Raw genomic sequence first — 57,671 nt, 5'->3', positions numbered from 1 at the left:
AGGCATCTAGCCCTTGCAAATACTCCTTACAGGCACGGCCAGGCAGGTTTATCGCTTGACGGGCATAAAGCTGGCTCCAAATCTCATGTTCTTCTTGCGGGTAGTTGATAAACCCTGTGTCATCAGCTCTGTGAGCGATGTACTCTGTTCCTTTCGTCATAATCTTCACTTAATGGCTAGCGCTCATGGAACCATAGTGATCTAAGCCTTTAAATTTGTTAACTCCCTCACACTTTATTCTTGCACCACTACTGTGACGTAAACGTAAAGCAAATATTACAAGGGTATTAAAAACGCCATGCAAGTGCACATCACCCATGCTGGATTAGATGCACTGTGCTACCTTTGCTAAAACTTACGTCGACTTCACTGTAAAAATACTTAAATATCCTAAGTTTTCAGCGTTTCTAAATAGCTTTTCTGTGCAGGTCATTTACAATATTGGCCATTAACCGCATCTCCTTGACCTAAAAGGTTCGCAATGAAACAACATCAAATTCGTAAAGCCGTTATTCCTGTCGCAGGCCTAGGCACTCGTATGCTTCCAGCGACCAAAGCAATTCCAAAGGAAATGTTACCAGTTGTTGATAAGCCATTGATTCAATATGTAGTCAGTGAAGCTATCGCAGCTGGGATCAAAGAAATTGTACTCGTGACCCACGCCAGTAAAAACTCTATCGAAAACCATTTCGATACCAGTTTCGAATTAGAAGCCCAATTAGAACGCCGCGTTAAACGTCAGTTACTTGAAGCCGTACAATCTATTTGTCCTAAAGATGTAACAGTGATCAGCGTGCGCCAATCTCAAGCTAAAGGCTTAGGTCATGCGATTTTGTGTGCTAAATCTGTCGTCGGCGATGCACCATTTGCCGTATTGCTACCGGATGTGATCATAGATGAAGCCAGCTGTGACCTTCGTACCGATAACTTAGCCGCTATGGTTGCCCTGTTTGATGAAACTCAAGTCGGTCAAATCATGGTGGAAGGCGTGCCACATAACGTCGTCAACCAATACGGTATTGCCGATGTGAATGGTCATGATTTACAACCGGGTGAATCTGAGCCATTAGTCGAACTAGTTGAAAAACCCTCTGTAGATGAAGCTCCTTCTAATTTAGCCGTTGTAGGCCGTTATGTGTTACCTGCCAGCATTTGGCCACTACTGGCTAAAACTCCTGCGGGCGCGGGCGATGAAATTCAATTAACGGATGCGATTGCGATGTTAATGAAGCAAGAAACCGTAAATGCTTACTACATGGAAGGTAAGAGCCACGACTGTGGTAACAAACAAGGTTATATGCGTGCTAACGTTGAATATGCCCTGCGCCACAGCGAAATCGGTGAAGATTTTGCGCACTATTTAAAAACCGTTGTAAAAGGAATTAAGTAATGACGATTTTAGTGACCGGTGGTGCTGGCTATATTGGCACCCACACAGTAGTAGAACTGCTCAATGCTGGTAATGATGTGATTGTATTGGACAACTTGTCTAATTCAAGCATAGAAGCCTTAAACCGAGTCGAGCGGATCACTGGTAAATCGGTTACTTTCTATCAAGGCGATATTCTCAATAAAGCGTTATTGCAGAAAGTGTTTAACGATCATGCTATTGATTCAGTTATCCACTTTGCAGGATTAAAAGCGGTGGGAGAATCCGTCGCAAAACCCCTGAAGTATTATGAGAATAACGTTACGGGTACGCTTATCCTTTGCCAAGTCATGGCAGAATTTAAGGTAAAAAATCTCGTATTCAGCTCATCGGCAACTGTGTATGGCGATCCCGCAAGTTTACCGATCACCGAAAACTTTCCCACAGGGGCAACAAACCCTTATGGTCAGTCTAAGTTGATGGTCGAACATATATTGGCAGATGTACACAATGCCGATCCGAGCTGGAATATCGCCCGTCTGCGCTATTTTAATCCGGTTGGTGCCCATGCCAGTGGCCTAATCGGCGAAGATCCTAACGATATCCCTAACAACTTGATGCCCTTTATTGCGCAGGTTGCCGTGGGTAAACGCACCGCCTTAAGCGTGTTTGGTAATGATTATCCGACGCACGACGGTACCGGCGTGCGTGACTATATCCATGTCGTGGATTTAGCCAATGGCCATTTAAAAGCGCTTGCAAAATTGGCCACTAAACCTGGTCTAGTGACCTATAACTTAGGCACAGGCCAAGGATATAGTGTATTAGACATGGTTAAGGCCTTTGAAAAAGCCTGTGGTAACACCATTGCCTACCAAATTGCGCCACGTCGCCCAGGGGATATTGCCGCCTGCTACGCCGATCCAACCCACGCAAGGGAAGATCTTGGCTGGCAAGCGACTCATACCCTAGAAGATATGGCCAACAGTAGCTGGCATTGGCAATCAACCAATCCCAATGGTTATAACGGCTAATAACTTGAATGGCTTGTGGAAATCTCCCAAGCCATTTTTCTTTATCCCTCTAAATACCGTCGCTTTACATCATTAACCACCCGAGGAGCAACATGACTCAAAGTATTAATCACAGCCGTCGCAGCCTCTTTCGCCGGCGTAAAGATAATGCGATAAGGCCGCCTTGGGTACGTGATGATATCGAGTTCACCGATGTGTGTACCCGTTGTTCCGCCTGTCTTGAGGTTTGTGAAACTCACATTATCATCAAAGGTGATGGCGGATTTCCTGAAGTCTCCTTTAAGGACAATGAGTGCACATTTTGTACCCTGTGTGCTAAGGCTTGCCCTGAAAATATTTTCGATTTGACTCAAGCACCTTGGCAATACCAAGCCTATGTTCAAGAAAGCTGCTTAACCTTTCAAGGGATCTGGTGCCAAAGTTGTAAGGATGCCTGCGAACCAAGAGCCATCAGCTTTGTGCTCAGTATTGGTCAGGCTCCGAGCCCCAAAATAGACCTTGATCTTTGTACTGGATGCGGTGCCTGCGTAGCTCCTTGCCCTAGCAAAGCCATTGAGATAAAACGACCAACTTGATAGAAACACTGTAATTGCATTAACACATGCCGAGCTGTGCTTCTCCTGGATTTTAAGCTAGTATCGCGCCTCTGTTGAACTCAGTTAATCCCTTCTCGAATTAAGTTAATTTATGATGATGTTTGTAAAAAAACTGTTTTTCCCGCCTAAAAAAAGTGCCTCTTTTAGCTTTATTGCTCGAGGCACTAAACTCACGGGAAATATCGAATTAACAGGCGACGTGCTTGTTGGCGGTGATATCCAAGGTCAGCTGCTTTCTGAGGCCAATATCACCATAGAACAAGGCGGTATAATTCAAGGTGAAGTAAAGTGCCATGAATTTATCGTCGATGGGCACTTCAAAGGCAGACTCATTTGTGAGCGTTTAGTGATCCAACGTAATGGTGTTGTCGACGGCGAAGTGGCAAGTACCTCAATGCAAATCCTTGAGGGTGGCCAATTTATCGGGATGCGGATTAAAGAAGATGCACCAACCATTTATTCCCATACAATAGGCCATACACCAACAGCAGATCCACTCAACTTACCGTCCGTGCAAAACGACGTCATAGAATCTCGCTAATCCTAAATGCATCACTATCGTTTGCTCGCCGCCTTAGGTGAGCAGACTTTGACTCACTCTTTTAGCTCAATCATTCCTTTCCGCCTGATGTTAAACATAGCGCCTACTCATCTAACTCTCCCCAACTCTCCCCTTTACAATGGTTAAATAATTGTTATTTTGCCGAGAGGGATCACAGTTAATCCGCATGCTGAATGTTAATCTTGGCAGTTAGTATCCATGATATTTGATCGCGGTGGTTCGGGTAATCGCAAGGACACAGAACTCCCCTAATAGCGCCGCAAAAACATTTAAGACTCATACAGGGCAAAATACAAAATGAGCAACTTATTACTAAAACAGATCTGTGAACTCGATGTTTTTACCTTGCTTGTATTTAAAAGTATTTTCGACACTGGACACGCAAATAGCGCGGCCAAAGCGCTAGATGTTTCTGCCCCCAAAATAAGCCGCTGCCTCAATGCATTACGCCTAACCTTTAATGATGAACTATTTTATCGTCGTCAACAGGGGCTTAAACCGACGCCTTTAGCAGAAAGTCTCTATGTTGCTATTTGCCAGTTTACTGAATCGGTTTATCACCTCGAACAATCTGCAATCCAGATACAAAATGCGGCCATCAATACCGACTTACCGCTACATATCGCTGCTTGTAATGGCCTACTAAGCTTTTTAGCGCCTCAGTTAAGCACTCCTGAACTTGCCCAAAAGCTAGGACAAATACGCTTACATAAATGGCAGGAAAATAGCGCTGAGTTGATCCACGCAGGTGCGCTTGATTTTGGGATTACGTTCGAAAGTGCTGAAAATAAAGAATTAAGTTACACCAAACTTGGCTCAATCAATGGCATTTATATCGTTGCAGCCAAGCAACACCCACTTTGGGACGTTGAGACAAATATTACCTTAGAGCAAATTTGTCGCCATCCGTTTCTATTTCAAGAACTCAAGGGCTTTAACAGTAAAATCGATCCCTTAGAATTATTTTGCCAGCGCCAAGGTATCTTACTGCCTACCGTAGAGAAAGTGATAGACAGGGAGGAATGGTATGCCCATCTATTAACCATGAAGAGTGTGGCTTTTTGTTCTAGCATTGATATGCATACAGTTAAACATATGCCCGGATTACATCTCGAGCGCCTTAGCGACACAGAGCTTAATAGACTCCACGAAACTATGATGGCGCCACATTATTATCTGATTGAGAAACCTGCAGTTCATCGGCGTTACAGCCAAAGCCAGTGTGATCTCGTCGTGCGCTCCTTACTTGCCGCACTCGAACCAGCACACTAATACAAAAATAGATTACACACTAAGTTCGTCAACCTAGCTTACGTCATGGATGTTAAGTGGGTTAAGTGGGTTTACTGGGCTATACTTCTATTTATCCAAGGCACAATTCAATCACTTGAAAATGCCATATCGTCCCCCTATCCTCGCTCTCTTATCCCATTGCTTTTGTGCTCAAAACCTTAAGATAACGACTTAAGATTCAGGCTCTCTTAACATCGTTCATTTTGCTTAACCGAAAATGAATTCATCATTTCGGCCTAAGTTTAAAGATTGAAATTGTGATGCACATCATAGGTTAGCAGCTTAATTTCACTATTTAAAATATCAAAATGCAAAGTTTAGAATTACCATTCACAGGTGTTAAATCATCGTTCACATATCAGATACAAATTTGCAAATACCACTTTATAAGTAGATGAATCCTCCTATATTAGAGGCACTGCACACGCAGTCTTATAGATAGAAAAAGGGACGCGATGATGAAAAACTACAATAAATCTCTACTGGCACTGGCTCTCGTCAGTACCTTAAGTCTTACCGCCTGCGGGGACGGAAGCGATGGTCAAGATGGGGCACCTGGCACACCAGGTACACCCGGAACACCAGGTACTCCCGGAACACCAGGTACACCCGGAGCCCCTGCGGGTTCCTTCGCAACGACAGCTCAATCCATTACAGATCTGGCATTCACGTTAAGTCCTGCTGACATTAAAGTAACCAGCAGTGAAGGCTTCAGTGTTAAATTTACTGTTACGGGTAAAAATGCAGGCAAAGTAGTCCCTTTCAAAGGACTGGATAAAATTGCAATTTATTCTTTAACAGCAAATGAAAACACCTCAGGTACTGGCGCACCGATTGAGTGGCAAAATAATGCCACGGCAAATGCCGCTGGCACTTCGTTAACTTGTACTCTAAACGGCCTGAACGGAACTAAAAACGCTTGTACTTTAACCGAAGATACAGCGACGCCAGGCACTTACACAGCAACTTGGACTTATGGTGGCGCAGCGCCAATCATTAATCCAAATGATAATCCAAACGCAGTACACAGAGTCTTTTTACGTGCTTACAACATCGCCGATAGTACAGGTGTCGTCCTATCTGACAAGATTTTGTCTGTACCCGTTGATTTTATCCCTGCAACAGATGAATTAGGTGTATCGGGTAAAGACACAGTATCTAGTGCGGCATGTAAAAACTGTCACGGTGAAGTAGACGGCCATATCGCGAAGATTGAAGCCCACCATAACTACCAAGATGTTAAAAACTGCGTAACTTGTCATAACCCTGATCTCGTTCCAAGTGACGCACAACTGGCCGAAGGTTGGGTATTTGATTTTGCTCCCATGATCCATAGGATCCACGCAGGTCATCACATCAGTGACAGCTTAAGTGGCGAAGCAAAAGAATATTTCGGTGAAGTTGGTTTCCCATCTGATTTGAAAGAATGTAAATCTTGTCATGATGGTGCACCAAGTTATAACACCAATATTTATGCACAAGCTTGTGTGGGTTGTCATATCAATGTGAACTTCACCACTGGCGAAAACCATTCAGAATTTGGTTTAGCCCAAGCTGATGATACTCAATGTAAATCTTGCCATGGCAGCGGTAGCTTAACACCTGAAGCTGTACACAGTGTCGGTAAACGCGCTGAGTATGCAAGCCTATTCAAAGTTGACTTTACCAGTGCTGCAGTAGTGACTTCAGCAGCACCTGGAATGAAAACATTGACATTAAAAGCCAATGTGACCATGAATGGCGCTGCAATTCCTAACGGAACCGATTTAAAAGTGTATAACGCGACAACTAACCCTACTGGTATGTTTGTGGCTAACGGCTTATTACTGGGTAACGTAACCACTGATGGTACTGTTTATGCTTGGAGAGATGTCAAACCAACAGCAATCGCTCTTAAGCTTGAAAATGGTACGCTGGTCGATGGTGTATTAACCTTCGTAAAAGATATTCCCGATGCCCAAGCTGTAGGTACTATCTACGTCAGTTCAGAAGCCAACGTCTGTATCAAAGCAGGTAAAGTGAGTAGCTGTAATGCCACAGGACTTGAATTTGGCCCAACAAATCCAATTGGTAACACTGCTCCTGTTAAATTCTATAGCTTAGATACTTCTGCAGTAGTTAAAGCTCGAATGACAGATCCTGCTCGAATTACCGTAGAAGAAGCAAAATGTAACGCCTGTCACGGCACCTTAGATTATATCAAGGGCACCAGACACGGAACTTACACTTTTGATCAATGTATGAACTGTCACAACGATACAACAGGTGCATCAGGCCATAAAACAGTGGTTTCTAAAGGTGAAGACGGTAGCAAAGTCATTAATCCAGAAGTCACTTTCAATAACAAAGACCTATTCACCGTCGCCCACCGCTTCCACAGTGGTAACTTTGATGTTATCGCAGGGATCTTCCGCGATGCCAATGGTGAATTAGTCGGTTATCCATCACCAGAAACTGCATGTTCTGCATGTCACAAAGATGATGCAAAACTGTTTGCGACTGACGGTGGTTTAGCCTCTGAGAAACGTTCAATCAAAGTGGGTAGCAACTACATTAGCCCAGTAGCTGAATCATGCCGTAGCTGTCACGCTCACTCTGATGCAGCGGCTGTCGCTCACTTTAGAAGCAACGGTGCTGTGGTTGAAGCTGACGCAATGACAGATCCTAACTTACCAGTAGAATCTTGCGCAACTTGTCATGCTGAAGGTAAAACCTACGGTGTAGATAAGGTACACGCAGAGGTAGCACACTAGTACCTTTGGGTTGCCCCTGCACAACCCAAACTTTATCTCTGCAACTCATTGGGGACCTAGGGTCCCCTTTTTTATTGCTGATGATCTTCAATTGAGATTGTAGATTTAATCAGCTGAGCGGCTACATTGTGCAATACGTTGTCTAAGTAACTTAATAAAGTCCTTAGGTTCCCTATCTAAACTGTCATGGGGAATATACAAGTGATACCCTAAACGCGTATCTAACATCACGCAGCGATGCCCAAACATAGCCAATACGCCACGATAACGATCCCCTTCTATCACTAAAGGGCCAAACTCAGCGCCGAGATAAGTTTCTAAAGTCGCTAAGTCTGCATCTTGAGAGGCAGCCGTCACCAGCAAAGGTCGCTGTTCAGTTAATAATCCTGTTGCTAGACGCAGGGAAATATTATCGAGAATGGGATTTAAATGTTTCAGTTTAATGCCTAAATAAGATAACTCTATAGTATCTAAACCATTAGTCACCCGCGGAATATCGACCCGCTGAATATTATCCCAATCGATAGCCACTTTGCCGCGGCGATGAAAATAGGTCAGCCCCTTGTCATCTAATGCTAGAGTCGTTTCCGGCTCATACACCTTGGCTAAACCGAGAATGAGTGAAATCGCGCCCAAACTAAAAAACATCAAACCAACAGCAAACAAGGCCGGCCACGTCAGAAACAGTCCCAAACCCAGCACCAGACTTAAGCCCCCCAGCCAAGTTAAGGTTAACCCATTTCGTTTCGATAAAGGACGCACTGATACTATTTCTGACTCAATTGTCATTGTTCATCTTCCTGTTAAAACTCACGATCTTTAGACTGAACTTGGCAAACCACACCCTTAACTTGCCATCTTTAACTTACAGCCTTTATCCATAACCACAAACGGCCAATGTATTCGTGAATCGCCCGTTGAGAAGCCACTAAATTATCGGCGGTTAACCGCCACCCAAAATCATCTCGGCCAATAAAATCCGTTGGGGCTGCATCTGGGTGTAAGCCTTTAGCGGCGAAAATAGCCATCGCCCTTGGCATATGAGTGGCCGATGTGACTAAGCGAAAGGGCTCCTCCCCTAACTCCCACTTTAAGTATTGCGCTTCTTCTATCGTATCGCGCGCCAGTGGAAATTGAATAATTCGGCTTTTATCAACACCTAGCTCTACCGCGGCTTTAGCCATCATTTCAGCATGGGAAAATTGAGTGAGTTCACCGCCCCAGCCGCTGACGATCAACATACACTCTTGACCCAACTTAAGTTGCCGAATTCCTTCAGTTAACCTTGTAAGGGCGACGTCCGATAAGGATTGCACCGCCGTCGCTCCCGCTATATCAGCATGCCCTGAACCTAATACCATCACAAAACAAGCGCCTGCGATGGGCGTGGAATTAATCGGGTAAGCTGATTCTAACGGCCGCACTAAGGTATTCACACTCAGTTGACTGCTTAAAAACAGTAAGAGAAAAAAAGCGCAGGATACTAAGTATTTCGCCATACTGCGACGGCGCCATACTAGAAAAGAAATCAGTAATAACAATAGGATAAAGGGAATCGGCATCATCCCCTGTGAAACAACTTTCTTAACCCAAAACATGATGTCCATGCCAAGCAATCCAAAGGAGCGCAATCATAGCATCAAAATACGGGGGGAATACAACGCACATAAAGCTAGCCCAGCGTTTTACTGGGCTATTGTTTACAAGACTCTGATATCACTAGACGTTGATTTCATAGCGTAATGAGTTCACTGGTGGAGTTTATATCCTCAATAATGGATCACTTTTCCCACAACCAAGCGGCACCGCGCACTCCCGATGAACAACCGTATAGATTCTGCACCACAGGCGTATGACACTCACGTCCCACCACATAATGGGCCAGCAATGCCGGTAATCTTGGGTAAATCGCCGCGACATTCGACATTCCGCCGCCCAACACTATGGCATCGGGATCGAGCATATTTATCACATGGGCGAGTGAACGAGCGAGTCTATCCATATAACGATCAAATGCAGCAACCGCAATGGCGTCACCTTCATCGACTAATAACATAATATCGGCACCTGATTTGGCAGCAGCGCGCACGGTACCCGCTGCAGTCAAAGCCGCATTATAATCACGCACAAAGCCAGTACCTGAAATAAAGGTCTCGATACAATCGGGATTACCACAGAAGCAACGGGTGGTATTGAACTCTTCCTTAGTCATCCAAGGCAGAGGATTATGACCCCATTCACCGCCGATACCATTACCACCACCGTGAACTTTGCCGTTAATTGCCACACCCGCGCCGCAGCCAGTACCAATAATCACGCCAAACACCACAGAAGCGCCAGCGGCTGCCCCATCGACCGCCTCTGATACCGCAAAACAGTTTGCATCATTGGCAACCCGCACTTCACGCTGCAACAATTCCCCTAAATGTACATCGAGGGGCTGACCATTGATCCACGTCGAGTTAGCATTTTTGACTAAACCTGAATAGGGCGATACCACACCTGGAATACCCACGCCGACAGTGCCTTTCTCGCCAAGAGTCGCTTCCGCTTCCTTAACTAAATCAACCACCGCAGCAAGCGTGCCCTGATAGTCACGTGGCGTCGTCACACGCTTGCGAAATAGCTCATTGCCCTCATCACTCAGTGCGACTAATTCTATTTTTGTTCCGCCTAAATCGACGCCCATGCGCATCATGAATTACTACTCCAGTGTTTAGCTTGCCCTTTCATCAAGTGAGATTGATTCTAGGCAATCGTTATTTTACCCAGCCAGGAGCTGTGGCAATAAAGTAAGGGTTTAAAATGTCAGGTTTTTGATTATAAGTTAATGGTTCACCTGAGTCATAACAGACAACTGTGCCACCTGCACTTTCGAGCACAGCTTGCGCCGCTGCGGTATCCCACTCACTGGTAGGACCCAGTCTGGGGTACAGATCGGCACTGCCTTCTGCCAACATACAAAACTTAAGCGAGCTACCCACGCTTAAGATGTCATGCTCACCAAACTGTTGTAAATATTGCGCTAAGCCAGGGCTCAAGTGCGAGCGACTGCCGACAATCATCGGCATTTCGCGTGGCGTGTTGGCGCCCAATAAGGGGCTCTCTTGACCCGCTTGTTGGCGCCATGCACCTAAATGTTTAGCGCCGTAATAATAGGTATCGAGCACTGGCGCATATACTACACCTGCGATAGCAACCCCTTGATGGATAAGCGCAATGTTGACGGTAAACTCGCCATTGCGCTTAATAAATTCCTTAGTGCCATCTAAAGGATCAATCAACCAATAGGTTTGCCATTGACGACGCACGTCCCACGCGATATCCGCCGCTTCCTCAGACATAATAGGAATACCGACAAACTGCTTTGCCAATGCCGCCACTATCACGTGGTGCGCGGCTAAATCGGCGGCCGTCACAGGGCTATCGTCCCCCTTATGGCTCACCGAAAAGTCATCTTGACCATAAACCGTCATAATGGCATCGCCTGCGGCTTTGGCAATCACGACCACTTGCTGTAGATCTTGTTTGGTCAATGTCTGCGCTATTGTCGTCTTGTCTGTCACTGAAACTTCCTTAATGCGTTAAATATCTTGGCATTATGCCATTGTCATCCAAGGGGAATTTAGAACAAATTCATCATACATCAAGCAAAATAGACTAAGACTCGCGGCTTAAACCGCGGCGCGCAAAACCACAGATACACAAAGTGATTATGATACTAAGGCAAGCCATTAGCGCTGAGAAGAGGCTTAAGTCCAGCTGCATTCGTATTCACAGCCTATGTTTTCATATTGATAGTCTAAAGCCGTCGCTTAAATCTGATTATTGGCGGGCTTATTGTTTTCGACAGCGTTAATCACTCAGACGACGTAAACACTTAACGCCTGATTAAAGCAGCCTAAAGCAAAATGTGAGTCACGCTCATTATCGTCAAGATAACCACCGCAACATGCAATTCAGTTGCTGACGCCAATCTTGCCACTCGATCTGTTCAGGCATCGACAGTGCATTATTCGTAGCCAAAGTAGAGCGTAATTTACCACTATTCAACACGCTATAACTCGGTCTTTTTGCCAAACTCACGCCGCGATTTAATGCTTGTTTAGCATAGTGAGCGCTGGTAATCGGCTGGATAACCACAGGTTGACTTAACAGATTGAGCGCTAGGGCTTGTCGCTGGATTTCACAGGCAAATTCATACCAACTGCATTGGCCTTGAGCGCTGTAATGAAATACGCCCGAGCACTGTTGCATGACTAATTGCCAAATCACCTTAGCGAGTGCATCACTCCACGTCGGACAGCCGATTTGATCGACTATCACCTGCAATCTTGGTTGAGTGCGCATCAAGTTCAGCATGGTTTGGACAAAATTATGCCCATCTTGACCGTAGAGCCATGAGGTACGCACAATCGTTGCATCCTCGCCCAGAACAGCCAATAACTTCTGCTCGCCGAGCAACTTACTCGTACCGTAAGCAGACAACGGCTCGGGAGCATCAAGTTCAACAAATGGCCTTGGTAAATGAACTTGGTTTGGGTTTGGGTTTAAAGCTGAGTCTGGATTTTGATACTGCTCAGCGCCAGTTTCTCTAACATCACGAACAGCATGACCACCAAACACATAATCGCTCGACACATGCAGTAAGCGGGCGCCCGACAGCCAACATTGCTGCGCCAGTAACTCAGGGCCGAGTGCATTCACGCGATTCGCTTCGATTGCATCATGCTCAGCTGCGTCGACCGCATTATAGGCCGCACAATTGATCACCCAGCTTGGTCGATATTGATCAAATACGGCGGCAATATTGGCGGCATCCGTAATGTCTAACTGACTACGACTTAGCGCATAAAGCTTAAGTGGTACGACTGAGTTTGCACTTGTACTTGTGCTGGTATTTGGGGCTAGCTCACCAATATCGGCAGCGACTCTCAGCAAGGCCTGAGCGAGCTGACTCTTCGCACCAGTGATTAACACCACTTGAGGAGTGTTAGCGTCTGTGGCACTAGCCACCCCGCATTGAAATGGCGTCACTTTAGTTGCCACTATTTTCATCACTAATCAACAGCATGGCTCATCGTCACTGAATAAGGGGATCAAATCAGCAACGGTTTCATGGCCACGGGCGGCTAAAAAGGCTAAGAGTGCTGAAGGACTACGATTGAGTAATCGTGATGGCGGATAAGCCACTTCATCGATAATCGCTTGCGCCCGCGCAAAACCGCCTAAGCTAAAAGCCACATGGGAATCAGAGCCCATAACTAAAATCGTGCCAAATTCCTTGGCCGCTTTGGCAATCGCAGTGCAATTAGCTTCGCTGCCCTTACGGGACACTTCAAAGGAGGAATTGTTAATTTCGAGCGCCACACCGTATTCGGCAGCGGCGCGGGCAACAGCTTCAATATCAATTGGATAGGCTGGATTACCTGGATGAGTAATGATATCAACCTTGCCGCTCTTAATCGCATTAATCATGGCCTCTGTGTGAGTTGCTTTATCTGACGGAGGATAGACGGGCTCATGAAATCCTGCGAGCACAATATCGAGCTGCTTTAAATAATCACCAAAGAAATCAATCTCGCCGTTGATATTTTTGATATTAGCTTCGATACCCCGCAAAATCCCGACGCCATCAACCATACGTGGCAAAACTCTTAAATTCACAAAGTGCCAAAAATGCGGCGCATCGGCCATCGCAGGCCCATGATCTGTGGTGGCAAATAGGCGAATCCCCTTCTGCTTTGCCACCGCTAAGTAGTCATGAATCGTGCTATAAGCATGGCTCGAAGCCACAGTATGGGTATGAGTGTCGACTTGGTACTGCATGGTTCACCTCAGTCAAATGATTCAATCAATTTAGAAAAACTGGCCACGATTTAGCTAAAGAGCGATAACAGTTCATCGGCGCTTCCTTGCCATGTGCCCTTGCCTTTACCTTCGAGAATACTGTCCGCCAAACTTTGCTTATGCTGCTGCATTTCTTGGATTTTTTCTTCTACTGTACCTTCTGCAATCAGCTTATAGACAAAAACGGGCTTATCTTGGCCGATACGATGGGCTCTATCCGTAGCCTGTTTTTCCGCCGCAGGATTCCACCAGGGATCATAGTGGATCACAGTATCCGCCGCGGTGAGATTGAGCCCAGTGCCGCCCGCTTTTAAGCTGATTAAGAACACAGGCGTATCGCCCTCTTGGAACTTATCTATCTGCGCTTGGCGCAGGCGAGTTTGTCCTGTGAGCTTACTGTAATCGAGCCCCAAGTCCACCAGCTCAGCTTCAATCAAGCTGAGCATGCTAGTGAACTGGCTGAAGATCAATATCTTACGCCCCTCTTGCACCATTTCTGGTAAGTTCTGCTTCAGCCAGTCTAACTTAGCATTATTCTTCACTTTCTGCGCTTGCTCTAACTTCACCAAGCGCGGATCGCAGCAGGCTTGGCGCAACTTAAGTAAGGCATCGAGAAACTCGATATGACTGCTACCAACGCCTTGAGTGGCAAATAAATCCCGCAGTTTTTTCTCCATCACCAGTCGAATACTCTCGTAGAGATTTCGCTGATCTTTTTCTAACTCTAAACTCTGGTAAATTTCGGTTTTAGGGGGTAATTCACCGACCACTTCATCTTTGGTTCGACGCAACACAAAAGGCGCAATCCGCTGACTCAAGATTTGTGCTTGCTCCATATCGCCATAACGTTCGATTTTGTGCCTAAAGGATTTGTTAAAGAAGGCATTCGTGCCGAGTAGTCCGGGCAAACAAAAATCCATCAAAGACTTAAGTTCACCTAAGTGATTTTCAAGCGGCGTACCCGACAGGCACAATCTAAACGGCGCTTTAAGATCTTTAATCACTTGAGTCACTTTCGCCTGCGCATTTTTTATCTGCTGCGCTTCATCCAGCACGATATGTTCAAACATCTGCCGTTGATAATAGTCACTGTCGCGCACGATCAGCGGATAGGTCGTCACCACAATATCAAACTCATTTAAGCGTTCGAGTAAAGGCTTGCGTAAAGCACCATGAATAACGACTAGCTTTAACGAAGGCGCAAATTTCGCGGCTTCTTTCGCCCAATTACCCACCAAGCTCGTTGGGCAAATAATTAAACTCGGTGAACAACTTGCCACTGTGGATTTTAGTTCTTGCTGCTTAAGTAAAAAAGCCAAGGTTTGAATGGTTTTACCCAGCCCCATATCATCGGCCAAAATACCGCCAAGCTGATATTCCTTTAAGAAACAGAGCCAATTTAAGCCTTGCTGTTGATACTGGCGTAACTCAGCATTTAAGTTGTCTGGGACTGTGACCTCTAACACACCGTTAAAATTTTCGAGCTTAGTCGCTAAACTGCGCACTCGTTCACCATTAAGCAAACGAATATCACTGTCGGCAAAATCATTTAATAAGTGGGCACGGTATTTAGGCAAAGACACGCTGTTGCCTTTGTGGCTATCGAACAGTTCTAAAATAATGCTGATCAGCGGCTTAATCACGCTGGCTTTGACTTTTAACCAATCACCATTTGGGCTGGGTAACAGCAGCTCTGCATCATCGGCGGGCTCACCGTACTGCTTAAGCCAAGTGGCAATTAAGGGCAGCATAGGCACTATTTGACCATCGATGTCAGCATTCAGTGACAGAGAAAACCAACCCTCTTGCGTATCATCCAGCTCAATCGCCAGCGGAGTATCAATGACATTTAAGCTGAAATTGTCGGCAAAATGTACTTGGTAACCTAAAGCCTCTAGCGCCGGGATTTCCTGTTGAATAAAGTGCAACCAAGCATCAATCGTTTCAGGCAGTGAACCTAACCCCCAAATACTGACATAGCTGCCACTGTTAGGGATAAAAGAAGGCGCAAGCTCCACCAGTTCCAATGCCATCAAACGATTAATCGCATCCATTTCCGCATCGAGTTGACGCGCGACTTGATAGGTTTTGCCTTGATGAGTGACTAAGGAAAAGGGCTCGTCGGGATACTGACCGCCGAGCACCACATCTTGATAGATAAACTCCAGCAGCACTAATGGCTGCGCCATAGCAAACTCAGGTAAATCCTGCGATGTTAAGGTCAACCTAACTTGAAGCGGCACTTGCAGCTCGACAAAATCAATCAAAGCAGGTGTAGGTACCGTTTTCGCCGAAAAATGCTTAATCAATTTGTGGCTCACCAGTTCAATCTGTGAGCTAGGCACCGGCGGCATCTGGCTGAGTAATAACAGCTTTTCAACACTGATCTCGGTATCCAATGCGCCAACTTTAAAATAATCTAAATCGATATAAGTCGGTGGCTCACAGGGGATCAGCTCCCAATTGTCCTTATTGGGCAGTATTAACTGCATTTGTTTATGCTCGGCATCCTTATCTAGCCAAATGAATTCGGGCTTGCTCGCTTCACCTCGGGTGAGCGGTAAACGACTCTCTTCCCAAAAACACCGCCCAGTGACGAGCATTTTTTCCAGTGCCATGGCACCTAACTGAGCTTTAAGATACAGACGCGAGGCACCATGGCGACGGGTTGACATGATGAGATTGATGATGAGCACGTCTTCTGCGCCAATCCAAGCGGGCATGTAATATTGCACGTCGGATAAAGCGATTTTCGAGCCTTTGTTATAGCCACCATTCTTCGCCAACTTGCCTTTTCTTAGCTCAAGAAAGACACCGTTATCATCTTTAGATAACACGTACAGCACGCGATCGTCGTAGAGTAAATCAACATTTGAAACCGTGAGATCATCACTTTCGTCTAGCAGATGTAACCACTGAGCAATACGTTGATCTTCAACGGTTCTATCACTCAGTAAACTGTAAAGTACGGCAGCAATATGTTTGCAATGCCCAGTGGCGGGACATGAACAGAAGCCATTCATGATCAACTTATGGTTCATGCTGACAAGGCGAATATCCTGCCGATAGGGCTGGGATTCCGTCCCCATGACACGACCTTCAATATGACGAAAATCGGCGTTCGCTTTGGCGCTCAACACCCGTCCCTTCATCACATAATCACGGGCGCGCATTAAGGTTGGCGGCGTGAATAATGACTCAATCGTGGTTCGAGTCAATTGGATAGGATCTTGGGGGGACAAGCGATTCATGTAAAAACCTTGAAACTAAAAACATCAACGCCGAGCAATAGCAAGCCATTGCCGCGCGACATTTATCAATAAGTTGTGTGGGATTGTATTGAAAGCCTTGGCCGAAAGCCAGAATGATAGCCACGATAGACAGTACCACCATGCCCGCAGGATAAAAATAACAAACTTATCCGCAGACATGGAACTGGCCTTACTTAGATGTAAACAATTGATAAACAATGCTTTACTATTAATAGCCAAGCATTAACTGTTACCGCCAAACGCTAAATTTTCGCTTTAGCGTCAGTGGCTTTAGCCCCAGCACTTTTTTTATCAGCAATGTAGCGGTCGACCAGTGTTTCTAAGATATCCAAAGGAACTGCACCATTCTTCAGAACTACATCGTGGAAATCCCTGAGATCGAACTTATCACCTAAGGCCAACTTGGCTTTTTCGCGCAGTTCGAGAATTTTCATCATGCCGACTTTATAAGCCGTCGCTTGACCTGGCATAACGATATAACGCTCAATCTCTGCCGTGACATCACGATCGGACATGCCAGTATTTTTCTTCATATAGTCAATCGCTTGCTCGCGAGTCCAACGGCTATGATGAATACCTGTATCTACCACTAGACGCACAGCGCGGAACAACTCTGCCTGCAGACGACCAATATTATCAAAGGGATCCTTTTGAAAACCGAGCTCCCACGCCAAACGTTCGCTATATAAAGCCCAACCTTCAATGTACGCCGTAAAAGGCGCCATCTTACGAATAAGTGGCATACCTTCTAACTCCATCGCCACCGCAATTTGGAAATGATGCCCAGGGATCCCCTCGTGGTAGGCTAAAGTGCGCATACCGTATTTAGGCGTGGCCTTGATGTCATATAAATTGGCATAGAAACGCCCTGGACGACTACCGTCAATCGCGGGCTGCTGATAATAGGCACCTGGCGCTGTTTTCTCTTTAAACTCAGGAATACGCACCACTTCCATGCCCGCTTCGGGTCGAATACGAAAGGCATCACTGAGTCCCGCATTCACTTCATCAAGAATCGCTTGATAATCGACGAGGATTTGCGCCCTACCCGCATCGCTATCCTCGTAGTAAAACTTAGGATCGGCGGCTAATGCTTCAATCGCGACCGAGAAACCTTGGCCCACATCGTAACCTTCAGCGGCTAATATAGTCATGATTTCATTTTGAATGCGATCTACCTCTGCCAGCCCTTTGGCATGGATTTCATCCGCAGTGTAATTGGTGGTCGTGAAGAACTTCAGCAGTTGCTCATAAGCAAGGTTGCCATTAGGCAGCGCCCAATAACCATCATCCGTCCCAGCTTTGGCTTGTAGCTGGGTAAGGTAGTCGATAAATAATTGATACGCTGGATGCACGTAACCTTTAATGTCCGCTTCCGCCGCTGCCAATAACCGTGCTTGCTCATCGGCACTGATATCCGTGTCAGCCAATTTAGTTTTGAAGGAACTGTAGAGAATATTGTCTTGCACTGGCATCGCGACAAACTCATTCATCTCGGTCAGAACACGCTCAATCACAAACTTTGGCGGGATAATCCCCTTAGCCTCACGAATTTTTAAACCTTCGAGAGTTTGCGCAAACTTAAGTTTCACCTTTTGTAAACGCGACAGATAGTTTTCAGCATCGCCCACAGAATGCACTTGGTGCTGCGCCTGCATAAAGCTTGGATACCCGTTTTGCACGCCAAACAACTGATTCAGCGGATAGTTATGGTAACGATAGGGCTCAGAGACCAATGCGAAATCGGCAAGATATAAGGCTATATCCTTGGATATGCGTTGATTTTCATCTAAATCCGTATCGGAATAGCTCAATAAGGTTTCACGCAGATCTCGCACTTGCGCGAAAGTCTTATCCATCGCCTCTGGACTATCATCATCCAAATCGGCGTTATGGCCTGTAATCCCTACCGATTCTAAGAAACCCAATGAGGTTAAGGTCTCAGGGCTTTCGAAAGCCATCTTGACCACACTGCGGTCTAGAAATGCGCGAAAGAAAAACGGCTTTTTCGCAAACCATTCATGGGCGGCCAGCGCCACTAATAACAGCACTAAGACTAAGCTGCCGAGTCCAATCCGTTTTAGTACTGTTTTCAACGTCATTCTCCATTCTTATTATATTCAATCTAAAGTTATCGCCCTGAATCCATAGCTCAAGCACGTTTTTATTGGATGACGAGAATACCATTAACCACAAATAAGCAACAATTCAATAACGTAACGAATCATGACAGAATCCTTACCTAAGCATACAAGCCGCATTTAAGCCTAATGGAACGGATTAAAAGGTTAATCGCAAGTCAGTCGTGGCAAACATAAAAAATATTTTCACACTAGACAACAATCAAAAATACAATATAAATGATTGAATATTAATAGTTATATCTAATTTCGCACTCAATAAGTCGCAAAAAAGCAGTTTCAATATGAGAGGTATTTAAAAATAAAACTATACAAACCCCTAGAGTATGTTAATCTGCACTCCGGCCTGTGATTCAGACCTATTTATAAGCAATATTATGTATTTGAAAACCTTCGCTACGCCTGTAATATTTTTTTTGCTGTCATGAAGCTTTCCACTCATAACTTATCATCAATGTAAATAATTCTATTTCTGGCTAACATACCGCATAATTGCGAATTATTTGTTTGAAAATTTTGGAGACATTCATGTCTAAAACTACTGGTGTAGTTAAATGGTTTAACGAAGATAAAGGTTTTGGTTTTATTTCTCCTGACAATGGTGGCGCTGACGCATTCGTTCATTTCCGCGCAATCGTTTCAGAAGGCTTTAAAACTCTTGCTGAAGGTCAAAAGGTTTCTTTTGACATCGAACAAGGCCAAAAAGGTCCTCAAGCTGCGAACGTAGTTATTCTGTAATTAGACTTTGTCTAATTTAAGTTAACAAGTTCCAGACAAAAATGCCGACACTATGTCGGCATTTTTATATCTGCATTTTCATCGATCTCAAAAGAGTGACCCTCAGGCCTTTAGCCATGTAGGAGCTTAGCCTCGGCTTTCTCAAGTCTTCGTGGTTTACCTACTATCAGTAAGATATCCCCTGCACGAAAAACCCAGTCCTGCTCAGGATGTTCCACTTCGGCGCCATTGCGACGAATCGCCCTTAACTCTACTTTCAATGTTTCCCACAAGATATCGGCAACCGTTTTACCAATCGCGTCAGCCCCACGCGGTAATGCCACCGCATGCAATGACTCTAAAGTAAAATCAGTTTCTGTGCCGGAAAAGAAGCCGTGTAAAAATTGATAATGATTGCGCCGCTCAGATTCTAGCCGTTTTAGGATCCGTGCCAATGGCACACCACATTGGTGTAATACCTGCGATACTAACATCAAGCTCCCCTCTAAAGACTCAGGGATCACTTGATTAGCTCCCGCCTTTTTAAGCAAGTCTAGATCGCTGTCGTCTTTAGTTCTAACTAAAATTTTAGCCTCTGGTGCCAATAACTTACATAAAGGTAAGACTTCTTCTAAACTACGTGACTCACAAAAAGTGATAACGATCATCTTGGCCTGTTTAACGCCCATTTGTTTTAAAATTGCCCGTTTACACACATCACCGAAATAAATAGGTTCGCCAGCACGACGCGCTTCAGTGACACGCGTTGGATCGAGATCCAATACCAGATAGGGTACAGCTTCAGTTTTTAAAAAACGGGCAATGGTTTGTCCTACTCGGCCGTAACCAAAAATCATCACCAGCTCATGATCATCCATCATCAATGGCACAGCTTCATCCACATGCTTTGCTTGACGGATCCCCAGCACCCACTTAGCAATATCCACACTATGCCGAACTAACCAAGGAGCTATTGCCATGGAAAGCACGGCGACCATGACTAATATGGTACTGATCTCATTATTTAAAAGTTGATAGTTGACCGCTAAAGCCAATACCACAAAACTGAACTCCCCCACTTGAGCTAAGCTCATAGCCGTACTCATCGCAATTCGAAAAGGCTCGCCTACTAATCTTAAAATGCCATGAATGATCAGCGCCTTACCTAGCACAACAGCCACTAAGATCAGCAGTATCTGCCACCAGAAACGCATCACTAAGGTAAAGTCCAGCATCATGCCAATGGAGATGAAAAACAGTCCCATCAATAGATCGCGAAACGGTCGTATATCCGCCTCAAGTTGGCGGCGGTACTGGCTTTCTCCCAGCAGCATACCCGCCATAAATGCCCCCAGCGCCATAGATAATCCTAGCCACTGAGTAAAAGCCCCTGTGACAAGCGCAACGACTAAGGTCGATAATACAAACAGCTCATTGGAGCGAGAACGCGCAACCTCATCAAATATCCGCGGCAACGCCCACTTACCAAACGCCATTAAGAGGAAAAAGGCCAATATGCCTTTGAGCAAGGCAAAGGCGATATCCGCGACCATCAAAGGTTCGCCGCCATTGGCCAGTAATGGCAATAGGATCAACAACGGCACAACCGCTAAATCTTGGAACAAAAGCACGCTGACGGAGAGTTCGCCGTGGCGGCGCCTCAGCCATCCCTGTTCATTGAGTAATTTGAGGACAATAGCAGTAGATGACAACGCGATGGCAGCACCGATAACCAAGGCTTCAACCCAATTCAGGCCTCACAATAGGGCCACGCCCATGGTCAACAGGGTCGTGATCACCATCTGCGCACTGCCTAAGCCAAATACAGTTCGGCGCATGGCCCACAGCCGCGGCACAGAGAACTCTAAGCCTAAGGTAAACATCAGCAGCACAACGCCAAGCTCGGCGACAGATTGCATTTGATGCTGGGTAAACCAATGAAAACCACTCGGGCCACTCACAACCCCTGTGAGTAAATAAGCCAGAATTGCGGGTAGGCCCAAACGACGCAGCACAGCAATGGCCACAATGGCAATCACGAGCATAAGTAATACTTGGATTAAAAAGCTATGTTCCATTGGGGGCTATGACTCCTGTCAAAATGCTGACGTGTCAAAAAATCTAACGCTGAGTTTTAAGCTTAACTGAATGACTAACAAAGACAAATTTTATTAACAAATATTGCGGCACGGTATTTGCTTAGACTAGGTTAGAGATGTATCGCACTAACATTTGCTGGAGTGATGATTATGGACTTTGGCCTAGCGACCGAGCTGTATCCCGACGAATATCGCTATCAAACAGAACATTATAGTCCCAATGATAATCCATTGGACTTGATACAAGTGATCCAACAACTGCATGCCAGTTTAGATCCTAGGACAGTCTTTGCCTGCTATGGCAAAGTGCTGGGACAACACTTGCCGATCCAAGGCGTGCGCTTAACCTATAGCGAGCACAAATTCAGCTGGGGCAAACGTTATGGTATCAGCGTCAAACGACAGCTCATGTGTGCAGGAATGCCATTAACGATTCAGTACCAACTGGTGACGCCATTTACGCCATCACAAACCTCAAACTTACAGGATATTGAACCGCTGTTATTGCAACCTTTATTAAATGCGTTGCAATATCAAGAAATGTCGATGCAAGCTATGTTTGACTCGCTCACTGGCTTAGGCAATCGCCATTATTACAGTCAGAGTCTCAGTAATGCGACCGCCAGAGCCCATCGAAAACAAGGAGCAGTCGCTCTGATAGTGCTTGATCTTGATAACTTTAAACAACTTAATGATAAATTCGGCCATAAATGTGGTGACTATATTCTGAAGGAATTTGGTGACATCATTCGTGTAACCATACGCAATACAGATCAAGCCTTCAGGATTGGTGGTGATGAATTCGTCATTATTGTCCAAGGCAATATTCATGCGGCTGGCTTGTTATGTGAACGGATTGTCTCGGTAATCAATCAGCACAGTAGTTTCAATCAATTTGGGGTGAGCTGTAGTTTAGGGGCGGCAGAATCACACGATACCATTGAAGCCGAACAACTTTATGAACTTGCCGATAAGGCGCTTTATCAAGCCAAAGCCGCCGGACGTAACTGCTATAAACTCAGCCAAAATCAATTAGTTTAACACGCGCAGGGATGCCAAATGAAATGCGATAACTCACTCGCAGCGCGTACCCCATAAAGGTCTAAATCAAACTGACGCGCTGCGTTCCACTCTCCTCTCGCTTTCCTAGAACACACCAATATTCCAAGATGAACTCTCGACTAGAATTCCTTTACTTCCTCAACAAGCACCTGTAAACCAAGTCCATTCGACTCAACAATAAAGCCCTTTTCAACCCACAGTCCAATTGCCATCACCAGTTGCTCGCCATAAAACACAAACCCCACCTTTTCGCGTACCCAAGGAGGAATGGCAAACTCTTGCCACAGTTTCTTTAATTCTCGCCCCTTACCCCGAGAATGCGGGTGGCAGCGAAATTGTCCCGCAAGTTGATAACGCACACTAACGACTTCATTAGGCCAAGGTAAACGGACTCTGGGACCTTGTTTTGTCACTATCAACCTAATCTGCTCACCATTCGCTAAGCCCGCAGGCGACACGACTAATTCGGTACTATCTCCCTGTAATAAAGAAATAAAGTCATGCTGTGGCAACGTCCAACTCACAGGCTGAGTGTGACGTTTGTGAGTTTGATACTTGAATAAATAGACTTGATTAGCAAAGCGACGGATTTCACACTCGCCCACTCGAATATGCACTTTAGCATCGTCTTTCGCGTTAAGAAGCTGAGTGATGATTTGCTTAAGCTGCACCTTTGAGGGCAAGGCGAATCCTTGGGATTCAATAAAGCCACGTAAGAGTAACGCTTGCCAGTCGACTGACTGTTCGGCAAAACCATCGAGCTTGAATACACTTTGAGTATGGTAAGGCGCTTGGGTTAACCATAAAGGTAAACGTTCACTCACCTGTAAATCCAGCGTCGCCTGTTGTTCGGCGCACAATGCCGCACTGCGACTCGCGGTTGTCGCAATACTCGGCCAACGCGCTTTTAAGCGGGGAATGATTTCTAAGCGTAAAAAATTTCGATCGTACTTATCGTCTTGATTACTTTCATCTTCGATATGCACTAAGCCTTGCTGTTTTGCGTAGGCTTCAATTTGCTCACGGCTGATATCCAATAAAGGCCGCAGTTGTCTGCCTTGTGCTAATGCTTGAACTTGTCCCATGGCCGCCAATCCTTTTGGTCCTTGTCCACGTTTCAGCGCCAGCAGAATAGTCTCAAGCTGATCGTCTTCATGGTGAGCCGTCAGCAACACATCATTGGCACTTAAATGCCGCTCAATCGCCTGATAACGGACTTTTCGTGCTTCAGCTTCAAGGCTCAATCTTGGCCCACGATTAACCGTGACTCGCTCAACTATCACGGGCAGGTCGTAATACTGGCCCCGCTCAAGGCAATGCTGTGCCCAAGCCTCAGCGTTATCGCTTAGGCCATGGTGTACATACACTAGCTGATAATTAAACTCCGGATGTTTCCGTGCAAACTGGCTTAAACCAAAGGCCAAGACTTCGGAATCAACCCCACCACTGTAAGCCAGTACTAACTTGCTGTCAGGCGCTAAGGATTGCGCAGCCAGAAAATCACAGATATGCGCGCTGAGATCGCCAGCAGTCAATGCTTCGTCAAACTTAGCCGACATAAGTTAACTTCATCTGTTTACACCTAAGACATTCACCAACATTAGAATAAAATTCTCACCTTGTTTGGCCCGAGGAGCGATTCGAGCGAGAGCATCAAGTCATCGGTCGGATTCACTCGCCAAGCATCAGCTAACCTAAACTGACCTTTGGCTTGAGCTTGAGTGTAATTGATCACCACAGGCACAGCACCGTTACGCCACGGGCTTAGGGCTTGCTCGAAAGTGTCTAACGCCGATGGCGTTAACTCGCTGCCATCCATATCAATTTCCAGCGCCTTGGCAAAGTGGCTGCGCGCCTCACTGATATCAATGATGTTACGCGCCGTCATGCGGTTGCCGCCGGCAAAATCATCGTAACTCACCTCACCTTCACAAATGAGGATGCGGTCTTTCTCCAGCAGATGATTAAATTTTTCAAAGGCTTCGGTAAACAACATGATTTCAAGACGTGCGCTCTTATCATCGAGTGTCAACAGGCCCATTTTCGAGCCGCGCTTGGTCAGCATCACTCGCGTTGCCACCACTAACCCCGCAGCCTTAGCGGTTTTACCCCGTTCGGTGGGATGCACATCTTTCAAACGACCGGACGTGTAATGCTTAAGCTCTTTTAAATATTGATTGATCGGATGACCAGTCAAATACAAGCCTAAGGTTTCGCGCTCGCCTTCGAGCCAAATTTTATCTGGCCATGGGGTACATTCGACAAACTGCTGCTTACTGTCTTCGGGTTCACTGTTGAGCAAACCAAACATATCGTGTTGGCCAATCGCCTCGGCTTTGGCATGTTGATCGGCGGCGCGAATCGCTTCGGGCAAGGTTGCCATCATAGACGCACGATGCGGCCCAAGAGTATCGAGTGCACCCGCGCAGATCAGCTTTTCAATCACGCGCTTATTGAGCTTTTTCAAATCGATACGGGCACAGAAATCGAATAAATCCACGAAGGGGCCATCTTTACGCGCCTCTAAAATCGATTCAACTGGACCTTCACCCACGCCTTTAATGGCGCCAATGCCATAAACAATGCGCAAATCATCATCGACGGTAAATTTGAACAAGCCTTTGTTCACATCCGGAGGAATGAGCGGTAATCCCATACGCTCGCATTCATCGACCAAAGTCACAATTTTATCTGTGTTGTCCATATCGGCCGACATTACCGCCGCCATAAACTGCGAAGGATAATGGGTTTTTAGCCATAAGGTCTGATAAGACACAAGCGCATAGGCGGCTGAGTGAGATTTGTTAAAACCGTAGCCGGCGAACTTTTCCACTAAGTCGAAGATCTTCATCGACAAGTCGCCGTCGACGCCGTTATTGATTGCGCCCTCTTTAAAGATACTGCGCTGCTTGGCCATCTCTTCGGGCTTTTTCTTACCCATAGCACGGCGCAACATGTCGGCGCCGCCAAGGGTGTAACCCGATAACACCTGTGCAATCTGCATCACTTGCTCTTGATACAGAATAATACCGTAGGTCGGCGATAGCAGTTCTTTTAGTGATTCATGCTGGTACTGTGAATCGGGATAAGACACTTCTTCGCGCCCATGCTTACGCTCGATGAAGTTATCTACCATGCCCGATTGCAAAGGCCCAGGGCGGAACAATGCCACCAGTGCGATCATGTCTTCAAAACAGTCGGGCTGCAGACGTTTAATCAAATCCTTCATACCGCGGGATTCCAACTGGAATACCGCTGTGGTTTCATATTTTTGCAACAAGCGGAAAGATGCAGCATCCGTTAACGGAATCGCTTCGATACGCACAGGTGGGCGACCGTTTTTGACCTCGACCTTGTTCACCATCTCCAGTGCCCAGTCGATAATGGTCAAAGTACGTAAACCCAAAAAGTCGAATTTAACTAAACCTGCGGTTTCGACGTCGTTTTTATCGAATTGTGTTACTGGGTTTTTACCTTCAGCATCGCAATAGAGCGGCGCAAAATCGGTAATTTTTGTCGGTGCAATCACCACACCACCCGCGTGTTTACCGGCGTTACGCGTCACACCTTCGAGCTTGCGACACATGTCGATCAGATCTTTTACGTCTTCATCGGCATCATAGGATTCTTGCAGGGCTGGCTCGACCTCAAACGCTTTTGCCAGCGTCATCCCAGGTTCTGGTGGAATGAGTTTAGAAATTCGGTCAACGAAGCCATAGGGATGACCCAGCACGCGGCCAACGTCGCGAATAACCGCTTTTGCCGCCATAGTTCCGAAGGTGATGATTTGCGATACCGCTTCGCGGCCGTACAATTCGGCCACATGGTCGATCACTTCATCACGTCTATCCATGCAAAAGTCGACGTCAAAGTCGGGCATAGAAACCCGCTCAGGGTTGAGGAATCGCTCGAACAGTAAGTCAAATTCCAATGGGTCTAAGTCGGTAATCTTAAGCGCATAGGCCACGAGTGAACCCGCGCCCGAGCCCCGACCAGGCCCTACTGGAATACCGTTATCTTTACCCCATTGGATGAACTCCATTACGATCAAGAAGTAACCGGGGAACCCCATCTGGTTGATCACTTTAAGTTCAATGTCGAGGCGCTCATCGTATTCGCCGCGTTTCTCGGCGCGCACCTCAGGATCAGGGAACAAAAACTCGAGCCGCTCTTCAAGGCCTTTCTTCGAACAATCGACCAGAAAGTCTTCGATGGACATATCGCCCGTCGGGAAGTTGGGCAGGAAATATTCGTATAAACGGATCGTTACATTACAGCGTTTAGCGATTTCGACACTGTTCGCCAACGCCGCAGGAATGTCGGCGAATAGTTCACACATTTCCTCTTCGCTACGCAAATACTGCTGTTCACTGTATTTTTTAGGTCGACGAGGATCGGCAAGGGTAAAGCCATCGTGAATTGCCACCCGAATTTCGTGGGCATCAAAATCTTCGGGTTTAAGAAACACCACCTGATTAGTCGCCACCACAGGGATGCCCTTCTCCTGCGCTAAGGCCACAGCCATATGCAGATAACGCTCTTCATCGGGTCGACCTGTGCGGATAAGTTCGAGGAAATAACGGTCAGTGAAATGGGTCTGATAAAACTCACATAAAGATTCGACTTGTGTGCCATTGCCCTTGAGCAGTGCCTTACCCAGATCGCCTTCTTTGGCGCCCGATAACAGCAAAATGCCTTCGTTATAAGTGAGTAACCACTCTTGGTCTATCACTACACGGCCGGCCACTTGGCCACGCAAATAGGCTTGACTGATGATTTGAGTCAGATTCTGATAACCGACATTATTCATCGCAATAATGGTTAAGGCGCATAATTCGCCTTCAAATCCGGGCACTTGCATCCAAAAATCGGCACCAATAATCGGCTTGATCCCCGCACCATGGCAACCACTGTAAAACTTCACCAAACCACAAAAGTTATTTTGGTCAGTCAAGGCGACCGCGGCCATTCCCTGCGCTTCCACCTGCGCCAAAATAGGCTTGACCTTGGCCACGCCATCGGTCATAGAGAAGTCACTGTGGACACGAAGATGCACAAAACGAGGATCGGACATAATTAGGATTATCTTTGAATAGCAGGTTAACAATAACTAGAAAGCAGACTAACAAAGTCACGCAGCCAGAGCCAGTGACTTTGCTGGATAACGGGAACTTATACCCAAACAACCTGAAACTCGTATCTTCAGGTAGCTTGGGAGCACAGCTTACAGTCCCAGTAATGCCTTGACGGGTTTAAAACTTTTACGATATTGGTCAAACACCCCATGTTCGGCGATGGCCTCAAAATGCGCCTTAGTCGGATAGCCCTTATGCTTAGCAAAACCGTATTGCGGATAAGCAGCATCGAGCACATCCATCTCACGATCCCGCGTCACTTTGGCGATAATCGATGCGGCACTAATACTGGCAATTAAACCATCACCTTTAATGATGCTGTGACTGGTAAGCGAGGCGCCATTATGGGCAACAAATGCCGGACTGCGATTGCCATCGACTAACACCAACGCAGGCGCAATCTTAAGCCCTGCAACCGCGCGCTGCATTGCCAACATAGTGGCATGCAAGATATTAAGCGTATCGATTTCAGCAGGACTTGCGCGGCCCACGTGATAACACAGGGCTTTTTCACAAATCTCATCAAACAAAGCTTCGCGGCGCTTCTCACTGAGTTTCTTGGAATCATTCAGACCACTGATGGGCTTGTTTGGATCTAAAATCACAGCCGCAGTCACTACATCGCCGACTAAAGGCCCACGGCCGACTTCATCCACACCAGCAATTAATCCCGTCGAAAAGGCCAGCAAATCGGCGTCGGTTAAACTTTTAAAAGTTGCCACTAGTTAGCCTCCAGCGATTTAGCATGACTTGGTTTAGGCTCAACCAGTGCCATTACCGCTTCAGCGGCTTTTAAGCTCGCATCACGGCGTAACACTTGGTGCAGGGCATCAAACTCAGCTTTGAGCGGCGTAAAATCTCGATTTAACTCGACTGTGACCGCCGCAGCTATTTTCTCTGGCGTGCAATCTTCTTGAATGAGCTCAGGGACGAGATCTTTTCCAGCCAGTAGATTCGGTAAAGAAAAACGCTCGACCTGCATCATGCGCTTAGCAATCCAATAGGTCATAGGGCTAACACGATAAGCCACCACCATTGGACGCTTAACCAACATGGCTTCTAACGTCGCAGTGCCTGATGCTAATAAAATGCCATCGGCAGCCGCCATGACTTCGCGCGACTGACCTTCGACCATATGAATTTCGAGATCCGGTGCAAAATCCTTCAGCGCTTGCTCAAATTGCTCACGGCGTTTTTGATTGACCAGTGGCGTCACAAAACGTATATCAGGGAAGTTCTGTTTAATCAGTAAAGCCGCCTTCACGAAAGGCTCAGCCAGTTGCTTTAACTCGCCACCACGGGATCCCGGTAGAATCGCTAAATATTCTGCATCGGCATCGAGTTCAAGTAACTGACGCGCCGCCGCTTTATCGCTTCGCAACGGAATATCATCCGCTAAGGTATGACCCACAAAGGTGCAAGGTACTTGATGCTTGTCATAAAAAGCTTTCTCAAATGGCAATAGCGACAACACCATATGGGTCGCCTTCGCGATTTTGAATATACGTTTTGGGCGCCATGCCCACACGGATGGGCTCACATAATGGACGGTTTTAATACCGCACGCTTTAAGTTTAAGCTCGAGGCCTATATTAAAATCCGGTGCATCTATACCAATAAAACAATCGGGCTTAAGCGCGGTGATCTCTTTAATCAAGGATGACCGCACTTTTAATAAGCGAGGTAGACGGGATAACACTTCAACGATTCCCATCACTGCGAGTTCTTCCATCGCAAACAGGGATTTGAAGCCTAGGGCTTCCATGCGGGGTCCACCGATACCGACAAAACGCGCATCGGGATGGGTCTTTTGCAGCGCAGCCATTAAACCTGCACCTAAAATATCGCCTGAGAGTTCTCCGGCAACCATGGCAAACACTAATGGAGTTTTATTGCTCATAAACCAATCACGTCTCATGAATTAATGGCATTAGATGAAGAGGTAAACCGCACCTAAAATGCATCGTTCCAAGCCTACACTTATGTTAAGTTAATGATTCAATTAATGACTAAGCTCATTTATGGTCGAATGCATTGATGAATAAACGCATTTTTAACGGCTACGTCTACCACAAAAAAGGCTTAAACCAATAATACAAAAGGGCATATAAATGCCCTTTTGTTGTCATGTGGTCATCAAGTTAGCGAATAATGCCGCGACTCGATGACTTTACAAACTCAAGCAGTAATTTGACTTGCTCATCGTTCTGCGCATCTTCAGCTAATGCTTCAATCGCTTCTTCTACCGTTAAGCTGCTACGGTATAAGGTCTTATAAGCACGACGCACGGCTAACTGGCTTTCTTTAGAAAAACCGCGACGCTTCATACCTTCGCTGTTTAAGCCGCGAGGCACTGTAGGTTGACCCGCTGCCATCACAAAGGGAGGCACATCCTGCAAAACTAAAGAACAACCAGCAGTAAATGCATGGGCACCAATATGCACAAACTGATGCACACCTGTCATACCGCCTAAAATCGCCCAGTCACCGACATGCACGTGACCTGCAATAGATGCGTTATTCGCCATGATGACATTATCGCCGACCACACAGTCATGGGCGATATGCACATAGTTCATAAACAGGTTATTCGACCCAATACGGGTTTCACTGTTATCTTGAACCGTACCGCGGTGAATGGTCACGTTTTCACGGATGACGTTATTGTCGCCAATGATCAGTCGTGTCGGCTCACCAGCGTACTTTTTGTCTTGGCATTCTTCACCAACGGAGGCGAATTGAAAAATACGATTCCCTTTGCCGATAATCGTTGGACCTTTGACCACCACATGGGAACTCAACCAACAATCATCACCAATTTCGACGCCCGCACCGATATAGGTCCAAGGGCCAATAGTGACGTTATTGCCAATTTTTGCATCGGGATGCACAAACGCTAATGTATCTATCACTGACTAATCTCTCTGCGGGCACACATGATTTCAGCGGAACAAACCACTTCACCATCCACTTTGGCCTCACCGTAGAAAACGCCAATCCCGCGGCGCTCTTTAATCATTTTGACATCAAAATGAATTTGATCTCCTGGCTCAACCACACGTCTAAAACGCGCATTATCGATACCAGCAAAGTAATACAACACACCTGGTGGTGGTACGTCACTACTCATCGTTTTAAAGGCTAACAGGCCAGTTGCCTGTGCCATCGCTTCTAAAATAAGCACACCTGGCATCACAGGTTGTATCGGGAAATGTCCCTGAAAAAATGGCTCATTTATTGAAACGTTTTTGATCGCCTGCAGACTAACACCAGGAGTGTAATCAAGCACACGATCGATCAATAGGAATGGATATCTATGGGGTAGATATTTAAGTATTTCTTTAATATCCATAGTGTTCATTTGATTAGACACGAACCGAGTTCCTCAAATTGCCTTGGGGCAATTAATCTGGTGTTTTTAAATTTTTTTCCAACGTTTTAACACGCTGGAACAGTTCATCTAACTGACGGAAACGAACTGTATTTTTACGCCAAAGTTTATTGTCCATTGCCACGGTGGCAGAAGAGTATAAGCCAGGCTCACGCATATTAGTGGTGATATTGGTAGCACCAGACACATGCACACCATCGGCTATGCTCAAATGACCTGCGATGGCACAGCTACCGCCAATAATACAATATTTACCAATAGTGACACTGCCTGCGACAGTAGTACTGCCTGCAATAGCAGTATTTTCGCCGATTATATCGTTATGGGCAATTTGTACTTGGTTATCAATAATCACACCGTCGTGGATCTCTGTATGGCCTAATGCCCCACGATCTACCGTTGAATTAGCACCAATCTCAACCCGATCGCCAATACGCACGCCACCTGTCTGCGGAATTTTAATCCACTGACCACGTTCGTTAGCATAACCAAAACCATCTGAGCCTAATACGGCACCCGAATGGATAATACAATCCTGTCCTAAATGCACATCGTGATAGACGGTGACATTAGCCCACAAACGTGTTTTTGAGCCAATAACCACATCTTGTCCCAGCACAACACCGGCACCGATCTGCACATTTTCACCTAAAATGACGTTCGCACCAATCACAGCATTCGCGCCAATAGCGACACCTTCCCCTAAATGGGCTGAAGGATCAATTTGTGCCGAAGGATGGATACCCACCGCTGCTTTGGGTGTAGTGTCCAAATACTGAGCAACACGAGCAAAACCGACATATGGATCTTTTACAATTAACGCAGTACCTTGATAATCCTGCGCATCTTTAGCTGACAATAACACCGCACTCGCTTGAGTTGCCTCAAGCTGAGAGCGGTATTTACTGTTGGCTAAAAAAGAGATCTGACCCGCCTTGGCATTTTCTAAGGTCGCCACACTATTAATAATTAGCGTTTCGTCGCCTTGGATATCACCGTCTAATAACAGGCATAGCTCTTTTAAAGTCACACTATTCATCTATTACTTGCCTTTGCTTAAGGCTTCAACCACTTTGCCACTGATGTCAGCGTTAGGCTTAACATAAATGACAGCACCACGTTGTAATACCAAATCATATTGGTCTTTTTCAGCGATAGTGTTGATGGCTTTTTGCACTTTAACTAACAGTTTATTTTGCTCTTCACCTTGGCGACGACGTAGGTCTTCATCCAATGCTTTGCCTTTTAACTGATATTCAGATTTTAGCGATTCCATTTTACGAACCAGCTCAGTTTTTTGTGCATCGTTCATTAATGCACCATCACGTTGCTGCTTCTCCATCAGAGAACGCATTTCTTCTTGCATTTTTTGGACATCAGCTACGCGATCACCAAACTCTTTCTTCAGAGATTGAGAGATCTGTTCACGTTGTGGGAGCTGTTCAAACACAGCGCCCATATCCACTACGGCAATTTTCTCAGCATGTGCCACTAACGGCGCGCCTAACAAAACTAACGTCATCAGCGCGCAATTTACCATCTTGTTCAAAATAAACTCCTTGTTACCTTGTTATTGTCAGCAAAACTTGCCGAGTGTATGCCTTTTAAAAAGTTTTGCCAATATTGAAAGAGAAGATCTCCGTTTGGTCACCTTCATATTCTTTAAGCGGCCACGCCAAGCTGAACACCATAGGTCCCATAGGTGATAACCATTGCACACTCAAGCCCCAAGAGGCGCGCAGGCGAGCTGGATCACTATAGTCTTGTAACTTAGCAAACTCGTCCGCCGGAAGTGTTTGATATGACTCGTAATCAAACTCAGTATCCCAGACGTTACCCGCATCGACGAAGAAGCTAGTACGAACTGAGTTAGTGTAAGCCTCATCCAAAAATGGGGTTGGTACAATCAACTCCATACTTGCCGTTGCAAGGGCATTACCACCGATAGAGCGGCCAGAACTGACTTGGATACTATTAGGATCGCCAGGCAAGCTACAGCCATCGCCCGATGGATCCGGTGCACACGGCTCACTACCTCGATAGAGATAGAATGAACGAGGGCCTACAGAGTTAGACTTAAAGCCACGTAGCGAGCTACTACCACCTGAGTAATAGTTTTCCCAGAAAGGCAGAATTTGGTCATTATCATTAAATTGACCATAACCGTTACCATAACCTAATCGACCACGGGCCAAGAGCACAACGCTCTGACTGCGGTTAACAGGGAAATAATAGTTAGTGTCAAAGTCTGTCTTAAAATACTGTAAATCAGACCCTGGCGAAGTCATTTTGCCGTTCAGACGCTGAGAAGAGCCATCTGTTGGGAAAGTGCCACGGTTCAAGGTGCTACGATACCAGCCCAGGCTGAGTTCGAAGTTATCGAAACTTAAGTCCGCGTTTGGATCGTCATCACGATAGATGTTATAGAAACGCAGTGCCTGCTCATAAGCTGAGATCTCAGAAATCGTGTTGTGACGATAGCCAATACCACCATTGATACGGTTGTATTCGTTAATCGGGAAACCCGAGTTAAGCGCCACACCATACGAACTGTTTTTATAGCGTTCTAAGTTAGCTTCATTGGCGTCAAACTCACTCCAATAAACGCTCCCGCCTAAACTCACACCGTCTTTTGTCCAGTACGGATCGGTATAGGATAAGTTAACGTTTTTAGAGTACTTGTTGGTGCTCAAGCTGATACCCGCTTGGTTACCTGTGCCTAAGAAGTTGTTTTGTTGTACACCAAACTGCAAACTCAGACCTGATTCAGTACCATAACCGACACCCGCGTTGAATGAGCCCGACGGCTGCTCTTTCACTTTAACCGCAACATCGACTAAATCATCGGTACCTGGCACTTGAATGGTTTCAGTGTCAACGGTTTCGAAGAAACCCAAACGGTTAAGACGCGCTTTAGATTGCTCAACTTGCGCTGAGTTTAACCAAGCCCCTTCCATCTGACGCAGCTCACGGCGCATCACTTCATCTTTAGTCACTGTGTTACCAGTGAAGTTAATCGCCCGTACGTAAACACGTTTACCCGGTTTAACATTGATGTTTAAGGTGACTTCTTTAGTCTTATCATCAATTTCAGGGTAGGTTTTCACTTCAGGGTAAGCATAACCGAAGCGGCCTAAATATTTGCTGTACATTTCTTCGGTGAAAGTCACATCACCGCCGTTGTACATATCACCTGCTTTGATTGGCAGAATTGATTTCATCAACTCTTCACGGCCCATCAAATCACCCGTCAGGTTTACTTCTTTAACTTTATACTTCTCACCTTCATCTACGTTGATGGTGATATATAAACCTTTACGGTCAGGCGTCATGGCCACTTGAGTCGAGGTGACTTCGAAGCGGATATAACCTTTATTGTGATAATAGGTTTTGATGGTCTCGAGATCGGCCTGCAGTTTTTGCTTCTGATAACGACGCTCACCAAACAGATCCCACCAAGCCACATAATCTTTAAGTTCCAACATGCCGATCAGTTCAGCATCGGTGAACTCTTTGTTACCGACCACGTTAATTTGGCGGATTTCGGCCGCTAAACCTTCGGTAAACTTAAATTTCAGCTCAACCCGATTACGGGGTAAGTTAATCACTTGGGCTTCCACTTTCGCGCCGTATTTACCCACGCCGTAGTAGAAATCCTGCAGACCCTTTTCAATACCGGTCAACATAGTACGATCGAGCGACTCACCGACTTTAACGCCAGAACCGTCCAGACTTTCCTGTAACTGTTCGTCTTTAATGTCTTTGTTGCCATCGAATGTCACGGCACTGATAGTTGGACGTTCAGTGACTTTCACCACTAATACGCCGCCATCTCGGCTCACGGAGACATTTTCAAAGTTAGTCGATGCATACAAGCTTTTAATCGCTTGCTGGATTCTTAACTGGTCAACAGTGTCACCTACTTTTACTGGTAAGCTTAACAAGGCAGCACCGAGTGCAACTCGTTGCAAACCTTCAACTTGGATGTCGGTCACTTCAAACGGTTGGAAAGTATCTGCCAACACAGTCCCTGAAAACGACGCACCGACGAATAACATCGAGGCAAAAAGTTTATTCAATCTCATAGAGCACTTCTAATTATTAGTCTGTCCTTGCTCAGAGTCGGGCAAAATCATTGAAAAGCGCAACGCTCATCAACATCAGCAGTATTGCTGCCCCAAATCTGAATCCTATTTCCTGCACCTTTTCAGGTACAGGTTTACCAGTTATTACTTCAATAAAGTAATACAGCAGGTGTCCCCCATCGAGCACAGGTAAAGGCAGCAAGTTAATGATGCCTAAATTGACGCTGATGAGCGCGAGGAACCCGAGAAAATAGACCAAGCCATAGTTTGCACTACTGCCCGCACCCTGTGCGATCGAAATGGGTCCACTCAGGTTTTTCACCGACACATCGCCGGTAAATAATTTGCCAATCATCTTAAAGCTCACAGCAACAAGTTGCCATGTTTTATCCGCTGCTATACCGAAAGAATCGATTGGTCCATATTCAAGTTGTAAACGCATATTGTCTGGCCATTGTGCTTGGGTTGGGCTCACCCCGAGCATACCTATCTCTTGGCCATCGGCATTTTTACTGCTTAAGGGTGTCACTGCCACATTAAACTGTTCGCCATTGCGACGCACAGTTAAACTCACAGGCACATTGGCAGAATGTTGAATAATGTCAACAAAAGCCTGCCAATCGGTATAATTTTTACCATTTATTGCGACTAAGGTGTCACCGACTTTTAGCTCACTATTCGCAGCGGCACTGTCAGGACTAATCGCAGCAATGGTGGGGACGATTTCGGGACGATAAATCCCTAACCCTAATGCCGTAATCGGGGATTCTTTTTCAGGATCAAAACGCCAATTACGCGTATCTAAGGTGTAAGACCGCGCACTAGAATCCAAACCTTGCAAACCATTCAATGGCGTTAGTGATACACTCAGACTTTCATCACCTATGTGGCCGACTAAAGCTAAATTCACTTCTTCCCAGTTACGCACAGCCTGACCGGAAATGGCCGTTATTTGCATTGGCTCTGTGATTTGAATTTGCGCAGCAGCAGTCCCGGGGGTCGTCGAAGTGATCACAGGCTTAAGTGATGGCACACCAATCAGATACATAAAATACAGGGCAACGATGGCAAAAATAAAGTTAGCAATTGGACCTGCGGCCACAATCGCAATACGTTGCCATACGGTTTTACGATTGAACGCTTGATCTTTTAATTCATCGGGAACGTCTTCAACACGCTCATCAAGCATTTTGACATAGCCGCCAAGGGGGATCATGGCTAACACATATTCAGTGCCGTCTTTACCAACACGGCGCCAAATAGCCTTACCAAAACCAATGGAGAAACGTTCGACTTTCACGCCACAACGTCGCGCGATATAGAAATGGCCGTATTCGTGGGCAGTAATTAACAGACCCAGTGCAACGATGAAAGAACCTAAGTTCCATAAAAAATCTAACATCCCACTCCTTACGTTATAAATTTCATCACTCAGCTATAGCTAAGCGATGCTTGCTAATGTCTCACGCGCATAGACGCGGGTTTGCGCATCTAAGGCTAAAATATCTTCTATGCTGCCCATAGGACGTTTAGGCACAGTGACTAAACAAGCCTCATTCACTTTTGCAATTTGCGTAAAACCAATTTGCCCCTGCAAGAATGCTTCAACAGCGACCTCATTGGCAGCGTTTAATACGGTTGTTGCCTCTTGACCTTGGGCACACGCCTCCATAGCCAAAGCCAAACAGGGGAAACGTTCAAAATCAGGTTCATAAAAGCTTAACTGTCCGACTTTGAAAAAATCTAAAGGTTCAACGCCCGAATGAATTCTTTGCGGATAAGCCATGCAATGGGCAATCGGTGTGCGCATATCAGGGTTACCCATTTGGGCGATAACCGAACCATCACGGTACTGCACCATAGAGTGGATCACGCTTTGCGGATGAATAACCACCTTAAGTTGCTCAGCCTGAGTGTTAAACAACCACCGCGCCTCAATGAACTCTAAACCCTTATTCATCATAGTGGCGGAGTCAACAGAGATTTTAGGTCCCATGGACCAATTAGGATGTTTACAGGCTTGGGCAGGCGTCATGGCCGCAAGTGTCGCAAGATCCGACCGCAGGAAAGGTCCGCCAGAACCGGTTAACAAAATATGGGATATACCCGACGCAGCTAAATCGCAACGGCCGAGGTTAGCCTGCACTTCTAGGGGTAAACATTGAAAGATAGCATTATGCTCACTGTCCACGGGCAAAAGCACAGCACCAGAGCGCTTAGTCGCCTCAATAAACAACTCACCCGACATGACTAAAGCTTCTTTATTGGCCAGTAATACTCGCTTTCCCGCCTTCACGGCTTCAAGGGTTGGTACTAGCCCTGCCGCCCCGACAATCGCTGCCATTACGGTATCCACTTCGGCAGTCGTCACTAAACCGAGTAAATCGTTTATGCCAGTAGTGACTTGGATATTGAGCGCAGCGGGTAAAACGGCGCGTAACTGTTTCGCAGCCTCTTCATCCACCATATGAGCGACTTTCGGTTTATGGGCTACACACAAAGCCAGCATCTTATCAACGCTCGCATTGGCCACCAATCCATAGATGCTATAAGCCAATGGATTAGCCGAAATCACGCTTAAGGTACTAGCACCAATTGAACCGGTAGCACCCAAAATCACCATGTTTTGCATAGCGTTACATCCAGAATGCAATGTAGATCAAGGTAAACACCGGCAAGGCTGCAGTCAGGCTGTCGATGCGGTCGAGCACGCCGCCGTGACCGGGCAAAATAGTGCCAGAATCTTTAATACAGGCCGCACGCTTAAACATACTCTCAGATAAATCGCCCAGCGCTGACACTAAAGCAACAAATAAGGTCACTGCCACAACTAAACCCAGTTCTTGCTCTGGTGAATAATACATAACACCTGCAACCACGAGCATAGTCGTCACTAAACCACCAAGTAGGCCTTCCAAGGTTTTAGCAGGGCTCACTGCAGGCATCAGTTTCGTTTTACCTATCGCTTTACCGACGAAGTAAGCCCCAGAATCAGCGGCCCACACAATCAACATCACTAACAGTACTAATACTGGGCCGTAATAGGGTGAAGTTTGTGAGCTAATGGATTTGAGTGCGATAAGAGCAACAAAGCAAGGCACTAAGGTTAACTGTCCAAACATGGACTTAAACATAGGATTCTTTTGCCAGAACTTAGCGCTTTTAGGATAAGTTACCACTAATAATAGTGATGCTAACCACCAGAATGCACCAATATAGAGAATGGCCAAATAGATAGGATGTAACTGATGGCTTAACCAAACTGCATCGATTGGCACAATAAGATTAATTGCCACCAATAAGATACCAACTGTGAAGGTAAAGCTCCACTGAGTGACATCACACTGATTATCGATAATTCTTCCCCATTCCTTTGCTGCAATAAGGAAGACGGCAACTAAGGCCCAGGCGAAGTAGCTGGCAGGGAGCAAAAATATCGCCCCTAAAACTAATGGAACTAACCAAGTTGCTGTTATTATTCGTTGTTTTAGCAAAAAAAATCCCTCATGAGGTTTTACAATGCACGCATCTCATCAATCTGACTTCCAGTCAGACCAAAACGGCGCTGGCGACTTGCAAAAATGGCTATCGCTTCATGAAAAGCCTGTTCATCGAAATCAGGCCAAAGGGTGTCGGTAAACACCAATTCTGCATAGGCCGCCTGCCACAGCACAAAATTACTGATGCGACAGTCCCCGCCCGTGCGGATCATTAAATCAACTTCACTCTGATTTTGCATGCACAAATGTGCACTTAAGGCTTCTTCGGTGAACTGACTGCTGGTCATTTCGCCAGTTTCGACCTTTTCCGCTAATTTTTGTGCTGCTTGAAGTATGTCCCAACGGCCACCATAGTTAGCCGCAACATTCAGAACCAAGCCAGTATTGCGAGATGTCTTCTCTTGAGCAGCAGCAATTTGCTTCTGTAATCGCGCCGAAAAGCGGCTGATATCGCCAATAATGTTGAGCTTAACCTGATTCTTATCCAGCAATTTAATTTCGCGCTGTAATACGGTAAAAAACAACTCCATCAGCAAGCTGACTTCTTTATCGGGTCTACGCCAATTCTCGCTAGAAAATGCGAATAAGGTTAGCGATTCAATGCCTAATTGGCTTGCCGTGCTTACGGCTCTTCTAACGGCCTTAACACCAGCCTTATGTCCCATCACTCGTGGTTTACCTTGGGTTTGTGCCCAACGCCCATTGCCATCCATGATAATAGCAACATGCTTAGGTAACGACTGTTTCACGAGTTCGGGTAATTGTCCCGGCAAGGTCGTTTGAGTGTATAAATCACTCTCACTCGTCCTAGGGTGCGGATCAAGTTCCACTGTGGATGACATCTAATACAGCCCTTTAAAATAGACAAACGCCGTGTAGTATACCCCTACACGGCGCATCAACTCTAGCTTATCGAACTGAGATTAGACTTCCATCAACTCAATTTCTTTGGCCGCTAAAATCTCATCGACCTTTTTAATGTGAGCATCGGTGAACTTTTGCACTTCTTCTTCACTGCGACGCACATCATCTTCAGTACAAGCTTTAGCTTTTTCAAGCTTTTTCACTTCAGAAATCGCATCACGACGCACGTTACGGATAGCAATACGACCGTTTTCAGCTTCGTTACGCACCACTTTGATGAAGTCTTTACGACGTTCTTCAGTCAACGCGGGTAATGGAATACGTAATGTCGCGCCAGCTGACATAGGGTTCAGACCTAAATCAGAGCTCATAATAGCCTTTTCAACGGCTTGGATAGCACTACGGTCAAACACAGTCACAGACAGAGTGCGTGAATCTTCAACGCCCACGTTAGCCACTTGGTTTAGTGGCGTCATAGTGCCGTAGTAAGAGACTTGAATGGAATCCAGCAGGCTTGGGTGGGCACGACCGGTACGCACTTTTGCCATTTGGTTTTTAGTCGCGTCAACGCATTTACCCATACGCTCTTGCGCATCTTTCTTAATGTTCTCAATCACGTTAAATGTCCTTCTTGGTCATTAAATAACTTTTTTCGCTCTGATCAGCGTGCCTTCTTCTTCACCCATGATAACGCGGCGTAGAGCGCCAGGCTTATTCATGTTGAAGACTAAAATAGGCATGTCGTGATCACGCGCCATAGTAAAGGCGGCTAAGTCCATTACTTTTAATTCTTTTTCCAGAATTTCCGCATAAGTCACTTCATCATACTTAACGGCGTCTGGGTTCTTCATTGGATCTTCGGAGTATACACCGTCGACTTTAGTGCCTTTCAATACGACTTCAGCTTCGATTTCAATGCCGCGTAAACAGGCCGCAGAATCGGTCGTGCAGAAAGGATTACCTGTACCGGCAGCAAAAATAACCACTCGGCCAGATTTTAGCAAGCTGATCGCTTCAGCCCAATTGTAATCATCACACACACCCTTTAACGGGATAGCTGACATCAGACGAGCATTAACATAGGCACGGTGCAGGGCGTCTCGCATTGCCAAGCCGTTCATAACCGTTGCCAGCATACCCATGTGATCGCCCACCACACGGTTCATGCCTGCTTTTGCTAGGCCTTCACCGCGAAACAGATTACCACCACCAATAACCACACCCACCTGAATACCCAGCTCAACCAGCTCTTTCACTTCCTGAGCCATGCGATCTAATACTTTAGGGTCGATGCCGAAGCCTTCGTCGCCCATCAGTGCTTCGCCACTTAATTTAAGAAGAATGCGTCTAAATGCGGGTTTTGGATTGGTGCTCATAATTTTTATCCTGGTCATAACAAGACCGCAGCTATTGCCGCGGTCTTGGGGGTATTTAGCGTTGGCGATTAAGCCTTTTTAGAAGCAGCGATTTGAGCAGCAACTTCAGCCGCGAAATCTTCTTCTTTCTTCTCAATACCTTCACCCACTTCTAAACGAATGAAGTTAGTGACTTTAGCGCCTTTCTCTTTCAGAATTTCGCCAACAGTTTTCTTTGGTTCCATGATGTAAGCTTGACCAGTCAGAGAAATCTCACCGGTGAACTTCTTCATACGACCAAGAACCATCTTCTCAGCGATCTCTGCCGATTTGCCTTCGTTCATTGACATTTCGATTTGCAGAGCTTGTTCTCTTGCAACGATTTCTGCAGGAACATCTTCTGGGTTCACGTATTCAGGCTTAGAAGCAGCAACGTGCATTGCGATGTGCTTTAAGGTTTCTTCGTCAGCTTCACCGGCAACAACAACGCCAATGCGCTCACCGTGACGGTATGAAGATAGGTTTGCACCATCGATGTACTCAACACGACGAATGTTGATGTTTTCACCGATTTTAGTTACCAATGCAACGCGTGCATCTTCGAACTGTGCTTTTAAATCTTCAAGAGTCACTTTAGATGTAGCAGCGGCATCTAATACTGCGTTCGCGAATGCTAAGAAGTTTGAATCTTTAGCAACGAAGTCAGTTTGACAGTTAACTTCTAATAGTGCAGCGAAACCTTCGCCATTCTTGATCAGAATTGTACCGTCAGCAGCGATGTTACCTGCTTTTTTAGCCGCTTTAGCAGCGCCAGACTTACGCATGTTGTCAATAGCTAACTCCATGTCGCCGTTAGCTTCTGTCAGAGCGTTTTTACAATCCATCATGCCTGCGCCAGTACGGTCGCGCAGTTCTTTAACTTGGGCAGCAGTAATTGCCATTGTTAAATCCTCTATAAAAAATCGACTAATTTGCAGATATAAAACAGGGGCCGAATGGCCCCTGTTAACCAATCAAAAATCTTGGTTAATAAGGGTGATGATAATCATCCCGCCTTATTATTATTCGGCTTCTACGAAACCGTCTTGCTCAGCTTGAACAGCCAAATCTTGACCACGGCCAGCTTTTGCAGCAGCAGCAACAGAAGAAGTGTACAGGCGGATAGCACGCATAGCGTCGTCGTTACCAGGAACGATGTAGTTAACACCATCTGGCGCAGAGTTAGTATCAACAACTGCAACAACAGGGATACCCAGGTTGTTAGCTTCTTTAATAGCGATATGCTCATGGTCAGCACCAATGACGAATAATACGTCTGGCAGGCCACCCATGTTTTTAATACCACCTAAAGATTTTTCCAGCTTTTCAAGCTCACGAGTACGCATCAGCGCTTCTTTCTTGGTCAGCTTGTCGAAAGTACCGTCTACTGATTGGCTTTCCAGTTCTTTCAGACGTTTGATTGACTGACGAACGGTTTTCCAGTTAGTCAGCATACCGCCTAACCAGCGGTGATCAACATAGTACTGGTCACAAGACAGAGCAGCTTCTTTGATCGCTTCGCCAGCAGCACGTTTAGTACCAACGAATAATACTTTACCTTTCTTTGAAGCTACGTTGCTGATGAAAGCTAGCGCTTCATTGAACATTGGCACAGTATGCTCAAGGTTGATGATGTGAACACCGTTGCGAGCACCGAAAATGAATGGCTTCATTTTTGGGTTCCAGTAACGGGTTTGGTGACCGAAGTGGACACCGGCCTGAAGCATATCGCGCATTGAAACTGTAGTCATTTCTATTACCTTAAAATTTAGGGGGTTAGACCTCCACGTATCCCATGTCTTCGACCCCTGATATAACAACTGAGGGCACCCCGAAGAATGTGTCGACACGTGTGTGATTTAGTATTTAGACAAATAGCCATGTATAATGGCCGCCATCTTTAGTCTTGCAAGTATCTAAGCAGAGCAAAAGCTGGCTAGGACAATTCATCAAGACTTAAACATAACGGCGCGCTTTATACCATAAATAGCCCTAAAGCACAAATTTTTGCATTAGGTTGCGTGGCCAACAGACATTAAAGACACAAGAGAAAACGCAATGAGTATAGTCATCAAGACAGCTGAAGAAATTGAAAAAATGCGTGCTGCGGGCAAACTTGCCGCACAAGTATTAGAAATGATCGCTCCGCATGTTAAGCCGGGCGTGACCACCAATGAACTCAATGACCTCTGCGCCAAATATACAGAAGAGCAAGGTGCGATTTCGGCGCCGCTTAACTATCATGGTTTTCCTAAGTCCATTTGTACTTCTGTAAACCATGTGATTTGCCACGGTATTCCAAACGACAACCCACCATTGAAAGAAGGCGATATCCTCAATATCGACATCACAGTGATTAAAGACGGCTATCACGGCGATACCTCACAGATGTTTTTGATTGGTGAAGTGAGCGCGAAGGACAAACGTCTGTGCCGCATCGCACAAGAAAGCCTGTATTTGGCCATTCGTAAGGTGCGTCCGGGCCTAAAACTGGGTGAAATTGGCAATACTATCGAAAAATTCATCAAAGCAAGCAAAACAGGCCTTGAGAAATATTCCATCGTGCAAGATTATTGTGGCCACGGTATTGGCTCGGGTTTCCATGAGGAACCTCAGGTCATGCATTACCGCAACGGCGATAACACAGTATTACGCCCAGGCATGTGTTTCACTATTGAACCTATGATCAATGCCGGTCGCCACACGACCATACTCGATCGCGATGATAAGTGGACGGTTACCACCTCCGATGGTAAGAATTCTGCCCAGTGGGAACATACCCTACTTGTGACTGAAAAAGGGGTTGAAGTACTGACCCTGCGTGAGGATGAAGATTTCCCACGCATCATCAATCACGAGCGATAGGCCAAACTAACAAAAATAAAAACAAGGGACTCGATGAATATAGCTCTGCTCGCTAAACAATCATTAATCGAACAGAATCAGACTCTTTTAGCCAGTTTCAAGGCTAAAACCCCGATTGAAGAGCTAGTCACGCAGCGCTGTCAATTTGTCGATGCCCTTGTAAAGCAAGCTTGGGAACAGCACGGTCTAAGGGAATTTGATATTTCCCTGATTGCCGTAGGCGGCTATGGCCGTGGGGAGCTGCATCCCCACTCAGATGTCGACTTGCTGTTCCTGTTTAATGATATATTGTCACCCGCCGCCGAAGCGGCACTCAGTCAGTTTATTGCCTTTCTGTGGGATGCTAATCTCGAAATCGGCCACAGTGTCCGTACGTTAAACGACACTATTACTCTCGGCCGTGAAGACATCACCATAGCCACTAACCTGTTAGAGGCACGACTGCTCGAAGGGCCCGAGTTTTTATTCGACCAACTTTACGATGCCATTCGTCAGAGTGACTTTTGGACCTCAAGCGACTTCTTTATCGCTAAGCGTGACGAACAAAATGCTCGCCATGCCAGAGCCAGTGCCTTCGATTTAGAACCCAATATCAAGAGTTGTCCCGGTGGCCTTAGGGATATTCAAACCATTGCTTGGGTGGCCATGCGTCACTTTGGCGCCGCTCGCCTAGAAGAATTAGTCCAATACGACTTTTTAGAGCCTGGTGAACTAGAAGAACTGCTCGAATGTCAGCACTTTTTGTGGAAGCTACGCTTTGCCCTGCACATGGTGGTCGGTCGCGATGAAAATCGCTTACTCTTTGATGTACAACGCCAAGTTGCCGAGCTTATGGGGTATGAAGACGCCACCCAGCTTGCAGTTGAGCAAATGATGAAACGTTACTATCGCACGGTACGTCGAGTAATGGAGCTAAACGAAATGTTGCTGCAGCTGTTTAAACGGGCAACACTGGGCCACACAAAAGCTTTAGAAATTCAATCGATAGATAAACACTACCAGCGCCGCGGCACCTTTATTGAAGCGCTAAGCGATGATCAGTTCGATAGCGGCGAAGAAATTGTCCGGCTGTTTTTGTTGGTCGCTAAAAACTCCAACATCAAAGGCATCTACGCACCAACGCTGCGTTCGCTGCGCCGAGCAAGACGCGCACAATCTCAAGCCTTACAAGAAAACCCGCTTTGTCGCCAAGCCTTTATGGAAATTCTGCGCCACCCTCGCGGCATTGTTGCTTTGTCTTTAATGCATAAACACGGTGTGTTATCGGCCTATTTACCCGCATGGCGAAATATTGAAGGCCAGATGCAGTTCGACCTGTTCCACGCCTATACGGTCGATGAACACACCCACAGATTACTGCTCAATATCGAGCGTTTTTCCCAAGCCGAACAAAAGGAAGAATTTCCCTTAGGCTCGATTCTGATCAACCAACTGCCGAAAAAGGGCTTACTGGTATTAGGCGCTATCTTCCACGATATCGCCAAAGGCCGCGGTGGCGATCACAGTAAACTAGGCTCAAGCGATGCCCTCGCCTTTTGTAAGCTGCACGGGTTAAACGATCACGATGGCCGTCTAGTCGCTTGGCTGGTTGAAAATCATCTGGTGATGTCTGTCACCGCCCAGCGCCGTGATATTTCCGATCCCGATGTGGTGGCCGACTTTGCCAATAAAGTCCGCGATGCCGTGCATTTAAGCTATCTGTACTGCTTAACCGTCGCCGATATCTGCGCCACCAACGAAAAAACCTGGAACAACTGGAAAGGCTCACTGCTGCGCGATTTGTACTTTTCGACCCAAAGAGTGCTCGCCCGCGGTAAAGAAAAACCCGTCGATATTCGTGCCAGAGTGCGTGAATACCAAGCCAAGGCGAAAAAAGAACTGCTGCGCCGCGGATTGAAAGAGAAAGATCTCGATGCCCTGTGGCAACGTTTTAAGGCAGATTACTTTTTACGCCACCAGCCCAATCAAGTCGCGTGGCACGCCGAAGCGATTTTAAAGCACAAACAACAGGATGAGCCTTTAGTCTTAGTGTCCAAACACACCACCCGTGGTGGTACTGAGCTATTTGTCTATTGCCAAGACAGACCTAAATTGTTCGCAACTGTGATGGCGGTACTCGACAATAAAAATATCAACGTCCATGATGCCAACATCATGACCTCAAAAGACAATTATGCCCTCGATACCTTTGTGATCTTAGAGCAAGATGGTGAGCCCGTTAGCCAGCTTTCACGCATCCAAAGTATCCGTAAAGCGCTTGAGAAAGCCCTGTCGAGCGACAGTCCAAAACTGCCGCGCTTTAGAAAACTATCGCGCAAGATGAAACCTTTTAATGTGCCGACACAAGTGAGTTTCCTCGAAAGCAGTCGTCATGGTACAAGTATGATGGAGCTTATCGCCTTAGATTCGCCAGGATTACTGGCAAAAGTTGGGGATATCTTTTACCGTTGCAACACAACATTACTCGCGGCCAAAATCACCACCATTGGTGAGCGAGCCGAAGACTTTTTTATGCTGCAGACCAATGACGGCTTGCAACTTAACGAAACCCAAGAGAATACCCTCAGGGACGCTTTAATCAGTGCCCTGAGTGCAAAGAATATCGAATCAGTTAATTAACGAGACCAGTGGGAGAAGTAAATGGAGGCTTTACGCCAACGTATTGAGGCGGCTTTTGAAGCACGCGCCGACATCACACCAAGCACAGTTGACGCAGGTGTGCGCAGCGATGTGCAAAATGTCATCAATATGCTCGATAAAGGTGAAGTACGTGTCGCCGAGAAAATCGACGGACAATGGCATGTGCACCAATGGCTGAAAAAGGCGGTATTACTGTCCTTCCGTATTTTCGATAACGTGGTTATCGATGGCGCCGAAACCAAATACTTCGACAAAGTGCCGTTAAAATTTGCCGAATATGATGAAGCCCGCTTTAAAGCGGAAGCCATTCGTGTAGTGCCTTCGGCTACAGTGCGTAAAGGCTCATTCATAGGTAAAAATACCGTGTTGATGCCATCTTATGTGAACTTAGGTGCTTATGTTGATGAAGGCACTATGGTTGATACTTGGGCGACCGTTGGCTCATGTGCACAAATCGGTAAAAATGTGCATTTATCTGGCGGCGTAGGTATTGGTGGCGTACTTGAGCCATTACAAGCGGGCCCGACCATCATCGAAGATAACTGCTTTATCGGTGCACGTTCTGAGATTGTTGAAGGCGTTGTGGTTGAAGAAGGCTCAGTGATTTCCATGGGCGTGTATATCGGCCAAAGCACTCGAATTTACGATCGCGAAACTGGCGAAGTGCATTACGGTCGTGTACCAGCAGGCTCTGTTGTTGTTTCTGGCAACCTGCCATCAGCCTGTGGCAAATACAGTCTCTATGCCGCTATTATCGTTAAGAAAGTCGATGCAAAAACCCGCAGTAAAGTGGGTATCAACGAATTACTGCGTATTGTTGATTAACAGTCACTGCATTTGTTCGATAACATGAGTTCCATAAAAAGATGCCTAAGGGCATCTTTTTTATTATCGGTAAAATTTAGCCTACGGTTGCGCTATCATTATCAGGCTTAAAAATAAAGTGTTTAATAAGACACTTAAATCAAGCGCTCTACTTCACGGAATGCATTTCTCGTCATGGCAATGGCCCGCCAGCCGATAATCCCCAATGGCTGCTGCGCTTTGTTCACCACCACAAGATATTCTGAGTCTAGTAAATTCAACTGCAGTAATGCATCTTCCGATGTGGCCACCTCACTGATAATAGGCACTGAATGCTCCATGATCTGATGGGCTTTTTTATGCAGTGATGCCCTATCCAGTTCACGCTCAGCCGCAGTGCCAAGTAATGGGCTAAACCAATGTTCCAGTAAGCGACTCGTGATCACCCCAAGTATCTTATGTTGCTCATCCAATACCACGGCCACCTTAGCATGGGCAGTCGTAAGTAAACGCTTAATATCAACTAACTCATGGTCGAGTGAAATCGTGACTAAAGGTTCAAGCGGCGCAGCGCCGATATGATCGCTAATACTCAACTCTCGATTAATCAAAATCGCTAAACAGGTTTCGACTATCTCAGGGTCAAAAAGTGTCCCTTTACCCGCACGCAATACTTCAGTCATTTTCTCCAGCCCTAACGATGGGCGATAAGGCCTATGGGACAATATCGAATCGGCAACATCGGCGACGGCAATAATTTTCGCCTCATATAAAATCGCCTTATCCTTTAAGCCCGCGGGATAACCTGAGCCATCGAGTCGCTCATGATGCTGTAAAATCATCTCTTTAATGGGCCAAGGAAACTCCACATCCTCAATAATTTCAGCACCATGGAGTGGATGAGTCTGTATTAATGCGTATTCTTCTTTTGAAAGTTTTGACGGTTTTGTCAAGATCTGCGATGGAATCGCTAACTTGCCGATATCATGGACTAAGGCACCAATCTTCAGCCCTTCTAAACGCAGCGGGTCTAAACCTAATTTCTCACCAATCAAATAACTTAATTGCGCCACCGACTTTTGATGCCCTGCGGTATAGGCATCTTTCAGTTCTAATGCCTCAGAAATAGCACTAATAAGCTGGGTTAACGATTGAGATAATTGTTCTTTTTGCGCTTTAATGATTTTGGACTGGCGGGATACCGCGCGCAATGTGCGTGGTAGTTCAATGCTGTGCCATAAAATGCTGGCAAAAGTCAGTAATGATCTCGCATCATTACGACTATAAGGTTCGTTACGGTCGACCACGCACAGCATGCCCACTAAGCGACTGCGAAATAAAATCGGCACCGCCAAGTAACGCCCTCCAAGTAGCAGTTTATCTAAGGGCAAATCCCCTAAGCGCCTTTGGGAGTCGGTTTGATTTTGGATGATCGGCTTATAATCTCGCACACATTCGAGCCATACGCGGCTTTCAAGTTCTGACACTTGGGTATTATCTTCAACAAAATCGGCTTGATTAGCCTCTGCGTGGGGATACTCAGAACGCGCGGCGAGTGTGAGTGTTTTTAACTTTTCGTTATGCAACAGAATAAAGCCATATCGACTGCCAGTGAGCGACATCGCCTTAGAAACTGCGACTTTAAATACTTCTTCTTGGGAGGATTTAATCACATCTTCAATGTGTTGCAGCCAAGCATCGCTGGCTTGAATCGCTCGACGATAATCCGAGTGCAACTCCTTCATCTGCGGATCTTCAAAATTGATGTCGGATAGAATCAAGTACCATCCCATTTCAGGCAAAGAATGCAGCGCGAGATGCACACGTATGCCGCGATGATCTTGTAATTGAAAACCTATTTCTTGGCCGCGTCGCCTCACGATATCGGCGCATAGTTCAGCATTAAAAGCACTAAACAATTGGCTAATCGGTTGATTAATGATTTGCGCCGCAGAGCGTTTGCAACGGCTATAAAAGGCTTGGCTCATCCGTAGCACACAAAACTGCTCATCTAGCTGTGCCCAAGATAAATTCAAACTATCGGGCAAGTCTTTCATTCCAACGATAAGGCTTTGACGAGTTGACATCCAGCACTCCGACCTGTAATTCGAGCATGGGTAATACACTATACCGCTATGTTCACCCCAATGTGAGCACTATAAAATCTCCAATAAACATAATGATAGCTGATTTCATGACAGACACGGGTTAAAATAAACGCCGCTGAATGTCATGCCATTGCCACGACTCACCTACATCTTAGAAAACGATCGTTTTATTGCCGTACACGACCACTTGTTCGTTGAGCACTAATTGCAGCGCTTTACTCAATACACTCTTTTCAACATCGCGCCCAGCACGTGCCATTTCTAAGGCGCTATAACTGTGGTCGACGGGAATCACGTCTTGCTTGATGATCGGCCCTTCATCGAGGCAATTATTCACAAAATGCGCCGTCGCACCGATAATTTTCACCCCGCGCTCCCAGGCTTGGCGATAGGGTGCTGCGCCGATAAAAGCAGGTAAAAAAGAATGATGGATGTTGATGATGCGATTAGGATATTGCGCCACAAAATCTGGAGTTAGCACCCGCATGTACTTAGCCAACACCAGATAATCTGGCTCATATTGCGATACCGCGGCCAACAGTGCTTGCTCGTGTTGAATTCGGTCTAAGCCTTCGTGGCTCACCAGATGAAAGGGAATGTTAAACTTCTCTGCCAATTCACGTAGTGCATCATGGTTGCCCACCACAGCGGCAATCTCGACACTTAAACCACCATAATAGGCTTTCATTAACAAATCGCCTAAACAGTGCGCTTCCTTTGTAACTAACACCACAATGCGTTTTTTACCCGCGCTAACTAACGTCATATGATTTTGCGTAGGCAGTACGTCACGCAGATCCTGCAATAACTGTTCGCTGTTAAAAATGCCCTCTAACTCAGTTCGCATAAAGAAACGCCCTTGGGCATTATCCACAAACTCACTGTTTTTAATGATATTCAATTTATGGGTAAAACAAACACTGGTGATTTTGGCGATGAGGCCTTGGGCATCAGCGCAATCCGTCAGTAAGATTTTACGTTCTATGGATGGCGAAGTATTACCGCGTGTTTCAGTCATTTGTTGCAAAGTTGGCTCTCCTATATTGTCCCTACATCGAGTTTGCCATAGCAAATCATGCTGAACAGTATGAAAACCCTATAATGCGAAAATAAAAATGATATTTCAGAGGCTTGAATCAATAAAATGTAAAAATTAAGCAGTTAATTTTGTAAAAACACAATCCTAGCGCCGAGTATCTAAGTAACGCTGCAATACTTTACGCAGGGTTTCGGCCTTAGTGCCGTAAACCACCTGCACACCTTTGCCCATAACGATCACGCCCTTAGCGCCCAACTGACTCAAACGCACCTTATTGACTAACTCGGGCTTGTGTACGCTCAAGCGTAACCGTGTCAAACAAGCATTAAGTTCAACGATATTTTCACGCCCGCCGAGCGCCGCAATAATCGCCCGTAAACTTTCTTTGGGTCCTTTACTGTCGTTATGCTCAAGCCTACCGGGAGTTTTCAAATTAAAGGCTAAAATACTCAGCCTAAACAACAGGTAATATATTATGGCGGTTAAAGGCCCGAGGAAAATAAACCAGCTGGCATTACGGGACAATGGAAATAGCAGCGTAAAGTCCACCAGCCCTTGGGAGAATACTATGCTGTGGTGAATATCCAGCATAATACAGACAAAATAAGCGAGCCCAGTGAGTAAGGCGTGAATAATAAATAGAATCGGCGCCACAAACATAAAAGCAAATTCGATAGGTTCAGTCACTCCAGTTAACCAACTGGCCGCCCCCGCCGAGAGCATAATGCCCGCCACGCGATTCCGCTCAGAGGGGTCAGCGCAGCGCCACATTGCCAATGCCGCAGCTGGCAAGCCCCACATTTTAATCAAATAACCACCGGCAAGGTTTCCTGCCTGCGGATCGCCCGCTAAATAGCGCGCCACCTCACCACGAACGACTTCATGCCCCAATAACTGATATTGGCCCACCTCTAAGTAAAAAGGCGCATTCCAAATATGATGTAAGCCAAGGGGAATAAGTAACCGCTCTAATGCGCCATAAACGCCAAAGGCGATGGCCGGTTTTTGATAAACCGCCCAGTCAGATACGCGCTCAATCAATAAAGCTAATGGTGGCCACACATGAGCGAGTACATAACCTAGGCTCATCGCTAGGGGAATAATAAGTAAAGATGCACTGCGACGTCCCTCGAAGAAAGAGAAAATCGCAGGCAAGCGAATATATTGACTCCAACGGACTGCGAGGCAAGTAATACCACCAAGCATCATGCCACCTGCAATTCCAGTATCTAAGGTATCCATTCCTAATAAAGGTTGGGTTGGAAGTCGATACAAATCGGCCAGTGCGGCTAATGTCGCCGTCATCACCCCATAACCAAACACTGCCGAAAAGGCGGCAATGCCTTGATCGCGGCAAAAGCCAATAGCGACAGCCACGGCAAATAACATCGGCATAATGGCGAAAATGAGTTTGCCTACCGCCAGCATCAGCACTGTCAGCTCTTCGGGCATAAAAGGAATTGGACTAACGGTTAAGCCGAGCATAACCCCAGCGGCGGGTAAAATGGCAATAGGAATAAGCAGCGCTTGGCTTAAGCGCTGGGCAAATTTAAACCACTGTAGATTGACGAAACTACCTAAGCGACGAGCTCGGTTTTGACGACTTGATTCCAGCGTTCTAGCCATTTTATCGCTTCAACCTCAGGTTCCATGGTTTCACAGGCATCAATTTCGAGTAATTCCACCAGCGGCTTAGCGCCAAGTTCACTCAAGAGTGCATCTACAGACTTACCTGCACCGCAGAAAGTCTCATAACTTGAATCACCTAGAGCTATCACACTGTATCTAAGCTCAGGTAAATAGGGTGCTAGATGTTTAAGATTATGGTACCAAGACTGAATATCATCGGGTAAGTCCCCTTGTCCGGTCGTCGAAGTCACCACCACTAACAATTCATCCTGAGGAGGAATAAAGCTTGCAACCTCATTAGGTTGCCACAATGTGACATCATAACCTAAAACTTGCATTTCTTTCTCTAGGGTTTCAGCGGCAAATTGTGCACTACCATATACAGTGCCAAACACCAGATTCACCTTTTTCATGATACACTCCACATCGCGTTGCAAACCTTATTAGGCTGACCTTACTTTATTGTTCAGCGTATGAGCAAGCTAAGGCGCAAATTTTTTATAAATCAAGCCATTGAGCGTGAGAAAATATCTAATGCGACAGTCCACCCGCCAAAAACACCTCAAGCAGCACCACAAAACAACCCATATTCGACGTAAAAACTACTTCCACTCCGCCCAGCAAAATCTCATATCGCCACTTGCACTCACGTCTGGATTCTCAACCTTAGCCGTCATGATGCAAGAGCTGCGGCCACAAACAGCACAAACGCCACAACTCCTCGATTAAGCAATCCACCTCGTTTTAAATTCGATGACTTTAGTTTCAATAACAAAGCAAAGTGAATGCACTTAATTTTATTCACGCGGCTAAGTTGATATCACCATATCAAGCATTGGCCGCTTGCTGTTCACGCCTCTTGGGCGATGAATAACTCTGCTTGCTGACTCAAGGTCGCCTCGTCCCAACCTAGCTCGGCAAACACGGTTTCCCACTCGGACTCGAGCTCGGTTTCTATGCTGAGCCGAGTTTGAGTTATTGGATGTGTAAAGGTGAGTTTTTTTGCGATAAGCCACAGGCGATTAATACTGAAATGCTCACGAAAAAATGCATTTTGCTTACCGTCGCCATGGGTGGTATCACCGACGATGGGGTGACGTAAATGTGCCATATGCCTTCTAAGCTGATGCTTACGCCCCGTTTTAGGACTCAAGCGTACCAGTGCGAACCGGCTAGTGGGATATCGGCCTGACTGATACGGGATTTCAGTATTGAGTAGTGGCTCATACGCCGTCACAGCCTCCTGCGCTGCTTTATTGGGATCGGCATTCTTATCGCCTAATTCATCCAACTCAACCTTAAGCGCATAATCTAAAATACCGCTCTCATGCATATTACCGCGCACTAAAGCCAAATATTGTTTTTCAATCGTATGGGAAGCAAATTGCTCACACAGAGCATTGGCCACTTCACTACTCTTGGCAAACAAGAGCACGCCGGATGTCGGCCTGTCGAGACGATGTACAGGAAACACATGGCAGCCCACTAAGTCACGGGTCAGCTGCATGGCAAAAAATCGCTCCCGACGCGCTAAATAACTGCGGTGGACCAATAAGCCTGCGGGTTTATGAATTGCCACTAAGTGCTCATCTTCATAAAGAATTTCAATCTCAGGCGCCTGCTCTTCTAAATCATCCTCTTGGGATACATTCACTGCATTTTCAGGCGTTTCAAGCCAGATATCATCTTGATTCATTTAACAACATATCCAATTCATTTAATAGGCTAATTAAAGTTTGGCGCGGGGGCATATCCAGCCAAACATGTTCAGCCATAGGGGCAATCGCAATTTGAGTCGGCAATGGCGCCCCCGTTTCGATTAAAGTCTGCATTCTAGGCAGCAAAATAAACTGCAGCCACTGCTCAAGGGGCATAAGATCACAGGCAAAAGGTGCTGTGCTTGCCATTGCAGCGGCAGAAGGCGCTTGCTCAGACCACAACTCGGCCGCTTGCAGCGCGTGGGTAATCTGAGCCAATTTAGCTTGGGTTTGACTGTATAACATAGCTTTCAGATCCATTCTCATATTAGCCCTTTGTGATTCAAGAACTCCCCACAATTCACTGGCCGAATAGGTCGATTAAAGTGCCGCAATCATACCATCCAGACGCACTTCCCCCTATAATGGCGCCAATTTATTGAGCCTCTTTGATTGATATGGCAGCCAAATGACTGAAATTACAACTTTAAGCCAGTTTTTAACCACAGCCAAAACCCAGTTCCAAGTGTATGATCTTGGCCGTAGGGTGCAACATATTGATATGCTCGCGTTTCACCAAATAGAATCTCTCGCTACGCCTTATCCTTACCCTATTCAAGGGCATGCACAATTTGCTATTGTCTTTTGGGATGCAAGCCAGCAGCACTTTATTTGGTTTCTAAAGCTGGCGTTAGATGAGCAAGGATTACTGTCGCCCGCGCCTCGCTCACAATTTATCGAAATGATATTAGCGGCATTAGGGCAAGATCCCACTCAGCCACTCAGTGATGAGCAGCAAGAACGACTCGCGAATAATCCGTTTAATTTCAAGCCAAGCCAGGAAAAACTGGCCGTATTTAACGCACTCGTTCGTAAACAACTTGGCCAACGCGCTTCATCACAATACGAGTTTGCCGTGCAATATCTGTCAGGCCAAATTGCCCCATCACAATGGCAACATATTGGAATGCAAGGCATAGCTGATGTGTGTGTACGCGCAAAAGAATTTGATCATGAGCAGCACTTGGTATCGAGTTTTGATACGGCCGCCATTGAAGTGCAAATCGCCCTATGCCAATGTCTTGAACACTTACTGATTAGCGACACTCTCGCCGATAAGATTCTCGCGAAACTTCAAGACGCAGCGCCAGAACACCAAGCCTATTTCCTTCGCGCTTTGGCTTCTAGCGCCAAACACAGCCAAAAAGCGTTTGCGCATCTACACGGCCAATCCTCTTTAGATACCAATGCCCTCATCAGCATTGCCGGACGTAACTGGTCGGTATTAAAACAAGATTCAAGTCGCAGTCTTTACTTAGAAGCTTTAGCACTGCAGCCCCAAGCCTTTTTTAATCAGGTCTTTGCTGATATTGTGGCTATTCCTAGTTTGCGCAATCAACTACTAGGCGAATTAAGAAATCCCAATCGAAGTGTTCAACTATCACAAGCCATAGGTGGTTTGTTTAAGGCAGCTAGCAAATGATGTCAGATTTACTGTTAATTATTGGCCTCGTCGTGATTGCCGCATTCTTTTGGCAACTACGCCAAATGGCAGAGTTGAGCCGTATTTTTGCCGAAAAAGAATGTTGGCGACAAAAAGTGCAACTGTTAGCCATTGCCATGGAAACTGCCCGCCCTAGTATTGGCGGCACGACGGGGATCTGCTGGAAGGCGAAATATTTATTTGAATTCAGCACCGACGGCATTAACCAATACCGTGGCCATATTTGGATGCAAGGCAAGAAAATTCAAAAGATTGAATGGCCTATCTTCCCTGAGCCTGAATGGCATGAAGCCCCAACGTCACAGGGTAAGTTTGGCGGGTGTGGTACGCAAAGTGGTTGCAACTCAGGCAAATGCCATTAAGCTTTTATCGACAATGTTGGCTCAAATAAAATGTGAGCCAACATAGAGAGCAAGACATCATTCTTTTTTATCGTAAATACGGCTAAAAAATAACTCACTGTAAAAGTTAAAAAAGAAAGGGCGCGGCCCTAAAGCCACGCCCTCCTATTCTCTGTTAAGCTATCCCGCTATTTTTGTGCTCCCTGCACCATCCATGCGTCAATCTGCGTCCTGCTTCATCCCTGCTCAATCCTTGAGGTCCTTGTACTCATGTACTTCCCTATCTCTTGGTCATCCAGTTCCAAGCTTGCTCTTTCCTGAGCGGTTCCATCATCATCCATGAAACGGGTATTGCATCCATTCAATTTCAATTGCACTCCCTGTGCCATTGCCATCCTATGCAATGAGTCTATCAATCCTTGATAGACTCCCTTCCTTGGTATTGGCTCTCTTTCATCCTGAAAGGCCTATATCCCTATCATTCCTTAAGCCACATTCCTTAGTCACTGTTCGATCATCCTGATCGCCAACATCCTGTTGCCCGCAATTCCTTCTACAAGATGAATTCTACGCCAACCAACGAAAGTACTCATTGTGGATTATTTAAAATGTTAACGAAGATGGTGAGTTAAACTGACAAAAAATAGACTAACTTACTGATATAAGTAAAAACAATAACCAGCCACAAGACGTAACCACCCTTTTGACTTACAAATTACTTACATACTTGTGAGAGATCTCTTACACGGAGGATGGCAATTCGAATCAAAAGTAAGCAAAGCGCTAGATGTTCTCCCCTGAAGGACTTATGCATAAACCGCTATCGCTCAAAATTCGACAAGCATTCGGCGCATGACCAGAACACAGTCAACACAGTCAACACAGTCAACACAGTCAACACAGTCAACACAGTCAACACAGTCAACACAGTCAACACAGTCAACACAGTCAACACAGAGAGTAAATCATTGGGCAATAAGAGAAGTAAGACTGGTGAACATGCTTTACGGTGATAAGTCTTTAAGCAGAGTTAAGATAAAGTCAATGTGAATAACGTTATAGCTTGGCAAAGCGAGATTAATACTGAAAATGAACCAAAGAAAAGGGCGCAACTAAAGTGCGCCCCATTTATCCTTTGTAAGCCGTCCTGCTCGATTTGTGCTCCCTGCACCATCCATGCGTCTGCTTGCGTCCTGCGTCGTCCCTGTAATCCCTTTTCGTCCCTGTGTATCAAACTTGCGTGAGATAACACTCAGTCCTTTGACCTGTAAATCCATTTTACAGAGCCTGTCACTTCCTATGACTTTTTTCCTATTGCATCCTGCAAAAATTTGTCTTCCATAGAGTAGTACAAGCTGTTCACCCTTATACTTTATCCTTGCCTCGACACATCCTGTCTCGAGTTCATGCTTAATCCTTAAGCGTGTCCTGTATTCTTCCTGAAATCCATCATCCTGACGATACGACTCACTGTCTCTAATCATCCTTGAAAAGCAATCCTGCTTTTCCTTAGCCTATCCGAGGCGAGTTTTCCTACCGTCAGCGATTTCAACCTTGAAATCTTAATTCGTTGCTTCTTGCGTCCCTTTGGCCTGTTTCGCTTTCCTTGCTATCCATTTGCTTTGGCCATGAGTGAATTCTACGTTAACCCTAACGTTTTTGTTCGGCTCAAAGAACGGACTACAAAAGAAATTACGGTAAAACATAAACTAAACAAACATAAGTAAATGATTCTATTTAAAATTAAACACAAGAGAACAAAAAACAATCAAAAAGAAAACATTATGTCCTACAGCGTTTGTAAGCGATCTCTCACACGGGCATGGGCATCTCACTCGGACGGCTTTTTTAACGCTTAAAAAAGCCGCTGATCATCTGAGCAAACATTACCCAATCAGCCATCAAACTGTAAAAGGGATACTGAAAT

The 57,671-nt window shown here is 46.0% G+C and carries 48 protein-coding genes and 1 pseudogene (2 of these 49 running past the window's edge); 14 read left to right on the top strand and 35 right to left on the bottom strand.

Translation table 11 applies throughout. The features are described from left to right. Positions 1-160: the 5' portion of a phenylalanine 4-monooxygenase gene (phhA, locus tag L5L77_RS03385; protein ID WP_219250194.1), read on the bottom strand. It extends 641 nt beyond the left edge of the window; 160 of the gene's 801 nt are visible here — the first part of the coding sequence; its start codon is at positions 158-160; its stop codon lies beyond the left edge, outside the window. A gap of 321 nt (positions 161-481) precedes the next feature. Between phhA and galU the strand changes: the two genes are divergently transcribed. From galU to L5L77_RS03355, 6 genes are all read left to right on the top strand, one after another. Further along, complete coding sequence (gene galU, locus L5L77_RS03380; protein ID WP_263179498.1) at positions 482-1,390, top strand: UTP--glucose-1-phosphate uridylyltransferase GalU; 909 nt, start codon at positions 482-484, stop codon at positions 1,388-1,390. Continuing rightward, entirely contained in the window at positions 1,390-2,403 is a 1,014-nt protein-coding gene (galE, locus tag L5L77_RS03375; RefSeq protein WP_263222050.1) for a UDP-glucose 4-epimerase GalE, read from the top strand. Before galU ends, galE begins: the two co-directional genes overlap by 1 nt. 92 nt (positions 2,404-2,495) lie before the next feature. Further along, entirely contained in the window at positions 2,496-2,978 is a 483-nt protein-coding gene (gene napF / locus L5L77_RS03370; RefSeq protein WP_263184653.1) for a ferredoxin-type protein NapF, read from the top strand. A gap of 112 nt (positions 2,979-3,090) precedes the next feature. Then, complete coding sequence (locus L5L77_RS03365) at positions 3,091-3,540, top strand: polymer-forming cytoskeletal protein (RefSeq protein WP_263184655.1); 450 nt, start codon at positions 3,091-3,093, stop codon at positions 3,538-3,540. Between the two features lie 318 nt (positions 3,541-3,858). Next, positions 3,859-4,833 (top strand): LysR family transcriptional regulator, encoded by a 975-nt coding sequence (locus tag L5L77_RS03360; RefSeq protein WP_113938944.1) that lies wholly within the window; start codon positions 3,859-3,861, stop codon positions 4,831-4,833. 476 nt (positions 4,834-5,309) lie between these two features. Beyond that, positions 5,310-7,607 carry an OmcA/MtrC family decaheme c-type cytochrome gene (locus L5L77_RS03355; protein ID WP_263184657.1) on the top strand — a complete coding sequence of 766 codons (2,298 nt, stop codon included), beginning with the start codon at positions 5,310-5,312 and terminating at the stop codon, positions 7,605-7,607. Between the two features lie 105 nt (positions 7,608-7,712). Here L5L77_RS03355 and L5L77_RS03350 read toward each other — a convergent pair whose 3' ends face one another. The 8 genes from L5L77_RS03350 to L5L77_RS03315 all read right to left on the bottom strand — a co-directional run bounded on the left by L5L77_RS03350 (position 7,713) and on the right by L5L77_RS03315 (position 18,831). Then, positions 7,713-8,396, bottom strand: coding sequence for a DUF2982 domain-containing protein (locus L5L77_RS03350; RefSeq protein ID WP_168823158.1), 684 nt, complete (start codon positions 8,394-8,396; stop codon positions 7,713-7,715). A 71-nt stretch (positions 8,397-8,467) separates the two neighbouring features. Further along, on the bottom strand, positions 8,468-9,169 hold the full coding sequence (locus L5L77_RS03345) for a YdcF family protein (RefSeq protein ID WP_263184816.1): 702 nt from the start codon (positions 9,167-9,169) through the stop codon (positions 8,468-8,470). Between the two features lie 218 nt (positions 9,170-9,387). Then, the gene (gene mak, locus L5L77_RS03340; protein WP_212600040.1) at positions 9,388-10,305 is read right to left on the bottom strand and encodes a fructokinase; all 918 of its coding nucleotides are present in this window, start codon (positions 10,303-10,305) and stop codon (positions 9,388-9,390) included. 61 nt (positions 10,306-10,366) lie between these two features. Beyond that, the gene (gene cysQ / locus L5L77_RS03335) at positions 10,367-11,173 is read right to left on the bottom strand and encodes a 3'(2'),5'-bisphosphate nucleotidase CysQ (RefSeq protein WP_263175341.1); all 807 of its coding nucleotides are present in this window, start codon (positions 11,171-11,173) and stop codon (positions 10,367-10,369) included. A gap of 367 nt (positions 11,174-11,540) precedes the next feature. Beyond that, positions 11,541-12,665 (bottom strand): SDR family oxidoreductase, encoded by a 1,125-nt coding sequence (locus L5L77_RS03330; protein ID WP_263222047.1) that lies wholly within the window; start codon positions 12,663-12,665, stop codon positions 11,541-11,543. Positions 12,666-12,671: 6 nt separating this feature from the next. Then, complete coding sequence (locus tag L5L77_RS03325; RefSeq protein WP_263222046.1) at positions 12,672-13,436, bottom strand: phosphatase; 765 nt, start codon at positions 13,434-13,436, stop codon at positions 12,672-12,674. A 50-nt stretch (positions 13,437-13,486) separates the two neighbouring features. Further along, positions 13,487-16,708, bottom strand: coding sequence for a DEAD/DEAH box helicase (locus L5L77_RS03320; protein ID WP_263222043.1), 3,222 nt, complete (start codon positions 16,706-16,708; stop codon positions 13,487-13,489). Positions 16,709-16,971: 263 nt separating this feature from the next. Beyond that, the gene (locus L5L77_RS03315) at positions 16,972-18,831 is read right to left on the bottom strand and encodes a DUF885 domain-containing protein (RefSeq protein ID WP_263222041.1); all 1,860 of its coding nucleotides are present in this window, start codon (positions 18,829-18,831) and stop codon (positions 16,972-16,974) included. A gap of 567 nt (positions 18,832-19,398) precedes the next feature. Between L5L77_RS03315 and L5L77_RS03310 the strand changes: the two genes are divergently transcribed. Then, on the top strand, positions 19,399-19,608 hold the full coding sequence (locus L5L77_RS03310; protein ID WP_006080998.1) for a cold-shock protein: 210 nt from the start codon (positions 19,399-19,401) through the stop codon (positions 19,606-19,608). A 110-nt stretch (positions 19,609-19,718) separates the two neighbouring features. Here the strand turns inward: L5L77_RS03310 and L5L77_RS03305 are convergent. Then, positions 19,719-21,665 (bottom strand): annotated as a pseudogene (locus L5L77_RS03305) (monovalent cation:proton antiporter-2 (CPA2) family protein). A 171-nt stretch (positions 21,666-21,836) separates the two neighbouring features. Here L5L77_RS03305 and L5L77_RS03300 point away from each other — a divergent pair. Then, the gene (locus L5L77_RS03300; protein WP_263184670.1) at positions 21,837-22,727 is read left to right on the top strand and encodes a GGDEF domain-containing protein; all 891 of its coding nucleotides are present in this window, start codon (positions 21,837-21,839) and stop codon (positions 22,725-22,727) included. A gap of 140 nt (positions 22,728-22,867) precedes the next feature. Here the strand turns inward: L5L77_RS03300 and tilS are convergent, their stop codons facing one another. From tilS to rpsB, 17 genes are all read right to left on the bottom strand, one after another. Beyond that, on the bottom strand, positions 22,868-24,307 hold the full coding sequence (tilS, locus tag L5L77_RS03295) for a tRNA lysidine(34) synthetase TilS (RefSeq protein WP_263222039.1): 1,440 nt from the start codon (positions 24,305-24,307) through the stop codon (positions 22,868-22,870). 41 nt (positions 24,308-24,348) lie between these two features. Continuing rightward, positions 24,349-27,822 (bottom strand): DNA polymerase III subunit alpha, encoded by a 3,474-nt coding sequence (gene dnaE / locus L5L77_RS03290; protein ID WP_263222037.1) that lies wholly within the window; start codon positions 27,820-27,822, stop codon positions 24,349-24,351. Between the two features lie 150 nt (positions 27,823-27,972). Further along, on the bottom strand, positions 27,973-28,605 hold the full coding sequence (gene rnhB, locus L5L77_RS03285) for a ribonuclease HII (protein ID WP_263222036.1): 633 nt from the start codon (positions 28,603-28,605) through the stop codon (positions 27,973-27,975). Next, positions 28,605-29,783: a lipid-A-disaccharide synthase gene (lpxB, locus tag L5L77_RS03280; RefSeq protein ID WP_198573603.1), complete on the bottom strand. Its 1,179-nt coding sequence runs from the start codon at positions 29,781-29,783 to the stop codon at positions 28,605-28,607. Before lpxB ends, rnhB begins: the two co-directional genes overlap by 1 nt. A 241-nt stretch (positions 29,784-30,024) precedes the next feature. Next, positions 30,025-30,795: an acyl-ACP--UDP-N-acetylglucosamine O-acyltransferase gene (gene lpxA / locus L5L77_RS03275; RefSeq protein ID WP_028760598.1), complete on the bottom strand. Its 771-nt coding sequence runs from the start codon at positions 30,793-30,795 to the stop codon at positions 30,025-30,027. Next, a complete protein-coding gene (fabZ, locus tag L5L77_RS03270; protein WP_006080990.1) occupies positions 30,792-31,256 on the bottom strand; it encodes a 3-hydroxyacyl-ACP dehydratase FabZ in 465 nt (154 codons plus the stop codon). Before fabZ ends, lpxA begins: the two co-directional genes overlap by 4 nt. 31 nt (positions 31,257-31,287) lie before the next feature. Then, on the bottom strand, positions 31,288-32,313 hold the full coding sequence (gene lpxD, locus L5L77_RS03265; protein ID WP_105249717.1) for a UDP-3-O-(3-hydroxymyristoyl)glucosamine N-acyltransferase: 1,026 nt from the start codon (positions 32,311-32,313) through the stop codon (positions 31,288-31,290). A 3-nt stretch (positions 32,314-32,316) separates the two neighbouring features. Then, the gene (locus tag L5L77_RS03260; protein ID WP_028760600.1) at positions 32,317-32,814 is read right to left on the bottom strand and encodes an OmpH family outer membrane protein; all 498 of its coding nucleotides are present in this window, start codon (positions 32,812-32,814) and stop codon (positions 32,317-32,319) included. A 64-nt stretch (positions 32,815-32,878) separates the two neighbouring features. After that, positions 32,879-35,359 (bottom strand): outer membrane protein assembly factor BamA, encoded by a 2,481-nt coding sequence (bamA, locus tag L5L77_RS03255; protein WP_131523800.1) that lies wholly within the window; start codon positions 35,357-35,359, stop codon positions 32,879-32,881. Positions 35,360-35,390: 31 nt separating this feature from the next. Continuing rightward, on the bottom strand, positions 35,391-36,761 hold the full coding sequence (rseP, locus tag L5L77_RS03250; RefSeq protein WP_028760602.1) for a sigma E protease regulator RseP: 1,371 nt from the start codon (positions 36,759-36,761) through the stop codon (positions 35,391-35,393). Between the two features lie 39 nt (positions 36,762-36,800). After that, entirely contained in the window at positions 36,801-37,991 is a 1,191-nt protein-coding gene (ispC, locus tag L5L77_RS03245) for a 1-deoxy-D-xylulose-5-phosphate reductoisomerase (protein WP_263222035.1), read from the bottom strand. 4 nt (positions 37,992-37,995) lie between these two features. Further along, positions 37,996-38,853, bottom strand: a complete 858-nt coding sequence (locus L5L77_RS03240) for a phosphatidate cytidylyltransferase (RefSeq protein ID WP_131523803.1) — start codon at positions 38,851-38,853, stop codon at positions 37,996-37,998. A 20-nt stretch (positions 38,854-38,873) separates the two neighbouring features. Next, positions 38,874-39,701: an isoprenyl transferase gene (locus tag L5L77_RS03235; protein WP_028760605.1), complete on the bottom strand. Its 828-nt coding sequence runs from the start codon at positions 39,699-39,701 to the stop codon at positions 38,874-38,876. An 81-nt stretch (positions 39,702-39,782) separates the two neighbouring features. Next, the gene (gene frr / locus L5L77_RS03230) at positions 39,783-40,340 is read right to left on the bottom strand and encodes a ribosome recycling factor (RefSeq protein ID WP_012088724.1); all 558 of its coding nucleotides are present in this window, start codon (positions 40,338-40,340) and stop codon (positions 39,783-39,785) included. A gap of 21 nt (positions 40,341-40,361) precedes the next feature. Next, on the bottom strand, positions 40,362-41,099 hold the full coding sequence (pyrH, locus tag L5L77_RS03225) for a UMP kinase (RefSeq protein WP_006080981.1): 738 nt from the start codon (positions 41,097-41,099) through the stop codon (positions 40,362-40,364). Between the two features lie 68 nt (positions 41,100-41,167). Continuing rightward, complete coding sequence (gene tsf, locus L5L77_RS03220) at positions 41,168-42,019, bottom strand: translation elongation factor Ts (RefSeq protein ID WP_263222033.1); 852 nt, start codon at positions 42,017-42,019, stop codon at positions 41,168-41,170. Positions 42,020-42,139: 120 nt separating this feature from the next. Beyond that, entirely contained in the window at positions 42,140-42,868 is a 729-nt protein-coding gene (gene rpsB, locus L5L77_RS03215; RefSeq protein ID WP_028760607.1) for a 30S ribosomal protein S2, read from the bottom strand. 283 nt (positions 42,869-43,151) lie between these two features. On the opposite strand from rpsB, the gene map reads away from it, so the two are divergent. From map to dapD, 3 genes are read left to right on the top strand one after another with little or no spacing between them, the layout of a single operon-like run. Beyond that, positions 43,152-43,982 carry a type I methionyl aminopeptidase gene (gene map, locus L5L77_RS03210; RefSeq protein WP_227257044.1) on the top strand — a complete coding sequence of 277 codons (831 nt, stop codon included), beginning with the start codon at positions 43,152-43,154 and terminating at the stop codon, positions 43,980-43,982. Positions 43,983-44,015: 33 nt separating this feature from the next. Beyond that, positions 44,016-46,601, top strand: coding sequence for a bifunctional uridylyltransferase/uridylyl-removing protein GlnD (gene glnD / locus L5L77_RS03205; protein ID WP_263184676.1), 2,586 nt, complete (start codon positions 44,016-44,018; stop codon positions 46,599-46,601). A gap of 21 nt (positions 46,602-46,622) precedes the next feature. Continuing rightward, positions 46,623-47,447, top strand: a complete 825-nt coding sequence (dapD, locus tag L5L77_RS03200; protein ID WP_028760609.1) for a 2,3,4,5-tetrahydropyridine-2,6-dicarboxylate N-succinyltransferase — start codon at positions 46,623-46,625, stop codon at positions 47,445-47,447. Between the two features lie 134 nt (positions 47,448-47,581). On the opposite strand, the gene L5L77_RS03195 is transcribed toward dapD, so the two are convergent. The 4 genes from L5L77_RS03195 to L5L77_RS03180 form a co-directional block, all read right to left on the bottom strand. Continuing rightward, complete coding sequence (locus L5L77_RS03195) at positions 47,582-49,513, bottom strand: HD domain-containing phosphohydrolase (protein ID WP_168823188.1); 1,932 nt, start codon at positions 49,511-49,513, stop codon at positions 47,582-47,584. A 172-nt stretch (positions 49,514-49,685) separates the two neighbouring features. Next, positions 49,686-50,552, bottom strand: coding sequence for a formyltetrahydrofolate deformylase (gene purU / locus L5L77_RS03190; protein WP_105252965.1), 867 nt, complete (start codon positions 50,550-50,552; stop codon positions 49,686-49,688). 165 nt (positions 50,553-50,717) lie between these two features. Then, entirely contained in the window at positions 50,718-52,199 is a 1,482-nt protein-coding gene (locus tag L5L77_RS03185; RefSeq protein ID WP_113938960.1) for a PTS transporter subunit EIIC, read from the bottom strand. Beyond that, entirely contained in the window at positions 52,151-52,615 is a 465-nt protein-coding gene (locus L5L77_RS03180) for a flavodoxin (RefSeq protein WP_113938961.1), read from the bottom strand. The genes L5L77_RS03185 and L5L77_RS03180 overlap by 49 nt, the downstream gene beginning before the upstream one ends. A 121-nt stretch (positions 52,616-52,736) precedes the next feature. Between L5L77_RS03180 and L5L77_RS03175 the strand changes: the two genes are divergently transcribed. Then, positions 52,737-52,931: a hypothetical protein gene (locus tag L5L77_RS03175; protein ID WP_105249725.1), complete on the top strand. Its 195-nt coding sequence runs from the start codon at positions 52,737-52,739 to the stop codon at positions 52,929-52,931. Between the two features lie 121 nt (positions 52,932-53,052). Here the strand turns inward: L5L77_RS03175 and truC are convergent, their stop codons facing one another. Continuing rightward, on the bottom strand, positions 53,053-53,898 hold the full coding sequence (gene truC, locus L5L77_RS03170; RefSeq protein ID WP_263222032.1) for a tRNA pseudouridine(65) synthase TruC: 846 nt from the start codon (positions 53,896-53,898) through the stop codon (positions 53,053-53,055). Beyond that, complete coding sequence (locus L5L77_RS03165; protein WP_028760615.1) at positions 53,885-54,205, bottom strand: YqcC family protein; 321 nt, start codon at positions 54,203-54,205, stop codon at positions 53,885-53,887. The genes truC and L5L77_RS03165 overlap by 14 nt, the downstream gene beginning before the upstream one ends. A 163-nt stretch (positions 54,206-54,368) precedes the next feature. On the opposite strand from L5L77_RS03165, the gene L5L77_RS03160 reads away from it, so the two are divergent. After that, complete coding sequence (locus L5L77_RS03160; RefSeq protein ID WP_105249727.1) at positions 54,369-55,382, top strand: DUF3549 family protein; 1,014 nt, start codon at positions 54,369-54,371, stop codon at positions 55,380-55,382. Continuing rightward, a complete protein-coding gene (locus L5L77_RS03155; protein ID WP_105249728.1) occupies positions 55,379-55,765 on the top strand; it encodes a DUF3301 domain-containing protein in 387 nt (128 codons plus the stop codon). Before L5L77_RS03160 ends, L5L77_RS03155 begins: the two co-directional genes overlap by 4 nt. 799 nt (positions 55,766-56,564) lie before the next feature. On the opposite strand, the gene L5L77_RS03150 is transcribed toward L5L77_RS03155, so the two are convergent. Continuing rightward, positions 56,565-56,699: a hypothetical protein gene (locus L5L77_RS03150; protein WP_263222028.1), complete on the bottom strand. Its 135-nt coding sequence runs from the start codon at positions 56,697-56,699 to the stop codon at positions 56,565-56,567. Positions 56,700-57,592: 893 nt separating this feature from the next. After that, positions 57,593-57,671: the end of a DUF962 domain-containing protein gene (locus L5L77_RS03145; protein WP_263184686.1), read on the bottom strand. The gene runs 227 nt beyond the window's last position; the window shows 79 of its 306 coding nt (coding positions 228-306); the start codon falls outside the window, past its right edge; it ends in the stop codon at positions 57,593-57,595.

It is taken from the genome of Shewanella sp. SM29, from assembly GCF_025654245.1.
GTDB lineage: Bacteria > Pseudomonadota > Gammaproteobacteria > Enterobacterales > Shewanellaceae > Shewanella > Shewanella oncorhynchi.
Note: the sequence above shows the minus strand (reverse complement) of the source record. Positions and strands in the feature narration are given on the sequence as shown.

What these genes read in the sequence shown, in the direction of transcription:
- L5L77_RS03175 (WP_105249725.1), top strand. Translation starts at nt 52,737, where the DNA reads ATGCGACAGTCCACCCGCCAAAAACACCTCAAGCAGCACCACAAAACA.
- L5L77_RS03300 (WP_263184670.1), top strand. Translation starts at nt 21,837, where the DNA reads ATGGACTTTGGCCTAGCGACCGAGCTGTATCCCGACGAATATCGCTAT.
- tilS (WP_263222039.1), bottom strand. Translation starts at nt 24,307, where the DNA reads ATGTCGGCTAAGTTTGACGAAGCATTGACTGCTGGCGATCTCAGCGCG.
- L5L77_RS03365 (WP_263184655.1), top strand. Translation starts at nt 3,091, where the DNA reads ATGATGATGTTTGTAAAAAAACTGTTTTTCCCGCCTAAAAAAAGTGCC.
- L5L77_RS03315 (WP_263222041.1), bottom strand. Translation starts at nt 18,831, where the DNA reads ATGACGTTGAAAACAGTACTAAAACGGATTGGACTCGGCAGCTTAGTC.
- L5L77_RS03330 (WP_263222047.1), bottom strand. Translation starts at nt 12,665, where the DNA reads ATGAAAATAGTGGCAACTAAAGTGACGCCATTTCAATGCGGGGTGGCT.
- L5L77_RS03165 (WP_028760615.1), bottom strand. Translation starts at nt 54,205, where the DNA reads ATGTTATACAGTCAAACCCAAGCTAAATTGGCTCAGATTACCCACGCG.
- ispC (WP_263222035.1), bottom strand. Translation starts at nt 37,991, where the DNA reads ATGCAAAACATGGTGATTTTGGGTGCTACCGGTTCAATTGGTGCTAGT.
- L5L77_RS03310 (WP_006080998.1), top strand. Translation starts at nt 19,399, where the DNA reads ATGTCTAAAACTACTGGTGTAGTTAAATGGTTTAACGAAGATAAAGGT.
- napF (WP_263184653.1), top strand. Translation starts at nt 2,496, where the DNA reads ATGACTCAAAGTATTAATCACAGCCGTCGCAGCCTCTTTCGCCGGCGT.
- L5L77_RS03350 (WP_168823158.1), bottom strand. Translation starts at nt 8,396, where the DNA reads ATGACAATTGAGTCAGAAATAGTATCAGTGCGTCCTTTATCGAAACGA.
- lpxD (WP_105249717.1), bottom strand. Translation starts at nt 32,313, where the DNA reads ATGAATAGTGTGACTTTAAAAGAGCTATGCCTGTTATTAGACGGTGAT.
- L5L77_RS03155 (WP_105249728.1), top strand. Translation starts at nt 55,379, where the DNA reads ATGATGTCAGATTTACTGTTAATTATTGGCCTCGTCGTGATTGCCGCA.
- rseP (WP_028760602.1), bottom strand. Translation starts at nt 36,761, where the DNA reads ATGTTAGATTTTTTATGGAACTTAGGTTCTTTCATCGTTGCACTGGGT.
- galE (WP_263222050.1), top strand. Translation starts at nt 1,390, where the DNA reads ATGACGATTTTAGTGACCGGTGGTGCTGGCTATATTGGCACCCACACA.
- L5L77_RS03320 (WP_263222043.1), bottom strand. Translation starts at nt 16,708, where the DNA reads ATGAATCGCTTGTCCCCCCAAGATCCTATCCAATTGACTCGAACCACG.
- L5L77_RS03235 (WP_028760605.1), bottom strand. Translation starts at nt 39,701, where the DNA reads ATGTCATCCACAGTGGAACTTGATCCGCACCCTAGGACGAGTGAGAGT.
- L5L77_RS03195 (WP_168823188.1), bottom strand. Translation starts at nt 49,513, where the DNA reads ATGTCAACTCGTCAAAGCCTTATCGTTGGAATGAAAGACTTGCCCGAT.
- rpsB (WP_028760607.1), bottom strand. Translation starts at nt 42,868, where the DNA reads ATGACTACAGTTTCAATGCGCGATATGCTTCAGGCCGGTGTCCACTTC.
- L5L77_RS03325 (WP_263222046.1), bottom strand. Translation starts at nt 13,436, where the DNA reads ATGCAGTACCAAGTCGACACTCATACCCATACTGTGGCTTCGAGCCAT.
- dapD (WP_028760609.1), top strand. Translation starts at nt 46,623, where the DNA reads ATGGAGGCTTTACGCCAACGTATTGAGGCGGCTTTTGAAGCACGCGCC.
- L5L77_RS03180 (WP_113938961.1), bottom strand. Translation starts at nt 52,615, where the DNA reads ATGAAAAAGGTGAATCTGGTGTTTGGCACTGTATATGGTAGTGCACAA.
- lpxB (WP_198573603.1), bottom strand. Translation starts at nt 29,783, where the DNA reads ATGAGCAATAAAACTCCATTAGTGTTTGCCATGGTTGCCGGAGAACTC.
- truC (WP_263222032.1), bottom strand. Translation starts at nt 53,898, where the DNA reads ATGAATCAAGATGATATCTGGCTTGAAACGCCTGAAAATGCAGTGAAT.
- L5L77_RS03355 (WP_263184657.1), top strand. Translation starts at nt 5,310, where the DNA reads ATGATGAAAAACTACAATAAATCTCTACTGGCACTGGCTCTCGTCAGT.
- galU (WP_263179498.1), top strand. Translation starts at nt 482, where the DNA reads ATGAAACAACATCAAATTCGTAAAGCCGTTATTCCTGTCGCAGGCCTA.
- L5L77_RS03185 (WP_113938960.1), bottom strand. Translation starts at nt 52,199, where the DNA reads ATGGCTAGAACGCTGGAATCAAGTCGTCAAAACCGAGCTCGTCGCTTA.
- L5L77_RS03260 (WP_028760600.1), bottom strand. Translation starts at nt 32,814, where the DNA reads ATGGTAAATTGCGCGCTGATGACGTTAGTTTTGTTAGGCGCGCCGTTA.
- purU (WP_105252965.1), bottom strand. Translation starts at nt 50,552, where the DNA reads ATGACTGAAACACGCGGTAATACTTCGCCATCCATAGAACGTAAAATC.
- tsf (WP_263222033.1), bottom strand. Translation starts at nt 42,019, where the DNA reads ATGGCAATTACTGCTGCCCAAGTTAAAGAACTGCGCGACCGTACTGGC.
- glnD (WP_263184676.1), top strand. Translation starts at nt 44,016, where the DNA reads ATGAATATAGCTCTGCTCGCTAAACAATCATTAATCGAACAGAATCAG.
- dnaE (WP_263222037.1), bottom strand. Translation starts at nt 27,822, where the DNA reads ATGTCCGATCCTCGTTTTGTGCATCTTCGTGTCCACAGTGACTTCTCT.
- L5L77_RS03160 (WP_105249727.1), top strand. Translation starts at nt 54,369, where the DNA reads ATGACTGAAATTACAACTTTAAGCCAGTTTTTAACCACAGCCAAAACC.
- L5L77_RS03345 (WP_263184816.1), bottom strand. Translation starts at nt 9,169, where the DNA reads ATGCCGATTCCCTTTATCCTATTGTTATTACTGATTTCTTTTCTAGTA.
- L5L77_RS03360 (WP_113938944.1), top strand. Translation starts at nt 3,859, where the DNA reads ATGAGCAACTTATTACTAAAACAGATCTGTGAACTCGATGTTTTTACC.
- bamA (WP_131523800.1), bottom strand. Translation starts at nt 35,359, where the DNA reads ATGAGATTGAATAAACTTTTTGCCTCGATGTTATTCGTCGGTGCGTCG.
- mak (WP_212600040.1), bottom strand. Translation starts at nt 10,305, where the DNA reads ATGATGCGCATGGGCGTCGATTTAGGCGGAACAAAAATAGAATTAGTC.
- pyrH (WP_006080981.1), bottom strand. Translation starts at nt 41,099, where the DNA reads ATGAGCACCAATCCAAAACCCGCATTTAGACGCATTCTTCTTAAATTA.